We start from the raw sequence: 57,671 nt of genomic DNA on the forward strand, positions 1-57,671 counted from the left end.
AAGCGAGTGGGCAATACTATTTGCATTTGTTTAGTAAAAAACAACCAGATTTAAATTGGGAAAACCAACAAATGCGTCAGTCGGTTTACGAGATGATGAATTTTTGGATTGATAAAGGAATTGGCGGTTTCCGTTTAGATGTAATTGACTTAGTGGGTAAAATTCCAGGAGAAGAGATCACCGCGAATGGACCTCATTTACATCGTTATTTACAAGAAATGAACGCCGCGACATTTGGAGGCAAAGAGCTGTTAACTGTAGGTGAAACATGGGGGGCCACACCTGAAATTGCAAAAATGTACTCTAGTCCAGAGCGTCATGAATTATCTATGATTTTTCAGTTTGAACATATGAGCTTGGATCAACAACCAGGTAAAGAAAAATGGGACCTTCAGCCAATGGAAGTTGCCAAGTTGAAACAGGTTTTTGCAAAATGGCAAACAGAATTAGGAAATGATGGCTGGAATTCTTTATTTTGGAATAACCATGATTTACCGAGAATGATTTCGCGTTGGGGAAATGATCAGGAACATTGGTTGGAAAGTAGTAAGTTATTCGCTATTTTACTGCACATGATGAAAGGCACACCTTATATTTATCAAGGGGAAGAAATTGGTATGACCAATACGCCGATTACAGATATTCGTGAAGCACGGGATATCGAAACAATTAACATGTACCATGAGTATCTAGAAAAAGGATATTCTAAAGAAGAAATTTTGCTGAAAATTAATACTAAAGGTCGCGACAATGCACGCCGGCCTATGCAGTGGACCGCTGAAAAAAATGCGGGCTTTACGACTGGTACACCTTGGATTGATGTTAATCCCAATTATCAAACGATTAACGTCGCTGCTGCTTTGGCAGATAAAAATTCACTATTCTATACGTACCAAGAAATGATTCGTTTGAGAAAAGAACATCCTTTAATCGTTTGGGGCAACTTTGAATTGCTAGAAACAGTGGACGAAGTGATCAGTTTTTATCGTACCTATGGTGAGGAACGCTGGCTTGTTGTAACGAACTTTTCTGACAAAGTTCAGCCATTTTCTGCAGACGTTCATGTAGAACAAGTAATGATTGAAAATATGCCGACAGATGTCACTGCTTTAGCAGACTATTCGTTAGCGCCTTGGCAAGCATTTGTTGTGAAAGTGAGTCAATAAGATGGAACAATGGTGGAAAAATGCTGTCGGTTATCAAATTTATCCTCGGAGTTTTAAAGATAGCAACGGGGATGGCATTGGTGATTTGCAGGGAATTATTGAGAAATTACCGTATTTAAAAGAACTAGGGGTCGATTTTTTATGGTTAAATCCGATTTACACTTCGCCAAACGTTGACAATGGTTATGATATTGCGGATTATCAAGGGATTCAGCCAGAATTTGGTACGATGGAAGATTTTCAAGAACTTTTGGACCAAGCGCATCAATTAGGTTTGAAGATTATTCTTGATTTAGTGGTCAATCATACCAGTGATCAACATCCGTGGTTTGTTGAAGCGAAAAAAAGTTTAGATAATCCGTATCGTGAGTATTATTTATGGGCCGATGCGACACCAGATCGTATGCCGAATGAATGGCAAAGCTTTTTTGGTGGCTCGACTTGGACGTATGACGAAGGTACAAAGCAAGCATATTTTCATGTGTTTGCAAAAGAGCAACCTGATTTGAACTGGAAAAATCCTAAAGTTCGTGAAGAGATTTATGCGATGATTCGCTGGTGGTTAGATTTGGGAATTGATGGTTTCCGATTGGATGCGATTAGTCATATCCAAAAAGAACCTTGGGATTTTAAAATTACCACGAATCCGTGGGCTCCATTTATGAATGTAAAAGGCATTGAAGACTATATGCTGGATTTGAAAGCTATTTTTGCTGAGTATGACATCATGACAGTGGGGGAAGCTAGTGGCGTTTCAAGTAAAAAAGCGGTGGGATGGACCAATGATGCAGGCTATCTGAATATGATTTTTGAATTAGAGCACAATGTTCGAGAAGGAAAGCCAGGAGAAGAACGGTTAAATATTTTAGGCTATAAAAAAGTAATGGCTCGCTGGCAAAAGCATTTAGGGACAGAAGGCTGGAATGCATTATATGTAGAAAATCATGATAATCCCAGAATCAATTCAATTTTAGGCAATGAAACCTCTCATTCTGCTAAGGCGATTGGAACAATCGCCTTGCTCTTGCGAGGAACGCCGTTTATTTATCAAGGACAGGAAATCGGCATGGTTAATTATCCGTTTCAACAGATTGACGAGTTAGATGCTAAAGATTCCCATAACCATTATCGTTTGCTTATAGAAAATGGCTACGATGCGAAACAAGCATTAAAAGAAGTGGCGCATTGGACGCGGGACCATTCGCGTACGCCTATGCAGTGGACGAGTCAAGAGGCAAGTTCATTCACCTCGGGGCATCCGTGGTTAGCAATTCATCCCAATTTCAAAGAAATAAATGTGGCTGACCAAGAAACGGATGCACAATCCGTGTTGAATTATTATAAAAAGTTAATTGCGCTGCGGAAAGAAAATCCAGTCTTTACAGATGGACAGTTTGAACTATTAGCGCCCAATCATCCGTCTGTTTTTGCTTTTTTAAGAAAAACAACTGAGGCAACAGCGTTAGTGATTGTCAATTTAAGTGGAGAAAAGTGCCAATTTGACTTGCCGAATAAATTACTAGGCAGAAAGTGGCAACAATTATTAGGGAATCAAGATTTTACGGTGAAGAAACGGATGCAGTTAGCACCTTATCAGGCAGGCGTATTCCAATAACTGATTTGTTCTATAACGAGTGCAAGAGGCTTACTTTTAAGTGGGGCTCTTGCACTCGTTTTTAGGAACTTCAACAACCGAGAGACTTCGTAAATAATTGAATTTTTACAGAAATGCGTTATACTTACTTTGAGTAAGTTATTTAATTTTTATGAAAGTAGGGGGAAATGATGCCGAAAACACGTGTAGAAGCATTTACAGATGCAGTGATTGCGATTATTTTAACGTTATTAATTTTAGAATTAAAAATTCCTGAAAAAGCAGATTGGTCTGCTCTGACTCAATCTGGACACAAAATCATTATTTATTTAATTAGTTTTGTTACTTTATTGATTTATTGGAACAATCATCATCATTTATTTCAAAGTGTCCGTAAAATTGATGGACGTGTCCTTTGGATGAATAATTTATTAATTTTGACGTTGACGTTTTTCCCGTTTGTTACTGGTTGGGTAGGTGAACATCCATTTTCTTGGCCGCCACAAGCTTTGTATGGCTTAGTAGTATTAGGAGCTGATGTTGCTTATTATCTAGTGGTGCGGGCATTGATTCAGGCAAATGGGCCCAAATCCGAAGTACAACGTTTGTTTGGCCACTATCCAAAATTAACGCTTTCGATTGTGTTGAATATTATTGCGTTGATTGTAGGCAAACTAGTAGCGCCAATCGCTGTCCTGATTATTGATACGATTGTTTTAGTCATGTGGTTTATTCCTGAGCGAAAAGCAGAAATAAAGGAAATTTTAAAGTAGTTATTTTTTATTTATAACAAAAAAGTCATAAATCTTTTGACAAGAATGTCAAACTCCTCTATTATAAGAAGTGGATAAAAACTGAATAATTGTTAGGTGAGGCTCCTATTTGGACAAATGCTGCTGCCGCGAAAGGATCGAGAGACCCTTAGTTGGTTGAACAGGAATAATCGTGAAGGTTATTCATAATGTAGCTGATACATGTTATCTACGCCCTATAGTGCTAAAGCTCAACGATAGAGAATCTTATTTAAAGATGGTATTTTGGGACGTACTCTATTGTTGAGTAGGTCCTTTTTTGTGTGTTTGGCAAAAAAGCAATTATTCACTGGAAGTATAAATAAGAAAAAGAAAGGATGACTGTCATGGAAGACCCTGGAAGTGAACAGAGAAACAAAATACAGTCACCAACGAAAGGAGAAGATTTTAGCGCTCTTTTCGGCAGGTGACCACAACCTTGGAGGAAAAGAAAATGATGAACAAAAAAACAATGGATATGAGAAAAGCAACCAAAGATCAAGAATTACGTAAATTGGCTTTGCTTTCTGAACGGGAATTAATGATGGAATTACGGACATCTGAAAAAGGACTCTCGAATGAAGATGCCGAAAAAAGATTAGAGGAATTTGGACCAAACGAAGTTTCTGCACAAAAGCCAACCCCAGCAATTATTTTATTTTTAAGTGCATTCAAAGATCCGTTTGTCTATGTCTTAGCCTTATTGATGGTCGTTTCAACTTTAACGAAAGATTTCGAAGCCGCTATCGTGATGGGCGTGATGATTTTAGCCAGTGTCTTGATTGCTTTTATACAAGAGTATCGTTCTCAAAAAGCGAGTTTGGATTTAAAAGAATTAATTGAAAATACCGCTGCAGTGACACGGGAAGGAATTACGAAAGAAATTCCAATGGACGAAATTGTTCCAGGAGACATTGTAACTTTAGCTACAGGAGACATGATTCCTGCAGATGCCGTGTTGATTTGGACCAAAGATTTATTCGTTAATCAATCGTCGCTAACAGGCGAATCCATGCCTGTCGAAAAATTTGTGGATGCAGGTGTGGATCGTCAACAAACAGAGGTTTCTGCATTAGATATGCAAGACCTAGTGTTTATGGGCACAGATGTCTTGAGTGGACAAGGAAAAGCGATTATTTTAAAAACTGGGCAACATACATTTTTTGGTGATATTGCTAAAAATGCTACAACACAACGAGGAAAAACTAGTTTTGACTTAGGCTTAGCAAAAGTCAGTAAGTTTTTATTACGAATGGTAATGATTTTGTTTCCAATCGTTTTCTTGATTAATGGTTTAACTAAAGGTGCTTGGGGCGAAGCGTTTTTCTTCGCGATTGCCGTTGCAGTTGGTTTGACACCAGAAATGTTGCCAATGATTGTTACGAGTAACTTAGCCAAGGGTGCATTATCCTTATCGAAACATAAAGTCATTGTTAAAGAATTAGCGGCTATCCAAAATTTAGGTGGTATGGATGTGCTCTGTACAGATAAGACTGGAACGATTACCGAAGATCGTGTAGTTTTGGTTCAACATTTGAATCCATTAGGTGATTTGAGTGACGAGGTTCTAAATTTAGCCTACTTAAATTCTTCTTATCAAACAGGTTGGAAAAATTTAATGGATATTGCCGTTATTAATTTTTATGAAGAGCATCAATGGAAAACGCCGTTTAAAAATGTCACTAAAATTGATGAAATTCCTTTTGATTTTTCCAGACGCCGCTTAACGGTTGTCGTGAATGCAGATGATCATCAATTGATGATTACGAAAGGCGCCGTGGAAGAAATGGAAGAAGTGTGCACGCATGCGCAAATTAATGGCGAAATTGTACCATTAAGCAGTGCTGTACGAGAAGAACTACGCCGAGTAAATGTTCAAATGAACAAACAAGGGATGCGTGTGTTAGCGGTAGCTGTAAAAAAAGATGTCCATAAAGAAGCAGTTTATTCAGTTGAAGATGAAAAAGAGATGACATTGATTGGGTTTATGGGGTTTCTTGATCCAGCAAAAGAGTCAGCCGTCAGCGCTATCCGCTCCTTACATGAACATGGTGTCAACGTGAAAGTGCTAACGGGCGATAATGACATTGTCGCCAAAAAAGTCTGTAAAGATGTAGGCATTGAAGTTTCCCATGTGTTATTAGGTTCTCAAATTGAAGCAATGACAGATGAAGAGTTGCGGGCGCAAGTAGAAGAAACTAATTTATTTGCCAAATTAAATCCGATGCAAAAATCTAAAATTATTGAATTGCTACAAGCAAAAGGTCATACGGTTGGTTTTATGGGGGATGGCATTAATGATGCACCGGCATTACGAAAAGCTGATGTGGGCATTTCAGTAGATACTGCAGCTGATATTACTAAAGATGCTAGCTCGATTATTTTACTGGAAAAAAGTTTAAATGTACTGGAATCTGGTGTGATTGAAGGACGAAAAGTATTTAGCAATATGATGAAATATATTAAAATTACCATCAGTTCTAATTTTGGGAATGTCTTTTCAATTTTAGTAGCCAGTGCCTTTTTACCATTTCTACCAATGCTTTCCTTACAACTCTTGATTCAAAATTTGATTTATGATGTAGCTCAGTTGACAATTCCTTGGGATAATGTCGATGAAGAAGAGTTATTAAGCCCTGTTCGGTGGGAAACGAACGGACTAGCGAAATTTACGGTATGTATTGGCCCGGTAAGTAGTATTTTCGATATTCTAACGTATCTTGTCATGTGGTTTGTGTTTAGCGCCAATAGTTTGGCAACTCAACATTTATTCCAAACAGGTTGGTTTATGGTGGGACTTGTTAGTCAAACGTTAGTTGTTCATATGGTCCGGACGCGGAAAATACCATTCATTCAAAGTCGTGCGTCAATGCCTGTGATGCTAAGTAGTTTAGGTGCAATCTTACTCGGTTTCTTGATTGTAGCAACGCCCATAAGAGAGGTTTTTGACTTTGTGAAACTTCCGGCTAACTACTGGCCATGGTTCTTTGGAATCATCATTGCGTACATGTTAACTGTTGAAGTAGCTAAACGTTTATATATTAAAATTACCAAGGAATGGATTTAGTAAAATCTACTGAAAGAGAAAAGAATTTGCTAAGCTGTATTACTCGTTTTGCGAAAATTTGGTGATTTTAAGCAATGAATGTTCGTGATAAAACCTAAGGTAAAGTATTTGGCAAAAAAACGAGCCAAAAAAAATAAAAATTAACGAAAAAAACTTTGTTCTCTAAAAAATAAAAAACCGCATGCTGAGTAGGTTACTCGGCTGACGGTTTTTATTTTTTGGTTTTTTCAAGATAATTTTCATGAAAACGTAAAGTTCGGAAATCAGATTACTAGCCAGCTTGGGGATGAGGGGGCTCGAATTAATAGAACTGTTATATAATATTTTCAAAATAGAATATAACAGTTGGGAGAAAAATAGTACAGAAGAAGTGTGGAACAGAAACCGTTTTCTTGTTTGTGAAAATTATCACTAAACCGCAAAAACATGCGGTTTTGCTCTTTTGTGAAAAAATGAAGAAATTAGAGTTTTTTTCTTGCGCTTTTTCGAATTTAGTGATAATTTGTTAAGTGTAGTCGATAAAAAGTAATACAGTTTCGCACTCTGTTTTACTTTTATCGAAATTAAAGAAACGTAATAGAGAGGATTGTGTGACAAAATGGCAAAGGCTAAGAAACAAAAACCTATTGACTTTAAAGAGCTAATGGCTAAAGTCGACGCTGATTTCCCAACTTTCCAAATCTTGGATCAAGATGGAAAAATTGTGAATGAAGATTTAGTACCTGATTTATCGGATGAGGAATTAGTTGAATTAATGACACGCATGGTTTGGTCTCGTGTGTTAGACCAACGTTCTACTGCATTAAACCGTCAAGGACGCTTAGGATTCTTCGCGCCAACAGCTGGACAAGAAGCAAGCCAATTGGCAAGTCAATTTGCAATGGAAAAAGAAGACTACTTACTACCAGGTTACCGTGATGTACCTCAATTAGTACAACATGGTTTACCATTAAGAGAAGCTTTCTTATGGTCTCGTGGTCACGTAGCAGGGAACTACTACGCGGAAGATTTAAATGCATTACCACCACAAATTATCATTGGTGCTCAATACATCCAAGCAGCTGGTGTTGCTTTAGGATTGAAAAAACGTGGAAAAGAAAATGTTGTCTTCACTTATACTGGTGACGGCGGTTCTTCACAAGGGGACTTCTATGAAGCAATTAACTTTGCTGGTGCTTACCAAGCAAACGGTGTCTTCATTATCCAAAACAATGGTTTTGCGATTTCTACACCTCGTGAAAAACAAACAGCGGCTAAAACTTTAGCTCAAAAAGCTGTTGCAGCAGGAATTCCTGGTATTCAAGTTGATGGTATGGATCCATTAGCAGTTTACGCAATTGCAAAAGAAGCACGCGATTGGTCAGCTGCAGGAAACGGTCCAGTTTTAATTGAAACATTAACTTATCGTTATGGTCCACATACTTTATCTGGAGACGATCCAACACGTTACCGTTCAAAAGAAATGGATGACGAATGGGTACAAAAAGATCCATTGACTCGTTTCCGTAAATATCTAACAGATAAAGGCTTATGGTCTGAAGCAAAAGAAGAAGAAATTATTGAAAAAACAAAAGAAGAAATCAAAGTAGCGATTGCAGAAGCGGATAAAGCGCCAAAACAAAAAGTTTCTGATTTCTTGAAAAATATGTTTGAAGTTCAACCTCAAACAATTAAAGAACAAATTGCATTTTATGAAGCGAAGGAGTCGAAATAAAAATGGCACAAAAAACTATGATCCAAGCAATTACAGATGCCTTAGCTCTTGAATTAGAGAAAGACGAAAATGTCTTAATCTTCGGTGAAGACGTTGGTAACAACGGTGGGGTTTTCCGTGCAACTGAAGGTTTACAAGAAAAATTTGGTGAAGACCGCGTCTTCGATACACCTTTAGCTGAATCTGGTATCGGTGGATTGGCTTTCGGTCTTGCCTTGCAAGGTTACCGTCCAGTTCCTGAAATCCAATTCTTTGGTTTCGTTTTTGAAGTATTTGACGAAATCGTTGGTCAAATGGCTCGTACGCGTTACCGTATGGGTGGAACTCGTAATATGCCAATTACTGTTCGTGCCCCATTTGGTGGTGGTGTTCATACACCAGAACTTCACTCAGATAACTTAGAAGGATTAATCGCACAATCACCAGGTGTTCGTGTTGTTATTCCATCAAACCCTTACGATGCAAAAGGACTATTAATTTCATCTATTCGTAGCAACGATCCAGTTGTTTACTTAGAGCACATGAAATTATACCGTTCATTCCGTGAGGAAGTGCCAGACGAAGCTTATGAAGTGCCTTTAGATAAAGCGGCTGTAACTCGTGAAGGAACAGACGTATCAATCATCACTTACGGTGCTATGGTTCGTGAAGCGATTAAAGCAGCTGATAGCTTAGCGAAAGACAATATTTCAGCAGAAATCATTGACTTACGTACAGTGGCTCCTTTAGATGTGGAAACAATTATTAACTCTGTTGAAAAAACTGGCCGTGTGGTTGTCGTTCAAGAAGCACAAAAACAAGCTGGCGTTGGCGCTATGGTTGTTTCTGAAATTTCTGAACGTGCCGTATTATCATTAGAAGCACCAATCGGACGTGTATCTGCTCCAGATACAATCTTCCCATTCGGACAAGCAGAAAATATCTGGTTACCAAATGCGAAAGATATCGAAGCAAAAGCTAGAGAAATCGTCGAATTTTAATAGTTATTCGAAGTAGATAAACGAAGAATTAAACAGGTGGATTACGGCTATAGGCATGAAATGTTCAGCTACTATAGTCGTTTCCCCGCGTTTTGCTCCTAAGAAAATAGACAGATCCAACGAAGAAGGGAAGACTTAAAAAATGGCTTATCAGTTTAAATTACCGGATATCGGTGAAGGGATTGCCGAAGGCGAAATCGTTAAATGGTTTGTAAAACCTGGCGATACAATCAACGAAGACGATACGTTATTAGAAGTACAAAATGACAAATCAGTGGAAGAAATTCCATCACCAGTAACAGGTACTGTAAAAAATATCGTTGTACCAGAAGGAACAGTTGCAAACGTTGGTGACGTGTTAATCGAAATCGACGCACCTGGTCACGAAGATAACGATGCAGCACCAGCAGCTCCTGCACAAGAACAAACACCAGCACAACCTGCTGCTGTACCAACAACCGAAGCAGCTGGCGGATTTTTCCAATTCAAATTACCAGACATCGGTGAAGGAATTGCCGAAGGCGAAATCGTTAAATGGTTCGTTAAAGCGGGCGACACAATTAATGAAGATGATTCATTATTAGAAGTACAAAATGACAAATCAGTAGAAGAAATTCCATCACCAGTAACAGGTACTGTAAAAAATATCGTTGTACCAGAAGGAACAGTTGCCAATGTGGGTGACGTGTTAGTTGAAATTGACGCACCTGGTCATAATTCAGCAGCACCGGCAGCCGCAGCACCAGCTACTGACGCTCCTAAAGCGGAAGCATCAGCTCCAGCCGCTTCAACAGGCGTAGTTGCAGCCGCTGATCCAAACAAACGCGTTTTAGCAATGCCATCTGTTCGTCAGTATGCGCGTGAAAAAGACGTTGATATTACACAAGTAACTGCAACTGGTAAAGGTGGCCGTGTCATTAAAGCGGATATTGATGCCTTTGTTTCTGGTGGCTCTCAAGCAGCACCAGCTACTGAAGCTGCCGCAACAGAAGCAGCACCTAAAGCGGAAGCAGCTGCACCTAAAGCAGCGCCAAAAGCCTTTACTTCTGATTTAGGCGAAATGGAAACACGTGAAAAAATGACACCAACACGTAAAGCAATTGCTAAAGCAATGGTTAACAGCAAACACACTGCTCCTCACGTAACATTACATGATGAAGTAGAAGTTTCTAAATTATGGGATCACCGTAAGAAATTTAAAGATGTTGCTGCTGCAAATGGTACAAAATTAACATTCTTACCATACGTTGTAAAAGCATTGACTTCAACTGTTCAAAAATTCCCAATCTTGAATGCATCAATTGATGACGCAGCACAAGAAATTGTTTACAAAAATTACTTTAACATTGGTATCGCTACTGATACAGATCATGGCTTATATGTACCAAATGTTAAAAATGCTAATACGAAGAGCATGTTTGCTATCGCTGATGAAATCAACGAAAAAGCAGCATTGGCTATCGAAGGCAAATTAACTGCACAAGATATGCGTGATGGTACAATCACAATTAGTAACATTGGTTCAGTCGGTGGCGGCTGGTTTACACCAGTAATCAACTACCCTGAAGTTGCTATTTTAGGCGTTGGTACAATTGCACAAGAACCAGTTGTTAATGCAGACGGCGAAATCGTTGTGGGACGCATGATGAAATTATCATTAAGCTTTGACCACCGTATCGTTGACGGCGCAACTGCTCAAAAAGCAATGAACAACATTAAACGCTTATTAGCTGATCCAGAATTACTATTAATGGAAGGATGATTAACAAATGGTAGTAGGAGATTTCGCCATTGAACTAGATACAGTCGTAATCGGAGCTGGACCTGGAGGATACGTTGCTGCAATTCGTGCCGCAGAAATGGGTCAAAAAGTTGCGATTATCGAACGTGAATACATCGGAGGCGTTTGTTTAAACGTTGGATGTATTCCTTCAAAAGCTTTAATTGCTGCTGGACATCATTACCAAGAAGCACAAGATTCTTCAACTTTTGGTGTAACAGCTAAAGGAGTCGAATTAGACTTTGCAAAAACACAAGACTGGAAAGATAACACAGTTGTTAAATCATTAACAGGCGGCGTTGGCATGTTATTGAAAAAACACAAAGTAGAAATTATTGAAGGCGAAGCATTCTTCGTTGACGAAAATACATTGCGTGTTATTCACCCAGACTCAGCACAAACTTACTCATTCAATAATGCTATTGTAGCAACAGGTTCTCGTCCAATTGAAATCCCAGGATTCAAATTTGGCGGACGCGTGTTAGATTCTACAGGCGGTTTAAACTTAAAAGAAGTTCCTAAAAAATTCGTTATTATCGGTGGCGGTGTCATCGGTGCTGAATTAGGTGGCGCTTATGCTAACTTAGGTTCAGAAGTAACAATTTTAGAAGGTAGCCCATCAATTTTACCAACTTATGAAAAAGATATGGTTAAAGTTGTCACAGACGACTTCAAGAAGAAAAACGTAACAATCGTGACTTCTGCAATGGCTAAAGAAGCTGTTGACAATGGCGATAGCGTCACTGTTAAATATGAAGTTAACGGAAAAGAAGAAAGTGTTGAAGCAGATTACGTAATGGTCACTGTTGGACGTCGTCCAAACACAGACGACTTAGGCTTAGAACAAGCGGGCGTTGAAATTGGCGAACGTGGTTTAATCCCAGTTGACAACCAAGGACGTACTAACGTGAAAAACATCTTCGCAATCGGCGACATCGTACCAGGTGCTGCGTTAGCGCATAAAGCAAGCTACGAAGCAAAAATTGCTGCTGAAGCAATTTCTGGTAAGAAAGTTGCAGTTGATTACAAAGCAATGCCAGCTGTTGCCTTTACTGATCCAGAATTGGCAAGCGTTGGTATGACTGTTGCAGAAGCAAAAGAAGCGGGAATCGAAGCAAAAGGCTACAAATTCCCATTTGCTGGTAACGGCCGTGCAATCTCTTTAGATAAAACTGAAGGATTCATGCGTTTAGTTACAACTGTAGAAGACAATGTCATCATCGGTGCACAAATTGCCGGTGTCGGTGCAAGTGACATGATTTCTGAATTAGCTTTAGCTATTGAATCTGGCATGAATGCAGAAGACATTGCTTTAACAATCCACCCACACCCATCATTGGGCGAAATTACTATGGATACAGCTGAATTGGCTTTAGGTTTACCAATTCATATTTAATAGTATCACTTTGTCGCACGACAGATATAATGCGCCTTTTGCACTTGTTGCATTAGCCACAGCAAGAGCAAAAGGTGTAAAAAAACAACGACTCCTAGAAGTCGTTGTTTTTTTATGCTCTGTTCTTTCTTTTACGGTATTTAAGGGGTGTTTCACCCGTTTCTTGTTTAAAGATCCGGACAAAATAGCTATCTTCAACAAACCCTAAATCTTCACTGATTTGGGCGATCGTTTTATCTGTCTCCAAAAGAAGCTGTTTAGCCCATGTGATTTTTAATTGTCGATAAAATTGACTAAAGGGAATACCAAACTCCTCTTTTAATAAACGACTTAAATACGTCGGTGTCAAATGAACAAGGTCTGCCAGTTCTTGTAAATTTAAACGCAGCGATTTGTTTTCCCAAAGGGCATCTAAAACCGGTTGTAATTGCTTATTTTTAGTTTGATAGGCACTTGAAGGAGTTAATTGAGCAGTTAACAAAGTTTGTTGAATATCTTTTTGGATCATATTCAATGGCTCCAGCTCTTCTTTTCGCGAACTAATCTGTAAGGACTGTTTGTACGTATTGATTAAATAATCTTTTTTGATGGCTTCAGAAATAATATATTGGCTTAGATCAGCGATTAATGTCGCGCTCTTTTCTAAGTCTGCTAGTTCTAAAACAGGGTATTGTTGATACAGCTCTTGGTGTGTTACTAAAAATTCTTGAATGAAGGCATCATTCATGGTTAAAACCTGTTCTAACTCTTCTTGGTGATCTTCGAGCAAAACTTCACCAGCCATAATGGCTCCTACATACTGGTCATCAACAATAATGGGGATGGCCATATCAACGATGTTAAAGTGACAACGGTAGATAAAAGGCTGACCAGTGCGAACAGCTTCCAAGCCACCACGAGCATCACATTTTTCACAAAGTTTCGAGAGCTCAGGGGAGTGACGTACCAGTTGGCAAAAGGGTTGAACTTGACTATGTTTCGTCACAGGACGACCTTTATAATCGACTAAAATAATGGCTAAACGAGTGCTTAAGGCCAATGATTCTTGCAATTTTTCCCACTTTTCTAAATCTAAAATATTTTTTAATTCTACAGTCATAAGGCAATCCTTCAATCTAAAGTTTAAAAATCATAATATTTTATTATTTCACAAAATAATTCTATCATTTTTTGCAAGAAAACGATACCAAAAGTTCAATGCTTTTTTGATGAAAGCGTTTTATACTATGTATGTAAACAAAATATAGGAGGCTATCAACATGAGAAAAGCATTGATTTTACCAACGAAATATGTTCAAGGGGAAGATGAATTACTAAACTTAGGTTACTTCGTTTCAACTTTTGGAAAAAAAGCGTTACTAATTGCAAATCCTGCTGACGTTGATCGTGTACGTCCACAATTGGAAGAAACAGCGAAAAAGTTTGACATTACCTTCGTAGAGGGTGGCTTTAGTGGAGAAGTAACGCGTGAAGAAACAAAGCGCTTGCAAAACGTTGGACAAAAAGAACAAGCAGACTGTATCATTGGTTTAGGTGGCGGTAAAGCAATCGATGCTTCAAAAGTCGTAGCAGAAGGTGAAAACTTAATTATTGTACCAACGATTGCGGCTCAAGATGCACCAACTTCGCATTCAGCTGTACTATATCATGAAGATGGCTCATTTGATGATTATGCTTACTTTAAACAAAGTCCAAGCGTCGTGATGGTTGATACAAAAGTGGTTGCCAAAGCGCCAACTAGATTTTTAGTTGCTGGAATGGGGGATGCCTTATCCACATATTTTGAAGCACGCGCAACACACAATTCATATTCTCGGGTTAATGCTAGTTTGCCAATGGGTTCAAGAGAAGGCTTAACGCCCGCTGCTAGCGGCACATATGCAGCTTTGGCCATGGCAAAACTTTGCTGGGAAAACCTACAGGAAGATGGGTTAAAAGCGAAATTAGCTTGTGATGCAAATGTGGTTACTGAATCATTGAATAAGATTATCGAAACAAATATCTTACTTTCAGGCTTAGGTTTTGAAAGTGGTGGTTTAGCTGCAGCGCATGCGATTCATAACGGTATGACAGTCTTACCTGGTGCGCACAGTTATTTACATGGTGAAAAAGTAGCCTTTGCAACGATTGCACAACTTGTATTAGAAGATGCAGCAAAAGACGAATTAGAAGCTGTTTTAGACTTTAGCGCTTCTGTAGGTTTACCATTAACGCTTTCAGACATTGGTGTCGATGAAATCACTTATGAAGAAGCGTTGGAAGTAGCCAAAATTGCTTGCATTCCAGAAGAATCAATTCATTCAATGCCATTCCCAATTGTCGTTGAAGAAGTAGCGAATGCAATCATTGTTGCAGATAAAGTCGGACAAGAATATAAAACAAGACATAAATTAGATTAAGGAAGTGTCCACATGAAAGCAGATATTTTACTCGTTTCACATAGCAAAATGATTACAGATGGTATTAAAGAGATGATTGAACAGATGAATGCCAGTGAAGAAATTACGATTCATTCACTTGGTGGCACATCAGATGGTTCATTAGGTTCAGATCCAATGAAAATCATTGACACGATTAACGAAGCGGACTCTGACCGAGAATTTTTAATTTTTGCCGATTTAGGCAGTGCCGTTTTAAGTTCAGAATTAGCTTTTGATATGCTAGAAGAAGACCAACAGAAACATTATCATTTAGTCGATGCACCATTGGTTGAAGGTGCCTTTGCGGCAGCAATTACTGCAGGTGTCTCAGATGATTTGACGCAAATTTTAGCAGAAGCTCAAAATGCTGGTAAGAAAGGGTGGAACTAAATGAAAAAAATTATTAATGAACCTGGTAAAATTGTCGAAGAAATGCTCCAAGGAATTGTGAAAAGCTATGGAAACCTTGTTCATCAAGTCGAAGATTCTCGCGTGATTGCTCGCAACGACTCAAACAAACAAGTTGGGTTAGTATCTGGTGGTGGAAGTGGTCATGAGCCTGCACATGCTGGGTTTGTTGGTGATGGAATGTTAAATGCCGCAGTTTTAGGTGATGTCTTTACTTCACCAACACCAGATCAAATTTTAACAGGGATCCAAGCGGCAGACCAAGGGGCCGGTGTTCTGTTAATCGTAAAAAATTATACAGGCGATATTTTGAACTTTGAAATGGCCAAAGATATGGCTGATATGGAAGACATTCATGTAGAAATGGTCGTTGTCGATGACGATATTGCTGTCGAAGATAGCACCTATACCGCTGGAAAACGAGGCGTTGCCGGGACTGTTCTTGTCCATAAAATTTTAGGACATCATGCCCGCCAAGGTGCTTCTTTAGAAGAGCTCGTTTCTTTAGGAGAAAAGATTGTATCATCCACGAAAACAATTGGAGTGGCTTTAAAAGCAGCCACTGTGCCTGAAGTTGGCAAACCAGGTTTTACTTTACCAGAAGATGAAATTGAATTTGGCGTAGGGATTCACGGAGAACCAGGCTATCGTCGTGAAAAAATCCAACCATCGAAAGAGTTAGCGAAAGAATTAGTTGAAAAAACATTAAGTAGCTATGAGCAACAACCACAAACTGTGGGAGTACTTGTCAATGGTATGGGCGGCACGCCATTAATGGAACAATTTGTATTTATGAACGACGTGCTAACATTATTAGAAGATAAAGGTGTTCAAGTGACCTTCCATAAAGTGGGTAACTATATGACGTCTATTGACATGCAAGGATTATCTTTAACGATGATTGACTTGGCGACAAAAGACTGGCAAACAGCGCTAGAAAGCAATGTAACAACAATTTCTTGGTAAGGGTGATAAAAGATGGAATTAACAGTAAAAGACATTCAAACATGGTTAGACAATTATTCAAAAGTTATCGAAGAAAAAAAAGACTATTTAAGTGAATTAGACACGCCGATTGGTGATGGGGATCACGGTAACAACATGGCTCGTGGTATGGCTGAATACAAAATTGCGTTTGACAAAAAAGTACCAACAACAATCACGGAGACATTTAAAGTCCTATCCATGGCTTTAATTTCAAAAGTTGGCGGAGCTTCTGGTCCTTTATATGGTACTGCGTTTATGAATATGACTAAAGCGACAAAAGATTTGGAAACCATCAGTTCGCCAGAGCAATTAAAAGAAATTGTTCAGCAAGGTCTAGCTGGGATTCAGATGCGTGGCAAAGCTGAACCAGGAGATAAAACGATGGTTGATGTCTGGGCACCTGTTGCTGAAGTGATTGGAACGGAACAATTTAATGAAGAAAAAATTGAACAATTTGCTGAAGCAACAAAAGATTGGGTGGCGAAAAAAGGACGTGCCTCTTATTTAGGGGAACGAGCAATTGGTCATATTGATCCAGGAGCAGCATCTAGTGCATTATTATTTGAAGAACTAGTCAAAGTAATCAATCAATAACAGTGAGAAAAAAGTTTAGCAAGTGCCTCTCTTGAAGCGCTTGCTAAACTTTTTTATAAATAATGGTTTCTTTTGTTCATCTATGGGATAATTTAAGTAACAAAAAATAACAAAGATAAACAAATGGGGGATTTAAAGATGAAAAAGCATGTGATTGTGGGATGTTTATTAATCGTTAGCTCAATGTTTGTAAGTGCTTGTGGAAGTTCGTCAGACGTGACCACGGAAAAAACCAGTGTCACAAAACAAGTCGAAGCTACGGGACAAAGCACATCCTCTTCTGTAGACCAAACCAAGTATGATGCCATTATTACAGAAGCTAAAAAGTTAACGGCAGAGGGGCAATATAAAGAATCAGAAGAAAAATTAGCTACGATCCCTGTTAGCGATTTAGGGAAACCTCACTATTCGATCGTTAAAGAAACGGTTGAGAAACTAAATAATCAAAATAATGAAGGCTTAAAAAGACAAGAAGAAGTCGCGGTTGAAAAGCAAACGAAGTCGAGTCCGGCACCAACGGAATCACTTAAACCAATTCCAGATGAATTTGCTAAATGGGCAACCACGTATCTTTTTTATTATCCACGAGGAGATCAAAAGCAAGCGGGGTTAATCATTGAAGCGAATGGAGCGGTCACGCAGACGAATACGAATGGCGAAATTTACACAGGAAAAGCCGAAATAAGTGGAGCTTCGGGCACTATTTTAAGTTATGATACGACTAGTTATCGCCCGACGACCCAACCAGCTACAAAATCGATTACTCCAAATGTTAAAATCACTGTTACTTGGAACAATGGCGGCGGTGTTGATGTTTATTATGGCTACGTTTCTTATTCACAACGTTTAGCTTTGACAGATGGTATCGCCGTGACAGATGGGGTCAAAGAAGTTTGGCTTTCATAAAAAGAGCTAGACATTCAAGCAAAAACTTGAATGTCTAGCTCTTTTGTTGATTGAATCGGGGGATTTAAATACTTAGTTTCGATAAGAACGAACGGTATTATTAATAGCAGAAATACTATATTTTAATTCATCTTCTAACGTTTGATCAATGTCTGTGTCTAAAGTTTCTGCAAACATGGCTTCATATTCAGCGATAGAAAGTTCTGTCCGATTATCCATCAGTGCTAAATGAGTTTCTTTTTGTAAATGATTTTGATAACCAGCTACTAATTCACCAGTGAAAAATTCAGCGACAGCACCAGAACCATAACTGAATAACCCAATTTGATTGCCTGCGGTTAAAGTCGTTGCATTTTCTAAAAGGGAAATGAGTCCCAGATAAAGTGAACCCGTATACAAGTTTCCTACGCGACGACTATAGATGATGCTTTCTTCATAACGGGCTAAAATTCGTTCCTGTTCTGCTTCAGTTTGGTCGGAGATTTTTGCTAATAAGGCTTTTTTGCCCATTTTTGTGTAAGGAATATGGAACGCTAAAGCATCATAATCTGCAAAATCAAGACCGGTTCGTTTTTTATGTTCATCCCAGACTTGGGCAAAAGATTGGATGTAGGTTTCGTTTGACAAAGGACCATCGACCATAGGATATGGATGGCCTGTTGGACGCCAAAAGTCATAGATATCTTGCGTCAGCATCACATTATCCTCTTTTAAAGCCAAGATGCGCGGTTCACTAGCAACTAACATTGCAACCGCCCCAGCTCCTTGTGTAGGCTCACCGCCAGAATTTAAGCCATATTTTGCAATATCTGCTGCTACAACCAAAACTTTTTTATCTGGATGTAAGGCTACGTGATTCTTAGCTAACTGTAAGCCTGCTGTTGCTCCGTAACAAGCTTCCTTGATTTCGAAAGAGCGAGCGAAAGGTTGAATCCCCATTAAACGATGTAAGACAACTGCGGCCGCTTTTGACTCATCGATACTGGACTCAGTCCCGACAATCACCATATCAATGGCCTCTTTATCTTCTTTGGTCAAGATCGCTTCTGCGGCATTGGCTGCAAATGTCACAATATCTTGGCTGATTGGGTTCACCGCCATTTGGTCTTGCCCAATACCAATATGAAATTTTCCAGGGTCTACATTTCTGGCTTCAGCCAGTGCCGTCATATCAATATAATAAGGGGGCACAAAAAAACTAATTTTATCAATCCCAATTGTCATTTCTTTAACTCCTTTACGATAAATAGATTCATTATATAAAATAGCACGAAATGAACCAAAATGGGGAATTTTTGTATTAACTTCATAGATTATTAAAAAATATCTTATAAGTCTGTTAACATTCAGTAATTGGCACTTGTGATTCTGGGATTTTATGATATATTTCAAGATGGAGGTGCATTTAGTTGAAAACAGTAGTTATTATTGATGCATTACGAACACCAATTGGAAAATATAAAGGCAGCTTAAGTCAAGTAAGTGCCGTAGACTTAGGAACACATGTTACAACACAACTTTTAAAAAGACATTCCACTATTTCTGAAGAAATTGATCAAGTAATCTTTGGAAATGTTTTACAAGCTGGAAATGGCCAAAATCCCGCACGACAAATAGCAATAAACAGCGGTTTATCTCATGAAATTCCCGCAATGACAGTTAATGAGGTCTGCGGATCAGGAATGAAGGCCGTTATTTTGGCGAAACAATTGATTCAATTAGGAGAAGCGGAAGTTTTAATTGCTGGCGGGATTGAGAATATGTCCCAAGCACCTAAATTACAACGTTTTAATTACGAAACAGAAAGCTATGATGCGCCTTTTTCTAGTATGATGTATGATGGATTAACGGATGCCTTTAGTGGTCAGGCAATGGGCTTAACTGCTGAAAATGTGGCCGAAAAGTATCATGTAACTAGAGAAGAGCAAGATCAATTTTCTGTACATTCACAATTAAAAGCAGCTCAAGCACAAGCAGAAGGGATATTCGCTGACGAAATAGCCCCATTAGAAGTATCAGGAACGCTTGTGGAGAAAGATGAAGGGATTCGCCCTAATTCGAGCGTTGAGAAGCTAGGAACGCTTAAAACTGTTTTTAAAGAAGATGGTACTGTGACAGCAGGGAATGCATCAACCATTAATGATGGGGCTTCTGCTTTGATTATTGCTTCACAAGAATATGCCGAAGCACACGGTCTTCCTTATTTAGCTATTATTCGAGACAGTGTGGAAGTCGGTATTGATCCAGCCTATATGGGAATTTCGCCGATTAAAGCCATTCAAAAACTGTTAGCGCGGAATCAACTTACTACGGAAGAAATTGATCTGTATGAAATCAACGAAGCATTTGCAGCAACTTCAATTGTGGTCCAAAGAGAACTGTCTTTACCAGAGGAAAAGGTTAACATTTATGGTGGCGGTATTTCATTAGGTCATGCGATTGGTGCCACAGGTGCTCGTTTATTAACGAGTTTAAGTTATCAATTAAATCAAAAAGAAAAGAAATATGGAGTGGCTTCTTTATGTATCGGCGGTGGCTTAGGACTCGCTATGCTACTAGAGAGACCTCAGCAAAAAAAAAACAGCCGATTTTATCAAATGAGTCCTGAGGAACGCCTGGCTTCTCTTCTTAATGAAGGCCAGATTTCTGCTGATACAAAAAAAGAATTTGAAAATACGGCTTTATCTTCGCAGATTGCTAATCATATGATTGAAAATCAAATCAGTGAAACAGAAGTGCCGATGGGCGTTGGCTTACATTTAACAGTGGACGAAACTGATTATTTGGTACCAATGGCGACAGAAGAGCCCTCAGTGATTGCGGCTTTGAGTAATGGTGCAAAAATAGCACAAGGATTTAAAACAGTGAGTCAACAACGCTTAATGCGTGGACAAATCGTTTTTTATGATATTGCAGACCCCGAGTCATTGATTGATAAACTACAAGTAAGAGAAGCGGAAATTTTTCAACAAGCAGAGTTAAGTTATCCATCTATCGTTAAACGGGGCGGCGGCTTAAGAGATTTGCAATATCGTGCTTTTGATGAATCGTTTGTATCTGTCGACTTTTTAGTAGATGTTAAGGATGCAATGGGGGCAAATATCGTTAACGCTATGTTGGAAGGTGTGGCCGAGTTGTTCCGTGAATGGTTTGCGGAGCAAAAGATTTTATTCAGTATTTTAAGCAATTACGCAACGGAGTCGGTTGTTACGATGAAAACGGCTATTCCAGTTTCGCGTTTAAGTAAGGGAAGCAATGGCCGGGAAATTGCTGAAAAAATTGTTTTAGCTTCACGCTATGCTTCATTAGATCCTTATCGGGCAGTCACGCATAACAAAGGAATCATGAATGGCATTGAAGCTGTCGTTTTAGCTACAGGAAATGATACACGCGCTGTTAGCGCTTCTTGTCATGCTTTTGCGGTGAAGGAAGGTCGCTACCAAGGCTTGACTAGTTGGACGCTAGATGGCGAACAACTAATTGGTGAAATTTCAGTTCCGCTTGCGTTAGCCACGGTTGGCGGTGCCACAAAAGTCTTACCTAAATCTCAAGCAGCCGCTGATTTGTTAGCAGTGACGGATGCAAAAGAACTAAGTCGAGTAGTAGCGGCTGTTGGTTTGGCACAAAATTTAGCAGCGTTACGGGCCTTAGTCTCTGAAGGAATTCAAAAAGGACACATGGCTCTACAAGCACGTTCTTTGGCGATGACGGTCGGAGCTACTGGTAAAGAAGTTGAGGCAGTCGCTCAACAATTAAAACGTCAAAAAACGATGAACCAAGACCGAGCCATGGCTATTTTAAATGATTTAAGAAAACAATAAAAAAACAGTTCAGCAGAAATTATTCTGCTGAACTATTTTTTTTCACATTAGGTAGCCGTTTCAGGCCACGAATTGGTTTTACTTTTAAGACATCTAAGAAGAAAGTGAACACAGGGATTCCTACAATAAGTCCCCATACACCAAAGAGACGCTCACTAACTAATAAAATGACAAACGTATAAAAGATTGGTAACTCTGTTTTACTAGACATGAATTTAGGATTTAGCACGTAAGATTCAAATAAATGGACGATTGTAATTAAAGCTAAGATATAAATCACATCGTTCAAGCCACCTTGGGAATAAGCGATGAAACTTAGCGGAATGCAGGAAATAATCACACCAGCAACTGGGACTAAGCTCAAAATGAAGATCATAATGGCTAAACTAGGTAACTGAGTAAAGCCGATTATCGCCAAGGCCAAGGTAGTAATGACTGTATTCACCACAGCAATGAAAAACTGAGCTTCCATTACGACACCAAATGTGTTGACGAACTTGTTGGCAAAATAATAGATATCCTGAAAAAACCAATCAAAATCACTTTTTAAAAATAACTTAGAAAAATCGGCCATTTGCTTCTTCTCAATCATAAAGAAGAAACTTAAAATAAAGGACATGACAAATGATAAACCGACAGCGCCAATATCTTGAATGTAGCGTAAAATCATTGAAGCACCATTCTGGAGTTGAGAGAGTAAGTTAGATTTTTCCAAGTATTGATCAATAAATTGCAATACTTGATTTGTATCTGTATGTGGACTTTGATAAAAATCAACTACAGAATTAATCATTTGAGTCGTTTGGTTAACTAGAACGGGAACATATTTAGTAATCGCTAAATAGATTAGAAAAACAACCAATGCATAGGTTAAGAGAACGATGACAATCGTCGGGATTTTCATATAGCGTTGAACAAAATGGACCAAACGAACAGCTAAATAGGTAAAGATAAATGTTAAAAGAATTGTTGTAATCATACTTCTGGATAAATAAAGCACAAAAATAATCAAAGCAAGGACGCAAAAACGTCGCAAACGTTCATTTTGAATAAATTTTTGATACAAACTCATAGGGGAAACTCCTTCTTTACTGAATAATCAATCCTGTTAAGAATAACATAACCATACCGATGGCAGCTAGGCCACAAACAATAATATGGCGGCGTTTGTACATCACTACAATGGCGATGAACTCTCGAATAAACGCATTAGGTAAAAAATAAAAAGCGGTTTTTGCACCAATACCATCAGCTTTTAAGCCAGCCATTCGAGCGAAAAGACCCGCTCGGAAAAGGTGATAATTGTTTGTAGTAAAAATGGCTTGGAAATTAGCATTTCCAAAATCCTCAATCATTGTTTCTTTGGAAAAACGCATATTTTCTAGTGTGTTTTTTGAATGAGCTTCTACTAAAATATCATCATCAGGAATACCTTGTGTCAAAGCATACATTTTCATTGCGACACTTTCAGGGAGTAATTCATCGGGACCTTGGCCACCAGACATGACGATTTTTGGTGGATTTAACGTTGCGCGATTTTGTGCCTTGTAAAATTGAATGGCTTTGTTGATGCGGGCTTGCAATAGTGGCGGCACAATCTCACCATTGATTAACCCCGAACCTAACACAACAATATAATCCTGTGTATATTTTGGCTGATTAAATTGATACAACGTAGAAACAGTTAAAAAATTATAAAAAACAAACGCGAAATAAGTCAAAATAAATGGCGCAATAGTTAAGGGTAAGGAGAGCCAAGTTGGTAACAACGATTGAAAAAAGAAATTATAAATTAATAGTAATGTTAAGCCAATTGCCAGCAACAACGTCAACAAGTTCCCTAAAGAACGACCTTCTTTTCTCATAACAACGACCGCATTCCAATAGAGGAAAATAATTAAGGCATAGAGTCCTAAAGCCAAAGCGATAAAAATCGCCAGCAGGGCAATAATTGCTAAGGTGATTAGAAAGTAGTTGTTTGTACGAATCGCAGTAATCCCTAAATAAGTCGCTAGAACCACAAGAAAAATATTAAATAATGTTCCATTCAGTAAACGCCTTTTTTCTTTGAAGTAGAAGAGCGCAAACAAGCCAAAAAAAGCAATGGGAATTAAAAAGAAGGCTGTGCCACGAATGATTTCTAAATATAAAACATATGAGAAGAACATAAAGACGGTCCAGCCAAACATCCACGGCAACCAATCGTGTTCTTTTTTCTTTTTCCGCCACGAGGGAATGAAAAAGAGACCCAATAAATAAACACCTAAAAAGGTTAAATCACCATAAAATTGCATAAATAAACTCCTTTAAAACATTTTTCCTCTTCAGTATAACGAAAACTCTTCAAAAAAAATAGAGGAAGCACTTAGTTTCAGAAAGTTTTCTTGTTCTTTTTTTTATAAAAAAAACCTGACGATTAACGTCAGGTTTTTGAGTCAGTATTGTTTAATTAAGCTTTAGTAACGTTAGTTGCTTGAGGGCCACGTTGACCTTCTTCGATTTCGAAAGTTACTGCTTGACCTTCTTCTAAAGTTTTGAAGCCGTCACCTTGGATAGCTGAGAAATGTACGAATACATCGTTTCCGTTTTCTGCAGTGATGAAGCCAAAGCCTTTGTCTGAGTTAAACCATTTTACTGTACCTGTTTCCATAATAAATATCCTCCTAGATGTGTGTTATAACACATTCATATTTTGCAATTACTTGAAAGGTGAAAAATGTGGAAGATGTTTATTTGAAACAGCTACCCATATTACCGAACAAAAACTACATCTATTACTATAGCATACTAACTGGTTTTTGTATAGCGATAACCTTATTTTCTTTTTTATCGGATGTTTTTTAAAAACTAGAAAGTGAAGATAAGGCTGTTATAGTGCTGTTTCAATAAGTCTCAGAAAAAAAGCCCATTGTAAGGCGCTTTCTTACAATGGGCTTTTTGCCTGTTTTTAATAACGGAGGATAGCCGCTAAAGATTTTTCATCTGGTGCAGCTTTTTGGTCTAAAACAAAAACTTGACCGCCGTTTTGAATGACTTGGTAAGCAATGGTGTTTAAAAGTTTGCGACGATCGTACTCTTCAGATGACATTTCATTGTTTTCAGTAACAAAGAGTGATGTTGCAATAAAAAGATGGGAAATTTTGCCGTCAGCTGCCGCTGGCGAAATATCTGTAAATTGATCTAAGAATTTACGATCTAGTAATTTGTTATAAGAAGCTGTTTCTTTTTCTGTTAACTCTGCAGCTATTTTTTCACTAGCACTGCGGATATCTTGAATGGTTGCTTGTGCAGGTGAAGCAGCAACTGAAATTGAGCAATCATAATAAGGGTTTTTAGCAATCTTTTTAAAGAGTGTTTGGTTTTCTGGTAAAGCATAAAGATAAAGCGGTAATTTTTCAGGATTATCCAGTTGGTCTTTTAAGAAAGTATCGACTGCTTGATAGTAGTTCACCCAATCAATTTCAACTTCTTTATCTTTAGTATTGATGCTATGATAAGCGACACCTTCTTTAGAACCGTTAGAACTACCTTGAGTTGAAAAGTTTAAATTACCACCAGTTAATTCATCACCTAAAGCTGTGACCACGTCTGTTGGCGCGTCTTTAGGCAATTCAACAGGAGTCACAGTCGTATGATCGACCTTGTAAAGTTTCATTGAATCGCGATTTAGAGCAAGTAGGTAATAATGGTAGTTAAATTGTTTGTCTTTGACTAGTCCAAGTAAATAAGGAATCGTGTCCACGTAATATTGATCGTCAACGGGCACATCTAATCGTTGAACAAAGGTATTTTCTGGAGATAAGATGATTGAAACACTTGCTGTGCCGTTGCGCCAGAAGGAAGCATCAGCTAGAAGTGCGTCAATTTTTTCTTGAAAAACGGCCCATTTTTCCTCAGGAAATTTTTTTTCAAAGCGTGTTTTTGCCGCTTTTGCAAAATTTTTCAAAACAAGCGAATCTTTTTCTACGTTTTGATGAGCGACATGGGTGTTAAACAAGAAGGTAACAAACGGTCCATGAACTTCTTCAGAAAATAATGTTGATAAGCTATCTTTTTTTTGATTTGCCATAATAAAATCCCCCTTCTAAAAGTAAGTGTAGCACAGGAAATCGAATGTTTAAAACAATATGTTCAATAAAAGAAAACGCTTTAAAGAATTTAAATAAAGGACTGTTAATGGTGTTCTAATAAAAGTTTTATAAAAAATATAGCTGAAACTCATGATAAAAAAGGCACAAACTACTATACTTACGTTATGCCAATTATCCCGAATTGGTTTTTTCATACTTACTCCTACCAAGAGTAAATAACAACCTTCATTTCCACCACAGACGACGGTCGTGGTGGTTTTTTTTGTTTAGGTTCTAGTTTTTGCTATCAATTGACTAGGAGAAGTGAACGTTCTTTAAGAATTTGTCATTTCAAATTTACGGAACCGCAAGAAACGATTTGTTTCTTCCTCTAACTGAGTAATTTCTTCTTCTGTTAACTCTTCCGTAGTAATGTGAATATGTAACTCTTTTTGTGTGCTTGTCATAGGTGCCTGATGATTAATCTCTGTTTGTTGGGTGCGGCCCATTAAATAGTCCAAGGAGACAGAAAAATAGTCTGCTATTTTTAAAAGATTCTCTACTTTAGGCGAAGAGGTATCCCAACGACGAATTTGTCCATTGGAAATGCCGACGTTTCTTTCTAATTGGGCGAGGGTTAGTTGCCTTGACTGAGCTAATTGTTTAATGCGAGAAATTAAGGTCATTTCAAGTCCTCCTTGTGTTTTCCGTTTGCTAATTTTAAATTAGCGTAAAAGCGAATGGTTGTCAATTGCGAGCGTGTAATAAGAAGGTGAACATCTCATGAGTGATTTTTTAGAAAATTTCCGATGAAAAAAAGAAGAAATAGAGTTATTATTAGTAAGTAAACTGTTTTGGAGCGAGAGGGGATGAATCAATGGAGAAAATTAAAAGTTACCAAGAGGATTCTGAAGTGCAGAAAAATCGTTGGTGGATCTTAGTTTCTGTGGCTATGTTTACCTTCATGTCTACATTAGATTCCAGCATTGTAAATATTGCTTTACCGACTATTTCAAAAGAAATGTCCGTACCCATGAATCAAGCGGAATGGGTCGTATCTATTTATTTAATGGTTGTCTGTGCTTGTTTATTATTATTTGGAAAAATTGGCGACAGTTTTGGAAAAATAAAAGTTTATCGAATTGGCACGGTTATTTTTACGATTGGTTCGTTACTTTGTGGCTTTAATCAATCGCTGAGCTTTCTATTATTTGCGCGAGTCGTTCAAAGTATTGGTGCTAGCATGACCATGGCGACCAATTCAGGAATTATTACGGAAGTATTCCCTTTAAATGAAAGAGGGCGGGCGCTTGGTGCAGTAGGAGCCTTTGTCTCTTTAGGCGCGATTGCTGGTCCTGGGATTGGTGGATTGATCTTATCAAACTTTTCTTGGTCGTATATTTTTTGGATTAATGTTCCTGTGGGGCTAGTTACAATTTTAATTGGTGAAAAGTTTCTACCAAAAGATATTACAAAAACAAAAGAAAAAATCGATTTTTCAGGATTTGCTTGTATTGCCATTGCGATTATGACGTTCTTCGGCGGGATTTTCCTCGGACAAGAGAGCGGGTTTGGCTCGTTACAATCCTATTTATTGTTCATTATTGCAGTAATCGCATTAGGATTATTTATAATGGTTGAACGAAAAAGAAAAAGCCCACTTATTAAGTTCGCAATTTTTAAAAACAAAATTTTTACTTTAAGTTTATTGTCCGCCGTTTTAATTTTTGCCTCAAACTTTTTTGTAAATGTTGTCATTCCATTTTATTTGCAGGATGCACGCAAACTAAGTGCTAGTTATGCTGGTCTATTAATGATGGTATTTCCGTTATTAATGGTGGTTGGGGCTCCTCTGAGTGGCTATTTGACGGATAAAATTGGCCCAGGTATTTTAACATTTGGCGGATTGTTGCTCTTGTGCTGTACGTCGTTAATGTATATGTTTTTAGATATGAATTCGCCTATCTGGTATTATGTGATTGCAACAGCCATTATGGGCTTGGGAAATGCACTTTTCCAGTCTCCAAACAATACAATGGTTATGAGCAGTGTTGAAAAGCAAGATTTAGGTGTAGCAGGAAGTATGAATTCTTTTGCTAGAAACTTAGGAATGGTCATTGGGATTGCGTTGTCAACGACCATTTTATATCGTGGTATGAGCGAAGCCTATGGTGAACGAGTAACCACGTATCTGGCTAATCGCCCAGATATATTTATTGTGGGAATGCGTGAAACCTTTTTTGTCGCCTTTCTATTATGTGTGGCGGCCTTTATATTAACGATTTTACGTTTTCGGAAAACAACCAAATAAGTAAAAAGAAACAGACGAGAAAGATTCATGATTTTTCTCGTCTGTTTCTTTACTAGCTAAGAAAATAAGCAAATGCGATTGTATATTTCTAATTCTCTGTTACAATAAAGAAAGTAAACTGTACTAAACTGTACTACTTTTAAGAATGAATTTGACGATTAATTATCATAAGAGTGTGTAGAAAATACCGTAGGAGGAATACAAATGGAACTGATAGGACATGGACATTCATGTATTGAAATTCGTCTAAACGACGGCACGAACCTTTTATTTGATCCTTTTATTAATGGCAACCCTTTAGCGGACGTTTCACTTGAAGATTTACACCCTGATTACATCTTAATCACCCACGGACACAGCGATCATATTGGCGATATGCTAGCAATTGCTCAAGCCAACAAGGCAACGATTATTGCGATAGCTGAAGTGGCTACGTATGCACAGTCGCAAGGGGTAAAAGCGCATGGAATGAATCTAGGTGGGCGTTATGTCTTTCCTTTTGGTTCGGTTAAATTTGTGCCAGCTTTGCATAGTTCCGGTTATGAAATAGACGGCGTAATGACCTACATGGGCGAAGCAAGTGGGATTATTTTAGAAGCAGAAGATAAAAAAATTTATCACGCTGGTGATACGGCGTTGTTTTCAGATATGCGCCTTTTTGCAAAAGACAAATCCATTGATGTAGCGTTCTTACCAATTGGCGATAATTATACGATGGGACCAGAGGATGCGCTAGAAGCAGTCTCTTACTTAAATCCCGAAATAACCATTCCAATTCATTACAATACCTTTCCTGTTATCCAACAAAATCCAGCAATATTCGTAGAGCAAGTAGTTGGCGGGAAAGTATTAAACCCAGGAGAGACGATCCTAGTTTAGGAGGAAATTATGGCGACGAAACATGATCAAATTTTAAAACATATTGAAGAATTACCAATTGGCGATCGAATCTCTGTTCGAAGCATTGCCAAAAGTTTAAGTGTTAGTGAAGGAACAGCGTATCGGGCCATCAAAGATGCAGAAAATATTGGGCTTGTTTCCACCATTCAACGTGTTGGTACGATACGAATTGAGCGGAAGTTAAAAAAACATATTGAAAAATTAACATTTGGTGAAGTGGTCCGGATTATTGAAGGGGATGTGTTAGGCGGTAGCTCTGGTCTAGACAAAGTCCTTAATAAATTTGTAATTGGTGCGATGACAGAAACCGCGATGACGCGATATATTACTCCCGGATCCTTAATGATTGTTGGTAACCGCCAAGGCGTGCAAAAGCTTGCTTTAGAAAATGGGGCAGCCGTTTTAATTACAGGTGGATTTGAAACATCTGAAGAGATTGCGCAGTTAGCAGATCGTCTGGGTATGCCTGTCTTGAGAACCACATATGATACATTTACTGTGGCTACTATGATTAACCGTGCTTTAAGTGATCAGCTGATTAAAAAAGACATTTTACTCGTCAGTGATATTTATACAGCGCTTGAAAAAACCAATTATTTGTTGACAACTCAAACGATTGCAGATTATCAGGCATTATCTGAAAGTACCCATCATTCTCGTTTCCCAGTAGTAAATAAGAAATTACGTTTAGTGGGGATTGTCACAGCCAAAGATGTCATTGGTAAAAGTGAACATTTAACCGTGGATAAAGTCATGACAAAGGACCCCAATGTTGTGAAAAAGATGATGAGTGTAGCGAGTGTCAGTCATCAAATGATTTGGGATGGTCTAGAAGTCATGCCGGTGGTGGAAGATGATTTAGCGCTTGTTGGAATTGTTTCTCGCCAAGATGTGATGAAAGCTATGCAATTGGTGCAACGACAACCACAAATTGCAGATACAATTTCAGATCAAATTTCCGGGGAAGTGATGCCTGTTGAAGAAAATGGCAAAGAAACAACCCGTTTTCGTTTTTCGGTTGCGCCCCAAATGGTTAACAGTGTTGGTACCATCTCGTTCGGTGTCCTAAGTGAAATTATTTCTAACGTGACACAACGAACAATGTTGATGAATCAAAAAAGAAATGTACTAATTGAACAAGTGAATCTACATTATTTGCGGCTAATCCAGTTGGAAAGTGAATTGGACATTCGTCCACGGATTTTAGAAATTGGTCGTCGCTCTGCAAAATTAGATATTGAAGTTTATTTAGAAAATGTCATTGTGGCAAAAGCAATTGTTGTTTGCCAAGTGATGGAGAGAACGTAGGAGGCTACAAAGAATGGACGTAGTAAAAGAAATTATGGCAGCAATTAAACAATATGAAACAATTATTATTCATAGACATCAAAGGCCCGATCCAGATGCAATTGGCTCACAGGTTGGGTTAGCAGAACTCTTAAGAGCGAGCTTTCCTGAAAAAAATATTTATCAAGTAGGCGGACCAGTGGAAGGCTTAGAGTTTTTAGCTGAAATGGACGTTATTACTGACGATGTCTATCGAGGTGCATTAGTCATTGTAACAGATACTGCAAATGCTCCACGAATTAGTGATGCGCGTTTTTCTTTAGGCGATCAATTAATTAAAATCGATCATCATCCGAATGATGAACCTTATGGAGATTTAGTTTGGGTGAATACAAATGCAAGTAGTTGTAGTGAAATTATTGTTGATTTTTGGCAACAGCATTTAGCAGAATTAACGATGACAGATAATGCAGCTCGTTTATTGTATGCTGGGATTGTGGGGGATACAGGACGTTTTCTTTATCCTTCTACTTCGGCGCATACACTCGCTGTTGCTGCGCAATTGCGTACGTTTAACTTTAATGCCGCAGACTTAAATCGTGAGTTAGACCAAATGCCTTTAAAGGTTGCTAAATTAGCGGGTTATATTTATCAAAATTTAGAAATCGATGCAAATGGCGCTGCTCGTGTCATTTTACCACAAAGTATTTTAAACAGTTATGATATTGTCGATTCTGAAACGGCAGCCATTGTTTCAATGCCAGGAAAAATTGAAGATGTTCTCTCATGGGCAATCTTTGTTGAACAGCCAGAAGGTTATTATCGCGTTCGGTTACGTTCCAAAGGACCAATCATTAATACAATTGCTAAAAAACATCATGGCGGCGGCCATCCTTTGGCAAGTGGCGCTAATGCACGTGATACAGCTGAAATTGAAGTGATTTACCAAGAAATCCAGGCAGCTTGCCAAGAGTGGGCTCAAAAATAAATAAGCAATTAGAAAGTAGTTATCGGACGTTGATAAATCATTAGGACTACTTTTCATTCACTAGAAAATAAGGTAAAATGAAAAAGAATTATTTTTTACAAAGGAGAACGTTAATGACAGAGCAATTACCAAACTGCCCTGAATGTGGGTCGGCATATGCCTATGAAGATCGCGGATTATTTATTTGTCCAGAATGTGGTCATGAATGGTCACCAACGGAAGAAGTTGCAGAAGAAGGCTTAGTAGTCAAGGACTCAAATGGCAATCTTTTAGCGGATGGTGACAGTGTTACTGTAATCAAAGATTTGAAAGTTAAAGGTGCCAGTGGCGCAATTAAACAAGGCACAAAAGTGAAAAACATTCGTTTAGTGGAAGGTGATCATAACATCGACTGTAAGGTAGATGGCTTTGGTCCAATGAAGTTAAAATCAGAGTTTGTTAAGAAAAATTAAATTTCATTTGAATGATGAGACAGTAAGAGTCTAGGACACAACCATCGTCCTAGACTCTTACTAATGTTTATCGGTCTTGTATTTTATCATTGTACGAAGGCCGTGCCAAGCGTTGTAAAGTGTGAGGATTAACCCGATACCTAAAGGAATCCATAACCATTGCGGAGAATAAGCGGCATCTTTTAACGTTTCAGGGTTGATGGTCCATGATTCTTGCAATACTTGGAAACTAAAAACCATGAGAAATGTTGAAATAAGTAACAAAATAAACCGTAAATAATGAATCGTTGTTTGACGGTGAATCAGTGCAAAGAGTAAGTAGAGCACAAGTAAAAATAGCGGCACTCCAAACGCAAAATATGGCTGTAACATGAGAACGTCCTCCTTTTTCTTAATGATACTGCAAAGGAGAGGATTTGCAAAATAAAATTTATTGTTGGTACATTTTTTTAGAAACAAGTATAGTGTTATTGAGGCATTCATACTTGAAATTGTTTATCTTGGAGGAATTTTTATGGCAGTATATAGCGAACCAATTAAATGGGCAATCATTATTTTCCCGTTTCTAGCATTTTTTATTTCTGGGGCATTATTAATCTATGAATACCGCAAATATGGTTCTTTTGTTTGGACACGAGCAATGATTTTGTATTCATTTGTTTTTTATTTATTATGTGCCTATTTCTTGGTAATTTTACCGTTGCCATCTCGGGCAGAAGTGGCTCAATACACAGGACCAACAATAGAACTGCGGCCTTTTCATTTTATTTCAGGGATTTTAAACGAAACTGTTTTTTCGATCAAAGATCCTAGTACGTATTTGCCAGCATTAAAACAACATGCCGTTTTAGAACCACTGTTTAATGTTTTATTAGTTTTACCTTTTGGTGTGTATTTACGGTATTATTTCAAATGTTCATTTTTAAAAACAGTTCTTGCGAGTTTTTTATTGTCATTATTTTTTGAATTAACACAGTTATCTGGCCTTTATTTTATTTATCCACGTTCGTATCGCTTGGCGGATGTCAATGATTTAATTAATAATACCGTCGGAGGCATAGTTGGTTATTGGTTGACGCCGCTCTTTACCTTTTTATTGCCAACACGAGAAGAAATTGATGCCACCTCTTATGAAAAAGGGCAGACAGTTAGCCTGTTGAGACGTTTCTTTGCATGGGGGATTGATTGGTTGGTGATTGGCTTTGTGCAAGGCCTGCTCGTTTTTGGACTAAATTTCATTCCAGCTTATAAAAATTGGGCAACCAATTATCCGATTTTTTCAGATCGGATGTGGTTCTTTATCATGGTGTTTGCGGTCTTTATCGTCATGATGAAACTGACAAATGGTCAAACGTTAGGGAAAAAAGTTGTTCGCATTCGGGTGGTTGAAACAGGACATGAAAAAATTCGTTTAAAAGCCTTGTTTGTTCGCTACGGTTATTTGTATTTTGTGTATGGTTTAATTAGTATTTATCTAGCCAATGCCACTGATTTATTGAATTCTTCTAATCGGATGTTGCAAATGGTGTCACTGCTTCTGTATTTGTTCTGTTTAATTTTATATTTACTGTTTTTGATCAACGTTTTGTTAACCTTGATTCGTAAAAAACGGCGTTTGTTTTATGAAAAAGCCAGCCATACTTATACAGTCAGTACATTAGAAGTTGCGAAAACAAAGGAATCAGCAGGTGAGTAAAAGTTGTTTTTGTGTTATAATGCCAAAGTGCATAAAGAATTTAACGAGAAGAGGTGAGGCAAGTGCCTTCATTTAAACAATTTCAATTTCAACCTTTTATCAACGAAGCACTCGCAGAAAAAGGGTTTGAAGAACCAACAGAAGTCCAAGAAAAATTAATCCCAATCATTAAGAAAGGGAAAAGTGTCATTGGACAATCGCAAACAGGAAGTGGAAAGACGCATACTTTTTTACTTCCATTAATGGATAAAGTTAAGCCAACTATCGACGAAGTACAAATTGTGATTACTGCGCCTAGTCGTGAATTAGCCAATCAAATTTATCAAGAAGCGCAGCAACTGGCTCGTTTCAGTCAACCAGAAATTCGAGTGTCAAATTTTGTTGGCGGAACAGATAAACAACGTCAATTAAATAAATTAAAGCATCAGCAACCTCATGTGGTGATTGGTACACCAGGGCGGATTTTAGATATGATGAATGAACAAGCCTTGAAAGTGCATACGGCTTTTGCCTTTGTTGTCGATGAAGCAGACATGACATTAGATATGGGCTTTTTAGCAGAAGTCGATCAAATTGCTGGTCGTTTGCCAGAAAAATTACAAATGCTCGTTTTTTCTGCAACCATTCCAGAAAAATTACGACCATTTTTAAAAAAATATTTAGAAAATCCAGTGATTGAACATATCAAACCAAAAGCAGTTATTTCAGAAACAATTGACAATTGGTTGATTTCCACCAAAGGAAAAAACAGCAATCAAATAATTTATCAATTATTGACTATCGGACATCCTTATTTAGCGATTGTTTTTGCAAATACTAAACAAAGAGTTGATGAAATCACCGATTACTTAAAAGATCAGGGCCTAAAAGTTGCCAAAATTCATGGAGACATTACACCACGCGAAAGAAAACGTGTGATGCGTCAAGTTCAAAATCTTGACTACCAATATGTGGTAGCTACTGATTTAGCCGCACGTGGGATTGATATTGAAGGAGTTTCACATGTCATCAATGCAGAAGTTCCACATGAATTGGACTTCTTTATCCATCGGGTTGGCCGCACAGGACGTAATGGATTGAATGGGACTGCCATAACATTATATTCACCAGCAGATGATGAAGCGATTACTCAGATTGAGCAGTTAGGTGTTTCTTTCAAACCAAAAGAAATTAAAAATGGTGAGATTGTAGAGACGTATGATCGCAACCGTCGAACAAAACGAGAAAAATCTCGAGAAGAATTAGACCCAACGTTAATTGGTTTAGTGAAAAAGAAAAAGAAAAAAATTAAACCAGGATACAAGAAAAAAATTAATTGGGCAATTGAAGACAGCAATAAGAAAAAACGTAAAATTGAACGTCGTCAAAAAGATCGTTCTGCTAGAAAAGCAAAAAAGAATTCTTCTAACTAAAAACGTTGTGGATTATAGAAAGTAAGGGACTAGAATCGTAAAGATTTTAGTCCCTTACTTTTTATATGATAAATATTTAAGTCACTTTTAAAATAACTCTTTTTTAAAAGTAGTTATCGTTAAAAGTAGAGAAAATTACCGATTAATTGTAAAGATTTTTGTCGAAAACATCAAAATGTTAGTATTAAACATCAACATTTTGATGTTTTCTCAAGAAAAAAATAATAAAATTGCAGAATTTTTGGCGTGTTTTAGCAAAAAGTAGGAAGTTTCGGCACTTTTTTTGTTAAAAAATCAGCTTTATTAGTTGATATTAAAGGAAATTCATTTTTTTTTACGGAGGATAAAAAAATTTTACACACAAAAAAAATCATTTTCTAATATAATATAAATAACCACCAAAATAAAGAATAAAGGAGCGAAGAGAGATGAAGATAAAAAGGTGTTTATTAACCAATCGATGGAGAAAACACGCGATTTGGTAACGTATTTTGATTGGTGCGTTTAGTTATTGGTAGCAGAAAGAGTTCTAGGAGGAAAGAAGAAATGAGAAGGATTTTGGTATTAACAAAGAACATTTTAGTTGAGCAAACATTTCAGCAGCAATTACAACATTTAAATTATGAAGTCTTTTGTACGAACTGCTGTGAAGAAACTATAGAACATGAGTTAACTTTTTTTAATTATTTTGATGCAATTGTATTAAGCGAAACACTATCTCAGAACGATTGCTTGAGATTATTAGGAAGTGTTTCATCGTTAGAGAAGCCGATTTATCGACGTTCACAATCGATGTGTAATAAACGTGAAGCGGAGATTTGGCAGGAAAGAGGTATTATCCGGTGGTTAGGCCTCAAAGATTCATTGGAAGATATTCGTGAAAAAATTGACACTGTCGATCAAAGTTTTGCCGAAGTCACAGCCGAGCTACTTGATGACCAAGTAAAAAAGATTCGCTTTACAAAAAACGAACAACGCTTTTTAAAAATCTTGTATCAGCATGCCCACGAAGGGTTGGATCGTGATCAAATTTGTCGCTTGCTTTGGCAGAAAGAACCAGATGCTTCTACAAAATCGCAGCTGTCTTTCGTATGTAAACGAGTGAAACAAAAATTTAGTGATGCAGGTATGAACGAAGAGATTATTACAACCTCTTGGGGAAAAGGGTATCAAATAAATGAACAAATTTTGCCTTATTTAGAGCAAACGTTATTTGAAACAGCTCAGTAAGGAAAGATTCCTACGAAAACAATTGACTTTTTAGCAGATCTTTCTTATACTTTTGACTATAAGCTAAAGGATATGAGGAATCTTATTTTGATCACAGAAAGCCGTTCATTGCTGAGAGAAGGGCATCAGATAAATTTACTTGCTCCCTTTAGATGGACTTGATAGAAATATCAACGCGACTCTGCGTTATAGAGCTTAAGAGGTAATGATCCAACATCATTGCAATCAAGGTGGTACCGCGAGCAATCGTCCTTGACTGCAATGGTGTTTTTTGTGTTCACAATCTGCCACTTAAGAGGGTACAAAATATAAATAGTTAATTATTAATAGAAAGTAGGAAAATCAATGAAAGAATTAACAAGTAGTCAAGTTCGCCAAATGTATTTAGACTTCTTTAAGTCTAAAGGACATTCAGTAGAACCAAGCGCTTCTTTAGTACCAGTAAACGATCCAACATTATTATGGATTAACTCTGGTGTTGCAACCTTGAAAAAATATTTTGATGGCTCTGTTGTGCCAGAAAATCCAAGAATTACGAATGCTCAAAAATCTATTCGTACAAATGATATTGAGAATGTTGGGAAAACGGCTCGTCATCATACAATGTTTGAAATGTTAGGGAACTTCTCAATTGGAGATTATTTTAAAAATGAAGCGATTCACTGGGCTTGGGAATTCTTAACTGGTGCTGAATGGCTTGCTTTTGACCCAGAAAAATTATATGTGACTGTTTATCCGAAAGATACAGAAGCAAAACGCATTTGGCGTGATGAAGTTGGTTTATCTGAAGACCATATTATTGATGTAGAAGATAACTTCTGGGATATCGGTGCTGGTCCAAGTGGTCCGGATACGGAAATCTTTTATGATCGCGGCGAAGAATTTTTAGATATTCCAGAAGATGATCCAGAAAATTATCCTGGTGGCGAAAATGAACGCTATTTAGAAATTTGGAACTTAGTGTTCTCTGAATTTAACCATACACCAGAAGATACGTATGAACCATTACCACATAAAAACATTGATACGGGCATGGGCTTGGAACGTGTTGTATCTATCATTCAAGATGCACCAACAAATTTTGAAACTGATTTATTTATGCCAATCATTCATGCGGTAGAAGCTTTAGGAACCAACGTGAAATATGGAGATGCACCACAAACGGATGTTTCCTTTAAAGTGATTGCTGACCATATTCGCGCCTTGTCCTTTGCAATTGGTGATGGTGCGCTTCCTTCAAATGAAGGTCGTGGCTATGTGTTACGTCGTTTATTACGTCGTGCGGTAATGCACGGGAAAAAATTAGGCATTAATGAAGCCTTTTTATACAAATTAGTGCCTGTTGTTGGCGAAATCATGGTAAGCTACTATCCAGAAGTATTACAACAAAAAGACTTCATCGAAAAAGTGGTTCGGACAGAAGAAGAACGTTTCCATGAAACCATCAATGAAGGTTTAAGCATGTTAAATGAGGTTATTAAAGAAGTTAAAGATGCAAAAGGCGATACATTAGATGGAAAAATTATCTTCAAACTTTATGATACTTTTGGCTTCCCCGTAGAATTAACGGAAGAAGTTGCGGAAGATGAAGGCTTGAAAGTCGATCATGCTGGGTTTGAAACAGAAATGGAAGCACAGCGTGAACGCGCTCGTTCTGCCCGCAGTAAAGAAACTTCAATGGGTGTTCAATCTGCTTTATTAACAGATATTAAAGTAGAAAGTAAATTTGTTGGCTATACAGAATTAACACATGATAGTGAATTATTTGTTATTATTCAAGGTGACGCACTAGTAAATGAAGCATCTGCAGGAACAGCCGAATTAATTTTTGCTGAAACACCATTTTATGCTGAAATGGGTGGACAAATTGCTGACCGCGGCTATGTAAAAAATACCGCAGGGGAAGTCGTTGCCAACGTGGTGGATGTGAAAAAAGCACCAAACGGTCAATTTTTACACAAAGTAGAAGTTTTGGCGCCATTAGCAGAAGGTCAAATTTATCAATTGCAAGTGGACGAACGGATGCGGACACGTATTTTGAAAAATCATACGGCAACCCATTTATTGCATCGTGCTTTAAAAGATGTGTTAGGGGAGCATGCCAACCAAGCAGGCTCATTAGTTGCACCAGGACATCTACGTTTTGACTTTACTCATTTTGGGCAAGTTACATCAGAAGAACTAGCGCGGATGGAAGCCATCGTTAACGAAAAAATTTGGGAAGCTATTCCTGTTGTCACAATTGAAACAGATATTGATACAGCGAAAAACATGGGCGCAATGGCGTTATTTGGCGAAAAATATGGCAAAGAAGTCCGTGTAGTTAATATTGGGGATTACTCTATCGAATTATGTGGTGGAACACACGTTGCTAATACAGAAGATATCGGGATTTTCAAAATTGTTTCTGAATCTGGAATTGGTGCAGGAGTACGCCGTATTGAAGCAGTGACGAGTAAAGAAGCGTATCAACTTTTACAAGAAGAAGAACGTCAATTGAAAGAGATTGCTACATTAGTTAAATCACCTCAATTAAAAGAAGTGGTTACGAAAACAGAGCAATTGCAACAACAATTACGTGATCTACAAAAAGAAAACGAACAATTGGCAGGCAAATTAGCGAACCAACAAGCTGGTGACATTTTTAAAGATGTCAAAGACGTCAACGGTGTTCGTTATATTGCCGCTCAAGTCAATGTTAAAGACATGAATCAATTACGCCAATTGGCTGACCAATGGAAACAAAAAGAATTGTCTGATGTACTAGTTCTGGCAACTGCACAAGATGAAAAAGTAAGCTTGTTAGCGGCTATGACAAAAGACATGAACGGAAAAGGCTTAAAAGCCGGTGACTTAATCAAAGCAATTGCGCCAAAAGTTGGCGGTGGCGGCGGTGGTCGTCCTGATATGGCTCAAGCTGGTGGGAAAAATCCAGCAGGGATTGCGGATGCCTTAGCAGAAGTTGAAAACTGGTTGGCAAATGCCTAATTAAAAATGTTTTCCCTATTATTAATATAAGGAGAATGCTCTTTATAGCAATAATGACAGCCCTCTTCAAAGTTATGAAATTGATTTTGAAGGGGGTTCTTTTTTATAAGTGATTACGGAGAGAAAACAGTAGATTGCACGAATGTGTAAGTTTTCATCTTCAATTGACAATGGTATAATAAGCAACGGAGGAATCAAAAATATGAATGAAAATCAATTATCAAAACGTCTCGCAACGGTTGGTGATTTAATCCCTAGAGGAAGTCGCTTAGCAGACATTGGTTCAGACCATGCTTATTTACCAGTTGCTTTAATGTTAGAAAATAAACTGTCTTTTGCTGTGGCTGGGGAAGTGGTAGAAGGACCTTATCAATCTGCCAAAACCCAAGTCAGTAAATCCAATTTGACGGATAAAATTATCGTACGTTTAGCGAACGGGCTAGATGCAATTGAACCTGAAGATCAAATAGACGTCATTAGTATTTGTGGAATGGGCGGCACATTAATCCGAGATATTTTAGAAGCTGGACGCAAAAAAAATCGTTTAACAGGGAAGGAACGCCTTGTTTTACAACCGAATATTGGTGAACCAACTTTACGCCGCTGGTTAATGGCAAACGACTACAGTATTATTGATGAAACAATCGTGGAAGAAAACCGTAAGTTGTATGAAATTATCGTAGCCGAAAAAACAGAGCAATCCGTTTCTTATACGGACCAAGAATTACTATTTGGGCCAGTTTTAATTAAAAAACAAGGACCCGTTTTTACCAAAAAATGGCAACGAGAATTAAAACAGCGCAAAACTGTTCTTGCACAACTAGCAAAAGCAAGTGGAGAACATATTGAAAAACAAGTGAAACTACAGCAAGACCAACAATTAATTGAGGAGGTGCTGGCCAATGGCTGTGAACGGTAAGACATTGATTCGACGCTTCAATGACTATTGTCCCGAGTGGCTAGCTGAAACGGGAGATCCTGTGGGCTTGCACATTGGTACGTTAGATAAACCAATTGAAAATGTGATGGTTACCTTAGATGTTCGTCCTGAGGTCGTTGCAGAAGCAATTGAGAAGCAGGTTGATTTAATTATTGCGAAACACCCACCTATTTTCCGCCCAGTTAAGCGATTAACCACAGATAATTTTCAAGAAAAAATGTACGCTGATTTATTAAAACACGATATTGCTGTTTACGCAGCGCATACTAATATGGATATTATTGACAATGGGCTAAATGATTGGTTTTGTGAATTATTGGGAATTAAACAGACCACCTTTTTAACTAAAACACATACTGTTCCTTATAAAAAATTAGCCGTTTTTGTGCCAATTGATGAAGCTCCGCAAATGAGAGAAGCTTTAGGTCTAGCTGGCGCTGGAGCTCAAGGTGATTATTCTAAAACAAGTTACTCTTTAATTGGAACAGGACGTTTTACACCAACACAAGGAGCAAATCCCACGATTGGCGAAATTGGTCAAGAAAGTGTCGTCCAAGAAGCAAAAATCGAAGTGATTTTCCCTGAAACTAAACAAGAACAAGTTCTTGCAGCTATGTTACAGGCGCATCCTTATGAAGAACCGGCGTATGATGTTTATACCATTGAAAATCAATCAAAAGAATTTGGTTTAGGTCGGGTTGGAGTATTAGACAAGCCTGTGAGACTCTCTGATTTTGTACAGCAAGTCAAGGAAGCTTTCCAATTGGATGGCTTGCGGGTCATTGCAAAAGATGATACTAAAATGATTCAACGGGTAGCCATTTGTGGTGGAAGTGGTGAAAAATTCTATCATGATGCATTACGTAAACAAGCCGATGTCTATATTACTGGTGATGTGTATTATCATACGGCACATGACATGATTGCTGAAGATTTACCAGTTATCGATCCTGGTCATTACATTGAAGCGCTTTGTAAGCCAAAACTTGTGGAATTAATGAATCAATGGAAACAAGAAAATGAGTGGGCTGTATCTATTTTTGAATCAGAAGCGAATACCAACCCATTTCGTTTTAAATAAAAAAATGAAGATTAAAGGAGTGTTCTTTTATGTATGAAAATTTATTACCTCGTTTTTTACGCTATGTGAAAACAGAAACACGCTCAGATGCAACAAGCACAACGACACCATCAACACAAACACAAGTAGCCTTTGCACAAACCTTAAAAAAAGAATTAGAAGAATTAGGGATGAGCGATGTTATTTATAACGAAACGAATGGTTTTGTAATTGCTACGTTACCTAGTAACGTGGAGAAAGACGTTCGTTCAATCGGCTTTATTGCCCATATGGATACGGCTGATTTTAATGCAGTGAATGTTTCTCCGCAAATTGTTGAGAACTATGACGGAGAATCAACGATTCCTTTAGATAAAGAAGGCAAATTCACTTTAAATACGAAAGACTTTCCTAACTTAAAAAATTATCGTGGTGAAACACTTATTACAACCGATGGTACCACTTTATTAGGAGCTGACGATAAATCAGGTATTGCGGAAATAATGACAGCCATGGAATATTTAATTAATCACCCAGAAATTAAACATGGCACCATTCGTGTGGCTTTCGGTCCTGACGAAGAAATTGGTGTAGGTGCCGACAAATTTGATGTCGCTCAATTTAACGTGGATTTTGCTTATACAATGGATGGCGGACCAGTAGGTGAATTACAATTTGAAACGTTTAATGCGGCGCAAGCAGAAATTACAATTCAAGGGAAAAACGTTCATCCAGGAACAGCGAAAAATACAATGATTAATGCGTTACAATTAGGAATTGATTTCCATAATGCCTTACCTGCTGACGAAGTTCCAGAAAAAACAGCAGGTGAAGAAGGCTTTTATCATTTAGCAGCGTTTGCTGGAACGCCAGAAGAAGCTACAATGACGTATATTATTCGCGATCACAATCGCGAGATTTTTGAAGCACGTAAAGCTAAAATTAAAGAAATTCAGCAAACATTGAATGCACCATTTGATGAAGAACGAATCAAAGTTGATTTATTTGATCAATACTATAATATGCGAGAAGTGATTGAAAAAGATATGTCCATTGTCGAAATTGCTAAACAAGCAATGGAAGAATTGTCAATTCAACCAATTATTGAACCTGTTCGCGGTGGAACGGATGGCTCAAAAATTTCTTATTTAGGGATTCCCACACCAAATATCTTTGCTGGTGGCGAAAATATGCATGGCCGTTTTGAATTTGTTTCATTACAAGCCATGGAAAAAGCGACCAATGTGATTATTAAAATTGCTGAATTAAATGCAAAATAAATGAGGCACTCAATAGGAAAGTAAGAAAACGGGCAACCGAGAACTTACTTTCCTGTTGTAGTTTCATGAGTCATTGAAAAATTTTTTGCAATTAGAATCAGAACAAGGTATCCTAGTACAGTAACTAGTTAGGAGGCCAGAAAGAATGCTTCAGTGGATAGTAATCATTTATTTCCTCGTCATTAATTTAGTATTGTTTAGTATGATGGGTTATGATAAAAAACAAGCAAAACGTGGGAACTGGCGTATTCCAGAACGCCGCTTATTGACGATAGGACTTGTCGGTGGCGGTCTAGGTGGGCTAATGGGACAAAAGAAATTTCATCATAAAACCCAAAAACCAGTTTTTGCATTGTGTTATTCAATTGGCGTAATCGCGATGATTAGTTGCATCTATCTAACGTTTAAGTAAGAACAAAAAAGGAGAAGCGATGAAAGGAAAAGTAAAAATTGGCTTAAATATGTTGTTAATGATTATCGTTTTAGGCGTAATCTTTTATGTCATGGATAATTCATTAAGTGATATTTTTGCTCAACTGATGGAAACGAGTTGGCTGGTGCTGATTGCTGTTATTTTTTTTGGAGTAGTTTATCAATTTGCAGAAGGGCGCTCAATCAAGGAAATAGCTCGTTATTTTAACAAAGACTTTACAACAGTGGATGGTTTTTTTACTTCTTGTTATGTAGCATTTTATCGGATTATTTCATTTGGCACGGGAACCTTGCTTTCAGAAATTTATTTTTATAAGAAAAAGGGAATTCCTGTTTCTAAAAGTGTGGGGATAACGGCATTACATATGATTATGTACAAAGCAGCCGTGATTTTTTTAGCAATTATCGGTTTGATTATTCAATTTTCCCTGTTTTATGAAAATGCGCCTAAAATGATTCCATTCATTTTAGCAGGTGTTATTTTAACATTAGTAATAATTGCAGCATTACTTATTTTATCTAGTAGCTTAAAGTTGCAAGTTTTATTGGTTAAGTTTGCCAATCGTTGGTTTAAACGACCAAAACTAAGAGATTGGGTGGATAATTGTAATTTACAAATCTATTCCTTGCGGGCAGCTGTCCAAACAATTACACAAGATCGCTCAGCGTTGCTTCGAATCTTTTCATGGAATGTATTTAAATTATTATTTTGGTACATTATTCCTTACATTGTTTTAGTAGAAAATCACCCGAATATTGATTTATTATTAGTGATGTCCTTTACCAGTTTTGCTGTTATTCTTTCAGGAGTTATTCCAACACCTGCTGGCATTGGTCCATTTGAATTTGTTTACTTATTGTTGTTTAAACCATTGGTCGGCAATGTTGATGCCGTAGCATCTGTTTTACTGTATCGATTTGGTAGCTTTGTGTTACCCTTTTTGATTGGCTTGGTTTATGTCGCCATTGAGAAACGAAAATCATTACGCATTGAGATTGAAGAAATAAAACGTCAAACAGATGAATAAGATAGAACGAGAAAAAGAGTCGCTCTTTTTCTCGTTCTTTTTTTTTAAAAGGAATTGACTTGTACGAGGGATGTCTTATAATAGACTTAATACATGACTAAAAAATATTTTTTTGAACTAATGAAAATTATGGTAAAGGGGTGGCGAAAATTATTGCTGATTGTACAGCAGTGCTGTTATGCGGCGGGAAAAGTTCACGGATGGGATTTGATAAAGCATTATTGAAAATTCAAGGGCAATACGTGATCTTGCAAACAGCTGAAAAGTTAATGGAACTGTTCGAAGAGGTTATTTTAGTAACGAATGATAGTCAAAAATTTCCTAAGGCGTTTAGAAAATGCACAATCATTCAAGATATGTATCTTGGAAAGGGGCCATTAGGTGGGATTGTGACAGCAATGAACTATACTCAGAAAGCTGAAGTGTTTGTAATTGCCTGTGATATACCAACTTTTTCTCCTAAACTTGTGTATCAGTTAGCCTCTAAGCGTGGACAAAATCAAGTAACAATCTTTGACTTTGAAGGTCGTCAAGAACCATTATTTGGCTTTTATCGATGTTCTTGTTTACCAACATTTCAAAAACAGCTTGCGCAAAATAACTATCAGATTCGGCAAGAATTTGAGCGTCTATCTGTAAAAACGGTGCAACTATCAAAAGAGAATCAACTTAAAAATGTCAATCGAAAAGAAGAATTGTCTCAGTGGTATCGATAAAAAGGAGGAATCGTAATGGATTTTTTCAGTAGTGAAGAAATAGTTGCAAGCTTAGGTGATAAGGCAGAAATGAAAGGGAAATTATCGTTTGTTCGACTCTGTATTTTAGGCATCATGGCTGGTTTTTGTATTGCACTGGGTTACTTGGCGTTTATTCGTATCACTGGAACTGCCCCCACAGAATGGGGAAGTTTTAACAACTTTCTGGGTGGAGCTTTATTTCCAGTTGGGTTGATAGCGCTTACTTTTGTTGGTGGTGAGTTAGCAACAGGCAATATGATGGTAATGACATTAGGCGTATTACAGAAAAAGGTTCGAGTGGGCGCTCTTTGTTATAACTGGATAGTTGTTTTATTGACCAATTGTCTAGGCGGATTTCTTGTGGCGTATTTATTTGGCCATATTGTTGGGTTAACTGAAGGTGCGTTTCTGGATAAAACAGTCGCAGTTGCTCAGGCGAAAATTGCTGATCCACCGCTAGTTGCTTTTGTTTCAGGGATTGGCTGTAATATTTTTGTTTGTTTAGCGGTTTATCTCGGAGCGTTGGCAAAATCATATTTAGGTAAAATGTTTGGCTTATGGTTTCCTGTCATGGTTTTCGTTGTTTGTGGGTTTCAACACGTGGTCGCTAATGCATTTATTATTCCAGCGGCAATTTTTTCACAAAGTACCACAATCAGTTGGTGGGATTATTTGCAGAATACATTATGGGTATTTTTAGGCAATGCAGTAGGTGGCAGTCTTTTTATGGCCGTACCATTGATCTTTATGACAAAACCAGCAACTGTCAAACCAAGAGTTGAGAAAACGATTCAGACGGAGGAGCTCTATGGCAATTGAGGTACCAAACATGATTCAAATTGGATCTACTGGTCGGAATAGTGGCAAAACGACATTAGCCGAAGCTCTTATTAAACAGTACCAAGAAGTCTATCCAATTTATGGCTTGAAGATTATTACGATTAGTGGTCAACGAGGGGTGTGTCAACGAGGCACAAAAGGATGCGGAATTTGTACCAGTATTACAGCTGGTTATGAATTAGTAGAAGAGCAAGAGACGATTGGCAATAAAGATACCATGAAATTATTAGCTGCAGGTTGTCAAAAAGTTTTTCTATTGAAAGTTTTTCAAGAAAATTTGGCGGAAGCCATTCAGCAATTTCTGAAAGCTGTGCCGGCCCAAGCATTAATCATTTGTGAATCAAATTCATTACGTAATGTTGTGCAGCCAGGACTATTTCTTATGATGAATAACCAGAATCGCCAAAAAGAATCAGCAAAAAAAGTTATAGATAAAGCCGATTTTTGTTTACTATCTGCTGAAATACCAAAAGAATTGCGTATCTATTATCAAGGAGAACAACTTCAAGTTTCACTAAAAAGGGGGAATAAAAAGGAATGTGTGCATTAAGCTTAATTGAAAAAGAAGCGATTATTCTAGAAAACGATGCTGATCCACAACGAATTTTAAATATTTTAATTGAATTACAATTTGCTTCAGAAGAAGGGTATATCGATCAGGAGACAGCTCAATTAGTTGCAGAGCATCTACATTTAACGGAAGCGCGAGTCTATGAAATCGTCAGTTTTTATGCCATTTTAAAGACGGAACCGCAAGCGAAGTATGTCTTGAAGATTTGTAACAGCACACCGTGTCATTATACTGGTGGGGCGATGGTTGCCGAAGTTTTAGAAACCATTTTAGAAGTGCCAGAGAATCAGCCGACACCAGATGGCTTATTTATGTATCACAGTATTCCTTGTATCGGGGCTTGTGATTTAGGTCCAGTAATTAAAATTAAGGACACCGTTTTTAGTCAACTAACAGAAGAGAAAATTTATCAATTAATTCAACATTTACAAAATGATTGCTATGAAGGACTGTAGGAGGTGAGTCAATGCTTAAGAGAAACCAACCAATGTTATTAGAGAGAATGGGAAAAATGCAATCTGCGACCGATGTTGCTGAATATTGTAAATACGATGGATTTGATGGTTTAAAAAGAGCAATTTCACTATCGGATGAAGAAATTTTAAACGAACTGGATGTTGCTCACTTAAGAGGTCGCGGTGGAGCAGCCTATCCTTTAGGAAAAAAATGGCGCCATCTTTATCATGCAAAAGGAACCACAAAGTACATTGTTTGTAATGCTGATGAAGGCGAACCAGGGACCTTTAAGGATAAAGTACTTTTATCTGAAGATCCATTGAGTGTGATTGAAGGAATGATCATTGCTGGCTATTTATTTTCAGCAAAAGCAGGTTATATTTATATGAGAGGAGAATATCGCAGAATCCAAAAAACATTTCAAGAAGCACTGGATAATGCACGACAAGCTGGCTTTTTAGGGGAAAACATTTTAGGAATTGAAGGATTCAATTATGATATTACGATTATTTCTGGTGCTGGCGCCTATATTTGTGGGGAAAATTCAGCACTTTTAAATTCAATTGAAGGAAAAACGGGGCGGCCGCGTGTCAAACCACCACACTTAGCAGATGTTGGTTTATATTTGCAACCAACATTAGTAAATAATGTTGAATCATTTGCAAGTGTTCCTGTAATTTTACGAGAAGGTGGACAAGCCTTTTTAGAGATGGGTACTGCCGATGGTGGCGGCACAAAGCTAATTTGTTTGTCTGGACATATTAAAAGTCGGGGCTTATACGAGGTCAACCTTGGAACACCATTAGAAGAAATAATTTATGGCGAGCAATACGGCGGAGGCTCTGCAACTGGTCGACCATTAAAATTTATTCACTTCGGTGGACAATCAGGTCCAATTGGTGCTGTCGCAACGTTAAGGGATTGTTTGTATTCTTACGAAGATTTATGGGCGCATGATTTATCTGTCGGCTCTGGCGCAATTGTAGTAATGGATGATTCAGTCAATGTTGTGGACTATTTAGTACACGTGGCGGCCTTTTTTGCTCATGAGTCCTGTGGTAAATGCACCCCTTGCCGATTGGGAACAACTAGGATTTTGGAATTATTGAGTAAATTTAATCGGAACGAGGCAACAGCTAGTGATTTGCCGCGATTGGAAAAGATGCTCACGCATGTCACGCGATTATCAGCTTGTGGTTTGGGCCAATCCGTCGCAAATCCAATGAAGAGTGCATTGGCTTTGTTTCCAGAAGAATTTGAAACGACTGCTGAAACAGAAATCTATGCCACCAGCAAAGGAGGTTGGTAAAAATGAAAACAAAGTTGCATACGCAAACAGTTACGTTGTCTATTGATAACCAAGAAGTAACTGTGCCTAAAGGGACTACTATTCTCGAAGCAGCGAAAGGGCTAGGTGTTGAAATTCCAACGCTCTGTCATTTAAAGGAATTAGCACCTGATGGTTCTTGTCGGATGTGCGTGGTTGAGGTGGAAGGCGGTCGACGTGGAGGCTTAACAACTGCTTGTACGGCACATTGTCAAGAGGACATGGTTGTGTCAACACATTCTGAAAAAGTTGCTGATTCCAGACGTTTTATTCTTGATTTATTATTGAGTAATCATAAATTAGAATGTTTTTCTTGTGGAAAAAACGGGGATTGTCAATTACAACAATATGCGCTAGATTATGGGATTGATGCCACTAGCTTTACCGAGGGAAAAAGAATGCCTTGCCATCAAGAAGATACCAGTAATCCATTTTTCTCTTATGATCCAGAAAAGTGTATCATGTGTCGTCGTTGTGCCCGTGTCTGTCAATTGCGGCAGGGAAGAGATGTACTTAGTATTGCTAATCGTGGCTTTGAAACAAAAATGATGCCAAGTTATGGGCAGGCGTTTGATCAATCTATCTGTGAATCATGTGGCAATTGTGTCTCTTCCTGTCCTACAGGTGCGTTAACAGCAAAAGATACAAAAGAGTACCGCAAATGGGAAACCCAGAAAATTCCTACAACTTGTCCGCATTGTGGGACAGGCTGTCAGATGAATTTACTCGTTAAAAATAATCGTTTGGTGGGTGTTGAACCCCTGGATGGACCAGCTAATAAAAATTTACTTTGTGTGAAAGGAAAATTTGCTTCATATAAATTTGTTGGGTCAGGAGATCGCTTAACGGAGCCATTAATTAAACGGAATGGAATTTTTGAACCTGCTTCTTGGGAAGAAGCCTTAACGCTTGTTTCGTCAAAATTTAACGAAATTAAAGCAGAAAACGGTCCGGATGCTCTTGCTGGTTTTTCGTGCTCTAGAGCGACAAATGAAGATAATTATGTCTTTCAAAAAATGGTGCGTGCTGCTTTTGGTACCAATAATGTTGATAACTGTGCCCGTGTTTGTCATTCGGCTTCGGTCCATGGTTTAGCCCAAACCTTAGGCTCTGGTGCGATGACTAATCCTATTGCTGATATCACTGAAGATGTCGACATGATTTTATTAGTAGGTTCCAATCCAGAAGAAGCTCATCCAGTTATTGGTGCGCAAATTCGCCAAGCCATCCAAAGAGGAACGCAAGTTGTTGTTGTTGATCCGCGGAAAATTAACTTAGTGAAGGATAGTGCGCTGCATTTACAAGTTCAGGCGGGAACGAATGTCGCATTTGCTAATGGCATGATGCATGTAATTTTGAAAGAAGGTTTAGCAGATCGCCATTTTATTGAAGAACGGACAGAAGGATTTTTAGATTTAGAAAAAATGGTGGCTGATTATACGCCGGAAAAAGTCGCAGAAATTTGTCATATTCATCCAGAAGATTTAATTCAAGCAGCACGCATGTATGCAAAAGCAGAGAAAGCACCAATCATTTATTGTTTAGGCGTAACGGAACATTCGACAGGAACTGAGGGTGTTATGAGTATGTCTAATTTGGCAATGTTGGTTGGTAAAGTTGGAAAACCAGGCTGTGGTGTCAATCCTTTGCGAGGTCAAAATAATGTTCAAGGTGCTTGCGATATGGGCTGTATGCCTTATGATTTCCCAGGCTATCAAAAAGTCAATAATCCAGAAGTGATCGACAAATTTGAAAAAGCTTGGCATGTGCCGTTAAATCGAAACACAGGTTTAACTTCTACTAAAGTCTTACCAGCAGCAACGGCAGGAAGCGTCAAAGGCCTTTATATTTTTGGAGAAGATCCAATTGTTACGGATCCAGACACAGGACATGTTCGTCAAGCTTTAGAAAGTTTAGACTTTTTAGTTGTTCAAGAATTATTTATGACCGAAACGGCTGCTTATGCAGATGTCGTTTTACCAGGCATCAGTTATGCAGAAAAAGACGGGACATTTACAAATACAGAACGGCGCGTGCAAAGAGTCCGTAAAGCTGTTGAACCAAGAGGACAAGCGCGAGAAGACTATGAAATTTTTTGTGAAGTCATGACACGAATGGGCTATCCTTGTGCGTATGAATCTGCAAAAGAAATTATGGAAGAAATTTCAGCTGTGACGCCTTCGTTTGGTGGAATTAATTATGAACGATTAGAGAAGGAGAGCTTACAATGGCCTTGTCGTAGCTTGACAGATCCAGGTACACCGATTATGCATGTGGGCAGTTTTGCTCGTGGGAAAGGTTTATTTAAAGCAATTCCGTATAAGCAAGCACAAGAATTACCAGATGAAGAGTACCCGTATTTAATGTCGACAGGCCGAATGCTTTACCATTACAATACCCGAGCAATGACAGGACGAACGGAAGGGATTAACCAAATAGCGAATCACTCTTATATTGAGATAAATGCAGTCGATGCACAAGCTCTGGGAATCCAAGAAGGTGACAAAGTTGAAGTTCATTCTCGACGTGGCAAAATTGAAACCTATGCGGCTGTCGGAAATCGAGTATTTCCGCAAGAAGTCTTTATGACATTCCACTTTCCAGATGGGAATGTTAACGAAATCACCAATGCTGTATTTGATGATATCGCCACAATTCCTGAATATAAAGTTTGTGCCGTTGCGATTAAACCAGTGAATAAATAAAAAAGGATGGTTAAAACATGATCGAGTTGGAAGAAGCACGAGAGAAAATGACCCAACATATGAAGAGTCAATGTGAAACAGAAGAAGTGGCGCTGCTTGATTCCTTGGGACGGATTAGCGGAGAAACCATTTTTGCAGAGACAGCGATTCCTCATTTTCCTCGTGCCGGGATGGATGGGTATGCCGTTCGGGCAGTAGAAACACGAGGTGCGACTGCTGAAAGCCCAAGTTGTTTAAAAGTCGTCGGTTCTTTAGTGGCAGGGGATTCCATGTTTTATTGTAATCAGACGAATAACTGTGCGATTAAAATAACAACAGGTGCTTTTATTCCAACCGATTTTGATGCTGTAGTGCCACAAGAATGGACGGATTTTGGGCAAGACCATGTTAAAATTTTTCGCTCTGTCACTGCGGGCCAAAACTATGCGGAAATTGGAGAAGATATTGCTTTTCAGCAAAAAATTTTAGCAAAACATCAACAGATTAATAGTCGCATGATTGGTTTGTTGGCAATGCAAGGGATTGATAAAGTTGTTGTTTTGAAGCGCATGAAAGTGGGGATTTTAGCGACGGGTAGTGAGTTAGTTTCTTTGGAAGAACCACTGTCAGTTGGGAAAATTTATAATAGTAATCTCTACATGTTAGCAGCTTTTGTCAAAGCGAGTGGCAATGAAGTAATCCACCTAGACCATTGTTCAGATGACCCTGAAGAATTAGCGAAGAGGCTGATTGAGATTTCACCAAAACTTGATTTATTAATTACTTGTGGTGGTGTTTCGGTAGGTGAAAAGGACAATTTACCTTTAGCGATTAAACGTATCGGAGGAACAGAGTTGTTTCATTTTGTAAATATGAAACCTGGAACCCCAGTTATGGGAAGTCAATTTCAAGAAACACTCATTTTAAGCGTTTCAGGCAATCCGTTTGCGGCAATGGTTAATTTACATCTTTTTTACTGGACATTATTAGCTACTTTTTTTAATTGTGTCGAGTTAAATCTAAAGGAACGAACAGTAATTTTAGCGCATGAATTAGCCCCCAGTAGACTACGTCGATTTTACCGAGCGAAAGAAATAGATGGCACAGTAAATTTAGTGACAAAAAGTCATCTTTCATCCAATTTATCAAATACTTTAGAAACAAATTGCCTGCTAGAACAACCAGCTGGTGTACTACTCAAAAAAGGCGCGCTTGTAAAAGTCTATTATTGGCAAACTTGATGACAACCTGACCTAAGATTAGTATGAAAGTAAGCCATCAGTCGAGTCGACTGGTGGCTTATTGCTTATCAAGTTTTAAGACTTAGACAAAAGTCTGGTCAGGCTAAGCGAAGCACGTAATTTTTGTCGCTTAACTTTTTTAACTTCGATTTCTCGCTAAAAAAAATTATGGATGCCAGATTGTTTTTTTGATGCAAGAGTGATACACTTGAAAAAGAAGTATTGTGTAAACGTTAACAAATGTCAAATGTGAGGTGGAGAAATGGTTCAAAGTAAGGAATTTACGCACTTGAATACACAAGGAGAAGTGCATATGGTTGATATTTCGGAAAAAAATGACACTCAAAGAACAGCCCTCGCTTATGGAGAAATTCACATGTTGGAAGCGACAGCAGAAGCGATCCAGACCCAAATGATTAAAAAAGGTGAAGTATTACAGGTAGCAAGAGTCGCTGGGATTACCGCCGCAAAACGAACGTTTGAATGGATTCCTTTGTGTCATTTGGTTGCTTTGACAAAGTGTGAAATTCAGTTTGATTGGCGCAATCAAACTTGTTTAGAAGTACGTTGCTTTACAAAAACAGTGGGTTCAACTGGCGTTGAAATGGAAGCGCTAACAGGTGTGCAGGCAGCACTCTTAACAATTTATGACATGTGTAAAGCAATTGATCGAGGAATGACAATGACAAACATTGGTTTATTAGAGAAAAATGGTGGACGTAGTGGTCATTTCATTCGTTCTTCAATTAAATCAAAGGAAAGTGATGAGTGAACAGCATGAAAGATGCATTTAACCGTGAAATTGATTATGTTCGTTTGTCTTTAACAGATCGTTGTGACTTACGTTGCACGTATTGCATGCCAGCAACAGGTCTTTGCTTTTTAAAAAAAGAGCAGCTTCTAACAGATGATGAGATTATTTTTTTATTGAGGATACTAGCGAAAGAAGGCATCAAAAAAGTTAAATTAACAGGTGGTGAACCGCTTGTTAGACCGAATTTACTCTCTTTAATTAAAAGGATAAAGCAAATCTCAGGAATCGAAAAAGTAACCTTAACGACTAATGGCATGAAGTTAGCTCGTGAGGCTCAAGGATTAAAAGAGGCGGGCTTGGACGGCATTAATATTAGCTTAGACACTTTGGATCCAGAAGAATTTCGTGAAATAACAAGAGTTGGTCAGTTAAGGAATGTTCTGGCGGGCTTAGAACAAGCGATTGATGTGGGACTACCTAATATCAAAATTAATACTGTAGCTAGGAAAGAGCTAAGTGAAGCAACAATTGTAGAACTGGCTGAAATCGCTAAGAAAGAGACTGTGCATCTTCGTTTCATTGAAATGATGCCAATTGGATTAGGGAAGGAGCATCCAGGTAAGCAACAAGAAGAAGTAGAAGCCATTTTAACCAAATATTATGGAACGTTACAACCATACCAAAAACCATTGGGCAATGGCCCTGCTAGTTATTACGCCTTAAAAGATTTTAAAGGGAAAATAGGTTTTATTAGTGCATTAGGGCATTGTTTTTGCGAGACGTGCAATCGAATCCGAATTACTGCAGACGGCCATTTAAAAACGTGCCTGCATTCTGCAGACGGCTACTCGTTAAAGGAAGCTTTAGCTATGGAACAAATAGCAGAATTGTTAGGGATTATCAAGAGTGGCATTGCCTGTAAGCCTGAAAAACATCTTTTCTTGGAACAACAAGGAGAACAACGATTTATGTCACAAATAGGAGGGTAAGTATGAAAACAGGAGAAATTATTGCAATAAATATTAGCCCGCGAAGAGGCACTCAGAAAAAGGAAATTCCTGAAGTCAACTTAATTAAAGGTTTCGGATTAGAAAATGATGCGCACGGCGGTAATTGGCATCGACAAGTCAGTTTGTTATCTTTTGAAGAAATAACGGCTTTCAATGAAAAAGGAGCTCGGGTTGGCAATGGTGCTTTCGGGGAAAATATTATCGTCTCAGGGATTGATTTACGTCAATTACCTGTTGGAACGAAAATGAAAATAGGCGATTCCGAATTGGTGGTTACTCAAATTGGGAAAGAGTGCCATAAACACTGTCAGATTTACGCGCGAGTGGGCGATTGCATCATGCCTAGAGAAGGGATTTTTGCAGTTGTTGTGACAGAAGGTCATATTAAAAAAGGAGACCAGTTAGACGTTGTTTAAAGTGGGCATTGTAACATTAAGTGATCGTTGCTTTCAAGGACTTGCTGTCGATCAATCGGGTCCCTTGATTCGTGAACAGTTACCTGTGCTCTACCAGGTAACGAAACAAACCATTTTACCAGATGAAGAAAATCAATTAGTAGAGCTATTGCAAGAGTGGTCTAAGACCTGTGATTTGATTTTAACAACAGGCGGCACAGGATTGAGTGAACGGGATCGGACCCCAGAAGCAACCTTACGTGTAGCAGAACGAGTCATTCCTGGAATCAGTGAGGGCTTGCGTCAACTTAGCTTGGAAAAAACACCATTTGCTATGTTAAGTCGAGGCGTTTCTGTTCAAAGAGGACGCACGCTCATTGTTAATTTGCCTGGTAGCCCGAAAAGTGTAACAGAACATTTGCATTTTTTGTTGCCTGTTTTGCCCCACGCTTTGGATTTAATCACAAATAAAAAAATCATACATGATGAGGAATAAACCATGAAAACAATTCGAACAGAAGAGGCAGTTGGCCTTCCGTTGAGTCATGATATTACGCGAATTGACTATGGAAAGACCAAGGAAGTGTGTTTTAAAAAAGGACATATAGTTGTTCAAGAAGATATTCCAATTCTTTTATCATTAGGGAAAAAACATCTGTTTGTTTCCTTGGATCCAGCAGAAATACATGAAGAAGAGGCAGCGACATTTTTGTATAACCTGTTAACAGATGACTCATGTCAGCCGAGTGAAGTCCATGAAGGAAAAATTGTTGCTAAAGCTAGCACGAGAGGTCTTTTAAAAGTCAATCGAGAAAAATTAATTGCTTTAAATGAAATTGAAGGTCTCGCCTTGTCAACTAAAGTTACCAATATAGAAGTTCAGAAAGATGAAAAAGTTGCAGCCTTTCGAGTAATTCCACTAACAATTTCTAAAAGCCAATTAGAAAAGGCACGCCAGCTCAGCACGTCTGAGCCACTAATCTCTGTGAAACCTTTCAAAAAAATACGGGTCGGGATTGTAACTACTGGCAGTGAAGTTTACACAGGATTGGTTGAGGATGCTTTTTACCCTGTGTTAAAAGCCAAGTTCTCCGCGTATCCTTTAGTTACGATTGTCAAGCAAGAAATTGTCGATGATCAGCCGCAAAAAATTACTGTTGCGATCAAAAAGATGTTAGCACAAGGGCTTGATCTGATTGTTTGTACAGGTGGTATGAGTGTAGATCCTGATGATTTGACCCCGTTAGCAATTAAGCAGACAGGTGCTGAAATCGTAACCCATGGGACACCAGTCTTACCAGGCTCAATGTTTTTGCTAGCTTATAAAGGAGAGCAAACGATCATTGGCTTACCAGGTGGTGTTTTATTTTCAGAAAAAACTGTTTTTGATTTGTTATTACCAAGATTAATGGCCAAAGAAGTGATAAAAAAATCTGAAATTATTGACTTGAGTTATGGCGGGTATTTATAAAAGAAAAGAGGCGTTCAAATGTCTAAACAAAAAAAGACTGTGTTCTTGCTTAGTTTATTCAGTTTAGTTGCCCTAATTGCTGCATGTACAAATCAGCCGCAAAAAGAAACAGTTTCAACAAAAAAAGAAGAAATAACCCTTGCGGCAGCAGCTAGCTTAGAATCAGTCATGGAGAAGAAAATTATTCCAGCCTTTGAAAAAGAGCATCCAGATATTCAGGTAACTGGAACCTATGATAGTTCTGGAAAATTACAGATGCAAATTGAAAAAGGCCTAAAAGCCGATGTATTTTTCTCGGCTTCGACAAAACAAATGAATGCATTGGTTGCAGAAAAACTAATTAATAAGAAAAGTGTCGTTCCTTTATTGGAAAACCAGCTCGTTCTTATTGTGCCTAACCAAGATCAAGCAAAGTGGCATGATTTTTCTGATTTAAAAAAGGCCCAAATGATAGCAATTGGTGATCCTGCAAGTGTTCCAGCTGGTCAATATGCCGAAGAAGGCTTAAAAGCTTTAGGCGCTTGGTCTTATGTAGAAAAACACGCAAGCTTTGGCACGAATGTAACAGAAGTCCTTGAATGGGTGGCTAATGCAAGTGCAGAAGCTGGCTTGGTTTATGCGACAGATGCAGCAACCAATTCAAAAGTAGCGATTGTTGCGGCCATGCCTGAAGCTGCTTTGAAAAAGCCAATTATCTATCCAGTTGGTAAAGTTGCCGCCTCTAAGAAACAAAAATCAGCAGATGCTTTTTTAAATTTTTTACAGAGTCAACAATGCAGAAAATATTTTGAAAATATTGGCTTTAAGTTAACAAAGTAGGTGGGAAAATGGATGTTCGACCAATTCTTTTATCTTTTCAGACAGCAATAATCGCCATTTTATTTACTTTTGTTTTAGGAACAGGCGTTGCGTATATTGTTTTTCGTTTGAAAAATCGTAAATTAAAAATTCTTTTGAATAGTTTATTTACGTTGCCATTAGTTTTACCGCCGACTGTTTTTGGCTTTTTTCTCTTAACTATTTTTGGTGTTCAGCAACCAGTGGGCCAGTTTTTACTTGATTTTTTTGCCATTCAAGTTGTTTTTTCGTGGCCAGCTACGGTTATTGCTGCCGTTGCTGTTTCATTTCCTTTAATGTATCGTTCAGCCTTAACGGCGTTTGAACAAATGGATAGTGAATTGTTGGCGGTAGCCCAGACACTCGGGTTTTCGGAAAGTCGATATTTTAGAAAAATTGCGTTACCTTTATCGATGAACGGTCTCTTGGCCGGTGGCGTGTTAGCTTTTGCCCGCGGGTTAGGTGAATTTGGAGCGACGACAATGTTAGCAGGGAATATTGCTGGTAAAACAAGAACGCTTCCTTTAGCTATCTACTCTGCTGTAGCAAGTGGGGATTGGCGCTTAGCCAATCAATATGTTGTGATTATGTTATTACTTTGCCTGATTATTTTATTTTTTACGGAATTTTTTAGTCAGCGCGCTTGGAGAAGATCGGAATGAGATTAATTGTTGATATTCAAAAAGAATTGAAAAGTCATACTTTGCAAATTCAGTTTGAAACAAAGACTCAAACAACAGGAATTTTAGGTGCTTCTGGTTGTGGCAAGAGTATGTTATTAAAATGTATTGCGGGTGTTGAGACTGCGGATAAAGGTCAGATTGTTTTAAATGATCAAGTCTTATTCGATGCTGAACAAAAGATCAATTTGTCGCCGCAACAACGAAAAATTGGTCTTTTGTTTCAACAGTATGCGTTGTTTCCTCATTTGTCGGTAGTAGAAAATCTGACGTGCGTGACAAAAGATTTACAATTGGTCACTCAATTGCTTGCATCTTTTCACTTAACTAAAGTCCAACAACAATATCCTAGTCAACTTTCTGGAGGACAAAGACAGCGAGTGGCTTTTGCGCGAATGCTAGCGGCTCAGCCGGCTTACCTGTTATTAGATGAGCCATTTTCCGCATTAGATGCACCCTTAAAGGAAGAGCTGCAAATTGAACTTCAACAGCGATTAAGTAATTTAAATCAACATGCCTTAATTGTGAGTCATAGTTTAGATGAACTGTATAAGTTATGTCAGAGTTTAGTGATAATCACAAAAAACCAAACACTTTTTGGTGCAACAAATCAATTATTTAACCAACCTCAAACGATTGAAGCAGCTAAACTCACTGGTTGTAAAAATATTTGGCCTGTCAAACGCATAGATGCGCACAGAGTCCAAGTGATTGGCTGGCAACAAACACTAACGGTTACACAAGAAGTTCCTATTTCTTGTCATTCTATTGGAATTCGGGCCCATGATTTCACAACAGAACCGCAGGCAACCAATCAGATCGAAGTGCATCACTTACAAACATTGTCAGCACCTTTTGAACAAAGTGCTTGGTTTCAACACCAACAAACCAAAATTTGGTGGAAAGGGAGCAATAGACTCAATCCGAAAGTTATTACTCAGTTATCCATTCCACCTACAGCAATTATGCC

Annotated in this window: 51 protein-coding genes and 1 riboswitch (2 of these 52 running past the window's edge); of the genes, 43 read left to right on the plus strand and 8 right to left on the minus strand. The window is 38.1% G+C overall.

The genetic code is table 11. The features are described 5' to 3' along the window. From IGJ46_RS05460 to lpdA, 8 genes are all read left to right on the plus strand, one after another. Positions 1–1,166 carry the 3' portion of a glycoside hydrolase family 13 protein gene (locus IGJ46_RS05460; RefSeq protein ID WP_218391537.1) on the plus strand. 460 nt of this gene lie to the left of the window's left edge, so 1,166 of the gene's 1,626 nt are visible here — the last part of the coding sequence; the start codon falls outside the window, past its left edge; the stop codon is at positions 1,164–1,166. Position 1,167: 1 nt separating this feature from the next. Further along, a complete protein-coding gene (locus IGJ46_RS05465; RefSeq protein WP_218391538.1) occupies positions 1,168–2,781 on the plus strand; it encodes a glycoside hydrolase family 13 protein in 1,614 nt (537 codons plus the stop codon). A 170-nt stretch (positions 2,782–2,951) separates the two neighbouring features. Beyond that, on the plus strand, positions 2,952–3,533 hold the full coding sequence (locus IGJ46_RS05470; protein WP_002392546.1) for a TMEM175 family protein: 582 nt from the start codon (positions 2,952–2,954) through the stop codon (positions 3,531–3,533). An 81-nt stretch (positions 3,534–3,614) separates the two neighbouring features. Further along, positions 3,615–3,782: riboswitch (M-box (ykoK) riboswitch) on the plus strand. A gap of 223 nt (positions 3,783–4,005) precedes the next feature. Then, a complete protein-coding gene (gene mgtA, locus IGJ46_RS05475) occupies positions 4,006–6,618 on the plus strand; it encodes a magnesium-translocating P-type ATPase (RefSeq protein WP_002413922.1) in 2,613 nt (870 codons plus the stop codon). A 598-nt stretch (positions 6,619–7,216) separates the two neighbouring features. Continuing rightward, complete coding sequence (gene pdhA / locus IGJ46_RS05480) at positions 7,217–8,332, plus strand: pyruvate dehydrogenase (acetyl-transferring) E1 component subunit alpha (RefSeq protein WP_002357768.1); 1,116 nt, start codon at positions 7,217–7,219, stop codon at positions 8,330–8,332. Positions 8,333–8,334: 2 nt separating this feature from the next. After that, complete coding sequence (locus IGJ46_RS05485) at positions 8,335–9,312, plus strand: alpha-ketoacid dehydrogenase subunit beta (RefSeq protein ID WP_002357767.1); 978 nt, start codon at positions 8,335–8,337, stop codon at positions 9,310–9,312. 142 nt (positions 9,313–9,454) lie between these two features. Continuing rightward, a complete protein-coding gene (locus IGJ46_RS05490) occupies positions 9,455–11,074 on the plus strand; it encodes a dihydrolipoyllysine-residue acetyltransferase (RefSeq protein WP_002357766.1) in 1,620 nt (539 codons plus the stop codon). Between the two features lie 7 nt (positions 11,075–11,081). After that, entirely contained in the window at positions 11,082–12,488 is a 1,407-nt protein-coding gene (gene lpdA / locus IGJ46_RS05495) for a dihydrolipoyl dehydrogenase (RefSeq protein WP_002357765.1), read from the plus strand. 112 nt (positions 12,489–12,600) lie between these two features. On the opposite strand, the gene IGJ46_RS05500 is transcribed toward lpdA, so the two are convergent. Next, positions 12,601–13,587 (minus strand): PocR ligand-binding domain-containing protein, encoded by a 987-nt coding sequence (locus IGJ46_RS05500; RefSeq protein ID WP_002382271.1) that lies wholly within the window; start codon positions 13,585–13,587, stop codon positions 12,601–12,603. A 160-nt stretch (positions 13,588–13,747) separates the two neighbouring features. Between IGJ46_RS05500 and IGJ46_RS05505 the strand changes: the two genes are divergently transcribed. The 5 genes from IGJ46_RS05505 to IGJ46_RS05525 all read left to right on the plus strand — a co-directional run bounded on the left by IGJ46_RS05505 (position 13,748) and on the right by IGJ46_RS05525 (position 17,803). Beyond that, the gene (locus IGJ46_RS05505; protein ID WP_002363858.1) at positions 13,748–14,887 is read left to right on the plus strand and encodes a glycerol dehydrogenase; all 1,140 of its coding nucleotides are present in this window, start codon (positions 13,748–13,750) and stop codon (positions 14,885–14,887) included. Positions 14,888–14,899: 12 nt separating this feature from the next. Next, positions 14,900–15,298 carry a dihydroxyacetone kinase phosphoryl donor subunit DhaM gene (dhaM, locus tag IGJ46_RS05510; protein WP_002357762.1) on the plus strand — a complete coding sequence of 133 codons (399 nt, stop codon included), beginning with the start codon at positions 14,900–14,902 and terminating at the stop codon, positions 15,296–15,298. Then, a complete protein-coding gene (gene dhaK, locus IGJ46_RS05515; RefSeq protein WP_002380233.1) occupies positions 15,299–16,282 on the plus strand; it encodes a dihydroxyacetone kinase subunit DhaK in 984 nt (327 codons plus the stop codon). Positions 16,283–16,294: 12 nt separating this feature from the next. After that, positions 16,295–16,897 carry a dihydroxyacetone kinase subunit DhaL gene (gene dhaL, locus IGJ46_RS05520; protein WP_002360441.1) on the plus strand — a complete coding sequence of 201 codons (603 nt, stop codon included), beginning with the start codon at positions 16,295–16,297 and terminating at the stop codon, positions 16,895–16,897. A gap of 123 nt (positions 16,898–17,020) precedes the next feature. Continuing rightward, positions 17,021–17,803, plus strand: a complete 783-nt coding sequence (locus IGJ46_RS05525; protein ID WP_174123199.1) for a hypothetical protein — start codon at positions 17,021–17,023, stop codon at positions 17,801–17,803. 72 nt (positions 17,804–17,875) lie between these two features. Here IGJ46_RS05525 and IGJ46_RS05530 read toward each other — a convergent pair whose 3' ends face one another. Continuing rightward, complete coding sequence (locus IGJ46_RS05530; protein WP_141435361.1) at positions 17,876–19,027, minus strand: hydroxymethylglutaryl-CoA synthase; 1,152 nt, start codon at positions 19,025–19,027, stop codon at positions 17,876–17,878. A gap of 185 nt (positions 19,028–19,212) precedes the next feature. Between IGJ46_RS05530 and IGJ46_RS05535 the strand changes: the two genes are divergently transcribed. Further along, a complete protein-coding gene (locus tag IGJ46_RS05535; RefSeq protein WP_218391540.1) occupies positions 19,213–21,624 on the plus strand; it encodes a hydroxymethylglutaryl-CoA reductase, degradative in 2,412 nt (803 codons plus the stop codon). A 19-nt stretch (positions 21,625–21,643) separates the two neighbouring features. Here the strand turns inward: IGJ46_RS05535 and IGJ46_RS05540 are convergent, their stop codons facing one another. From IGJ46_RS05540 to IGJ46_RS05560, 5 genes are all read right to left on the minus strand, one after another. Then, the gene (locus tag IGJ46_RS05540; RefSeq protein WP_002357754.1) at positions 21,644–22,696 is read right to left on the minus strand and encodes an AI-2E family transporter; all 1,053 of its coding nucleotides are present in this window, start codon (positions 22,694–22,696) and stop codon (positions 21,644–21,646) included. A 16-nt stretch (positions 22,697–22,712) separates the two neighbouring features. Next, positions 22,713–23,918: a YdcF family protein gene (locus tag IGJ46_RS05545; RefSeq protein ID WP_002382277.1), complete on the minus strand. Its 1,206-nt coding sequence runs from the start codon at positions 23,916–23,918 to the stop codon at positions 22,713–22,715. Between the two features lie 155 nt (positions 23,919–24,073). Then, positions 24,074–24,274 (minus strand): cold-shock protein, encoded by a 201-nt coding sequence (locus IGJ46_RS05550; protein ID WP_002357750.1) that lies wholly within the window; start codon positions 24,272–24,274, stop codon positions 24,074–24,076. A gap of 297 nt (positions 24,275–24,571) precedes the next feature. Continuing rightward, positions 24,572–25,693: a hypothetical protein gene (locus tag IGJ46_RS05555; RefSeq protein ID WP_002357749.1), complete on the minus strand. Its 1,122-nt coding sequence runs from the start codon at positions 25,691–25,693 to the stop codon at positions 24,572–24,574. A 336-nt stretch (positions 25,694–26,029) separates the two neighbouring features. Beyond that, on the minus strand, positions 26,030–26,380 hold the full coding sequence (locus tag IGJ46_RS05560; RefSeq protein WP_104890985.1) for a helix-turn-helix domain-containing protein: 351 nt from the start codon (positions 26,378–26,380) through the stop codon (positions 26,030–26,032). A gap of 191 nt (positions 26,381–26,571) precedes the next feature. Here IGJ46_RS05560 and IGJ46_RS05565 point away from each other — a divergent pair, with 191 nt between their 5' ends. The 5 genes from IGJ46_RS05565 to IGJ46_RS05585 all read left to right on the plus strand — a co-directional run bounded on the left by IGJ46_RS05565 (position 26,572) and on the right by IGJ46_RS05585 (position 31,632). Next, positions 26,572–28,005 (plus strand): MFS transporter, encoded by a 1,434-nt coding sequence (locus tag IGJ46_RS05565; RefSeq protein WP_002357746.1) that lies wholly within the window; start codon positions 26,572–26,574, stop codon positions 28,003–28,005. A gap of 204 nt (positions 28,006–28,209) precedes the next feature. Then, positions 28,210–28,884: a metal-dependent hydrolase gene (locus IGJ46_RS05570; RefSeq protein WP_002361745.1), complete on the plus strand. Its 675-nt coding sequence runs from the start codon at positions 28,210–28,212 to the stop codon at positions 28,882–28,884. A gap of 9 nt (positions 28,885–28,893) precedes the next feature. Next, the gene (locus IGJ46_RS05575; RefSeq protein ID WP_002357743.1) at positions 28,894–30,213 is read left to right on the plus strand and encodes a DRTGG domain-containing protein; all 1,320 of its coding nucleotides are present in this window, start codon (positions 28,894–28,896) and stop codon (positions 30,211–30,213) included. Positions 30,214–30,226: 13 nt separating this feature from the next. Next, a complete protein-coding gene (locus IGJ46_RS05580; RefSeq protein WP_002365593.1) occupies positions 30,227–31,180 on the plus strand; it encodes a DHH family phosphoesterase in 954 nt (317 codons plus the stop codon). A gap of 113 nt (positions 31,181–31,293) precedes the next feature. Then, positions 31,294–31,632: a zinc ribbon domain-containing protein YjdM gene (locus IGJ46_RS05585; RefSeq protein ID WP_002357741.1), complete on the plus strand. Its 339-nt coding sequence runs from the start codon at positions 31,294–31,296 to the stop codon at positions 31,630–31,632. Positions 31,633–31,692: 60 nt separating this feature from the next. On the opposite strand, the gene IGJ46_RS05590 is transcribed toward IGJ46_RS05585, so the two are convergent. Beyond that, positions 31,693–32,091 carry a hypothetical protein gene (locus IGJ46_RS05590; protein WP_002382283.1) on the minus strand — a complete coding sequence of 133 codons (399 nt, stop codon included), beginning with the start codon at positions 32,089–32,091 and terminating at the stop codon, positions 31,693–31,695. Between the two features lie 55 nt (positions 32,092–32,146). Between IGJ46_RS05590 and IGJ46_RS05595 the strand changes: the two genes are divergently transcribed. The 24 genes from IGJ46_RS05595 to IGJ46_RS05710 all read left to right on the plus strand — a co-directional run. Beyond that, on the plus strand, positions 32,147–33,328 hold the full coding sequence (locus IGJ46_RS05595; RefSeq protein WP_218391542.1) for a VanZ family protein: 1,182 nt from the start codon (positions 32,147–32,149) through the stop codon (positions 33,326–33,328). A 53-nt stretch (positions 33,329–33,381) separates the two neighbouring features. Continuing rightward, complete coding sequence (locus IGJ46_RS05600) at positions 33,382–34,740, plus strand: DEAD/DEAH box helicase (protein WP_002385937.1); 1,359 nt, start codon at positions 33,382–33,384, stop codon at positions 34,738–34,740. Between the two features lie 546 nt (positions 34,741–35,286). Continuing rightward, a complete protein-coding gene (locus tag IGJ46_RS05605) occupies positions 35,287–35,970 on the plus strand; it encodes a helix-turn-helix domain-containing protein (RefSeq protein WP_218391544.1) in 684 nt (227 codons plus the stop codon). Between the two features lie 345 nt (positions 35,971–36,315). Further along, positions 36,316–38,958 carry an alanine--tRNA ligase gene (gene alaS / locus IGJ46_RS05610; protein ID WP_002366615.1) on the plus strand — a complete coding sequence of 881 codons (2,643 nt, stop codon included), beginning with the start codon at positions 36,316–36,318 and terminating at the stop codon, positions 38,956–38,958. 202 nt (positions 38,959–39,160) lie between these two features. Beyond that, positions 39,161–39,877 carry a tRNA (adenine(22)-N(1))-methyltransferase gene (locus IGJ46_RS05615; protein ID WP_002360431.1) on the plus strand — a complete coding sequence of 239 codons (717 nt, stop codon included), beginning with the start codon at positions 39,161–39,163 and terminating at the stop codon, positions 39,875–39,877. Further along, a complete protein-coding gene (locus IGJ46_RS05620) occupies positions 39,861–40,979 on the plus strand; it encodes a Nif3-like dinuclear metal center hexameric protein (RefSeq protein ID WP_002357732.1) in 1,119 nt (372 codons plus the stop codon). The genes IGJ46_RS05615 and IGJ46_RS05620 overlap by 17 nt, the downstream gene beginning before the upstream one ends. A gap of 29 nt (positions 40,980–41,008) precedes the next feature. Next, the gene (gene pepT / locus IGJ46_RS05625) at positions 41,009–42,238 is read left to right on the plus strand and encodes a peptidase T (protein WP_002360428.1); all 1,230 of its coding nucleotides are present in this window, start codon (positions 41,009–41,011) and stop codon (positions 42,236–42,238) included. Between the two features lie 145 nt (positions 42,239–42,383). Further along, entirely contained in the window at positions 42,384–42,650 is a 267-nt protein-coding gene (locus IGJ46_RS05630; protein ID WP_002360427.1) for a DUF1294 domain-containing protein, read from the plus strand. Positions 42,651–42,669: 19 nt separating this feature from the next. Further along, positions 42,670–43,698 (plus strand): lysylphosphatidylglycerol synthase transmembrane domain-containing protein, encoded by a 1,029-nt coding sequence (locus IGJ46_RS05635; protein WP_002360426.1) that lies wholly within the window; start codon positions 42,670–42,672, stop codon positions 43,696–43,698. 140 nt (positions 43,699–43,838) lie between these two features. Beyond that, positions 43,839–44,414: a molybdenum cofactor guanylyltransferase gene (gene mobA, locus IGJ46_RS05640; protein WP_002371211.1), complete on the plus strand. Its 576-nt coding sequence runs from the start codon at positions 43,839–43,841 to the stop codon at positions 44,412–44,414. A gap of 15 nt (positions 44,415–44,429) precedes the next feature. Next, positions 44,430–45,254, plus strand: a complete 825-nt coding sequence (locus IGJ46_RS05645) for a formate/nitrite transporter family protein (RefSeq protein ID WP_002357725.1) — start codon at positions 44,430–44,432, stop codon at positions 45,252–45,254. Continuing rightward, positions 45,244–45,825 (plus strand): hypothetical protein, encoded by a 582-nt coding sequence (locus IGJ46_RS05650; RefSeq protein ID WP_002363879.1) that lies wholly within the window; start codon positions 45,244–45,246, stop codon positions 45,823–45,825. Before IGJ46_RS05645 ends, IGJ46_RS05650 begins: the two co-directional genes overlap by 11 nt. Then, positions 45,813–46,301, plus strand: a complete 489-nt coding sequence (locus tag IGJ46_RS05655) for an NAD(P)H-dependent oxidoreductase subunit E (RefSeq protein WP_002357722.1) — start codon at positions 45,813–45,815, stop codon at positions 46,299–46,301. Before IGJ46_RS05650 ends, IGJ46_RS05655 begins: the two co-directional genes overlap by 13 nt. Before the next feature lie 11 nt (positions 46,302–46,312). Beyond that, on the plus strand, positions 46,313–47,611 hold the full coding sequence (locus IGJ46_RS05660) for a complex I 51 kDa subunit family protein (protein ID WP_065536041.1): 1,299 nt from the start codon (positions 46,313–46,315) through the stop codon (positions 47,609–47,611). Between the two features lie 2 nt (positions 47,612–47,613). After that, entirely contained in the window at positions 47,614–50,334 is a 2,721-nt protein-coding gene (gene fdhF, locus IGJ46_RS05665; RefSeq protein ID WP_048737692.1) for a formate dehydrogenase subunit alpha, read from the plus strand. Positions 50,335–50,351: 17 nt separating this feature from the next. Then, positions 50,352–51,554, plus strand: coding sequence for a molybdopterin molybdotransferase MoeA (locus tag IGJ46_RS05670; RefSeq protein ID WP_002384572.1), 1,203 nt, complete (start codon positions 50,352–50,354; stop codon positions 51,552–51,554). 262 nt (positions 51,555–51,816) lie between these two features. Next, positions 51,817–52,326: a cyclic pyranopterin monophosphate synthase MoaC gene (gene moaC, locus IGJ46_RS05675; RefSeq protein WP_002369470.1), complete on the plus strand. Its 510-nt coding sequence runs from the start codon at positions 51,817–51,819 to the stop codon at positions 52,324–52,326. Continuing rightward, on the plus strand, positions 52,323–53,297 hold the full coding sequence (moaA, locus tag IGJ46_RS05680) for a GTP 3',8-cyclase MoaA (protein WP_256356969.1): 975 nt from the start codon (positions 52,323–52,325) through the stop codon (positions 53,295–53,297). The genes moaC and moaA overlap by 4 nt, the downstream gene beginning before the upstream one ends. A 2-nt stretch (positions 53,298–53,299) precedes the next feature. Next, positions 53,300–53,734 carry an MOSC domain-containing protein gene (locus tag IGJ46_RS05685; RefSeq protein ID WP_002357714.1) on the plus strand — a complete coding sequence of 145 codons (435 nt, stop codon included), beginning with the start codon at positions 53,300–53,302 and terminating at the stop codon, positions 53,732–53,734. After that, positions 53,727–54,209 carry a MogA/MoaB family molybdenum cofactor biosynthesis protein gene (locus tag IGJ46_RS05690; RefSeq protein ID WP_002360418.1) on the plus strand — a complete coding sequence of 161 codons (483 nt, stop codon included), beginning with the start codon at positions 53,727–53,729 and terminating at the stop codon, positions 54,207–54,209. The genes IGJ46_RS05685 and IGJ46_RS05690 overlap by 8 nt, the downstream gene beginning before the upstream one ends. Positions 54,210–54,212: 3 nt before the next feature. After that, positions 54,213–55,184 carry a molybdopterin-binding protein gene (locus IGJ46_RS05695; RefSeq protein WP_002371203.1) on the plus strand — a complete coding sequence of 324 codons (972 nt, stop codon included), beginning with the start codon at positions 54,213–54,215 and terminating at the stop codon, positions 55,182–55,184. Between the two features lie 18 nt (positions 55,185–55,202). Further along, complete coding sequence (modA, locus tag IGJ46_RS05700; protein ID WP_002357711.1) at positions 55,203–56,003, plus strand: molybdate ABC transporter substrate-binding protein; 801 nt, start codon at positions 55,203–55,205, stop codon at positions 56,001–56,003. Between the two features lie 8 nt (positions 56,004–56,011). Further along, positions 56,012–56,683, plus strand: coding sequence for a molybdate ABC transporter permease subunit (gene modB / locus IGJ46_RS05705; RefSeq protein ID WP_002357709.1), 672 nt, complete (start codon positions 56,012–56,014; stop codon positions 56,681–56,683). Continuing rightward, on the plus strand, positions 56,680–57,671 hold the 5' portion of the coding sequence (locus IGJ46_RS05710) for an ATP-binding cassette domain-containing protein (RefSeq protein WP_010709397.1). It continues 13 nt past the right edge of the window; only the first 992 of its 1,005 coding nucleotides appear in the window; it begins with the start codon at positions 56,680–56,682; its stop codon lies off the right edge, out of view. The genes modB and IGJ46_RS05710 overlap by 4 nt, the downstream gene beginning before the upstream one ends.

The organism is Enterococcus sp. AZ120 (assembly GCF_050546165.1).
Taxonomy (GTDB): Bacteria; Bacillota; Bacilli; order Lactobacillales; family Enterococcaceae; genus Enterococcus; species Enterococcus faecalis.

Excerpts from the sequence above, each read along its gene's own strand:
- dhaL (WP_002360441.1), top strand. The coding sequence starts at position 16,295 with ATGGAATTAACAGTAAAAGACATTCAAACATGGTTAGACAATTATTCA.
- IGJ46_RS05485 (WP_002357767.1), top strand. The coding sequence starts at position 8,335 with ATGGCACAAAAAACTATGATCCAAGCAATTACAGATGCCTTAGCTCTT.
- IGJ46_RS05585 (WP_002357741.1), top strand. The coding sequence starts at position 31,294 with ATGACAGAGCAATTACCAAACTGCCCTGAATGTGGGTCGGCATATGCC.
- IGJ46_RS05565 (WP_002357746.1), top strand. The coding sequence starts at position 26,572 with ATGGAGAAAATTAAAAGTTACCAAGAGGATTCTGAAGTGCAGAAAAAT.
- IGJ46_RS05555 (WP_002357749.1), bottom strand. The coding sequence starts at position 25,693 with ATGGCAAATCAAAAAAAAGATAGCTTATCAACATTATTTTCTGAAGAA.
- modB (WP_002357709.1), top strand. The coding sequence starts at position 56,012 with ATGGATGTTCGACCAATTCTTTTATCTTTTCAGACAGCAATAATCGCC.
- IGJ46_RS05525 (WP_174123199.1), top strand. The coding sequence starts at position 17,021 with ATGGGGGATTTAAAGATGAAAAAGCATGTGATTGTGGGATGTTTATTA.
- fdhF (WP_048737692.1), top strand. The coding sequence starts at position 47,614 with ATGAAAACAAAGTTGCATACGCAAACAGTTACGTTGTCTATTGATAAC.
- IGJ46_RS05575 (WP_002357743.1), top strand. The coding sequence starts at position 28,894 with ATGGCGACGAAACATGATCAAATTTTAAAACATATTGAAGAATTACCA.
- IGJ46_RS05615 (WP_002360431.1), top strand. The coding sequence starts at position 39,161 with ATGAATGAAAATCAATTATCAAAACGTCTCGCAACGGTTGGTGATTTA.
- IGJ46_RS05465 (WP_218391538.1), top strand. The coding sequence starts at position 1,168 with ATGGAACAATGGTGGAAAAATGCTGTCGGTTATCAAATTTATCCTCGG.
- dhaK (WP_002380233.1), top strand. The coding sequence starts at position 15,299 with ATGAAAAAAATTATTAATGAACCTGGTAAAATTGTCGAAGAAATGCTC.
- IGJ46_RS05645 (WP_002357725.1), top strand. The coding sequence starts at position 44,430 with ATGGATTTTTTCAGTAGTGAAGAAATAGTTGCAAGCTTAGGTGATAAG.
- IGJ46_RS05580 (WP_002365593.1), top strand. The coding sequence starts at position 30,227 with ATGGACGTAGTAAAAGAAATTATGGCAGCAATTAAACAATATGAAACA.
- pepT (WP_002360428.1), top strand. The coding sequence starts at position 41,009 with ATGTATGAAAATTTATTACCTCGTTTTTTACGCTATGTGAAAACAGAA.
- mgtA (WP_002413922.1), top strand. The coding sequence starts at position 4,006 with ATGATGAACAAAAAAACAATGGATATGAGAAAAGCAACCAAAGATCAA.
- IGJ46_RS05490 (WP_002357766.1), top strand. The coding sequence starts at position 9,455 with ATGGCTTATCAGTTTAAATTACCGGATATCGGTGAAGGGATTGCCGAA.
- IGJ46_RS05470 (WP_002392546.1), top strand. The coding sequence starts at position 2,952 with ATGCCGAAAACACGTGTAGAAGCATTTACAGATGCAGTGATTGCGATT.
- alaS (WP_002366615.1), top strand. The coding sequence starts at position 36,316 with ATGAAAGAATTAACAAGTAGTCAAGTTCGCCAAATGTATTTAGACTTC.
- IGJ46_RS05500 (WP_002382271.1), bottom strand. The coding sequence starts at position 13,587 with ATGACTGTAGAATTAAAAAATATTTTAGATTTAGAAAAGTGGGAAAAA.
- IGJ46_RS05545 (WP_002382277.1), bottom strand. The coding sequence starts at position 23,918 with ATGCAATTTTATGGTGATTTAACCTTTTTAGGTGTTTATTTATTGGGT.
- lpdA (WP_002357765.1), top strand. The coding sequence starts at position 11,082 with ATGGTAGTAGGAGATTTCGCCATTGAACTAGATACAGTCGTAATCGGA.
- IGJ46_RS05685 (WP_002357714.1), top strand. The coding sequence starts at position 53,300 with ATGAAAACAGGAGAAATTATTGCAATAAATATTAGCCCGCGAAGAGGC.
- IGJ46_RS05650 (WP_002363879.1), top strand. The coding sequence starts at position 45,244 with ATGGCAATTGAGGTACCAAACATGATTCAAATTGGATCTACTGGTCGG.
- IGJ46_RS05570 (WP_002361745.1), top strand. The coding sequence starts at position 28,210 with ATGGAACTGATAGGACATGGACATTCATGTATTGAAATTCGTCTAAAC.
- IGJ46_RS05540 (WP_002357754.1), bottom strand. The coding sequence starts at position 22,696 with ATGAGTTTGTATCAAAAATTTATTCAAAATGAACGTTTGCGACGTTTT.
- modA (WP_002357711.1), top strand. The coding sequence starts at position 55,203 with ATGTCTAAACAAAAAAAGACTGTGTTCTTGCTTAGTTTATTCAGTTTA.
- IGJ46_RS05505 (WP_002363858.1), top strand. The coding sequence starts at position 13,748 with ATGAGAAAAGCATTGATTTTACCAACGAAATATGTTCAAGGGGAAGAT.
- pdhA (WP_002357768.1), top strand. The coding sequence starts at position 7,217 with ATGGCAAAGGCTAAGAAACAAAAACCTATTGACTTTAAAGAGCTAATG.
- IGJ46_RS05670 (WP_002384572.1), top strand. The coding sequence starts at position 50,352 with ATGATCGAGTTGGAAGAAGCACGAGAGAAAATGACCCAACATATGAAG.
- IGJ46_RS05560 (WP_104890985.1), bottom strand. The coding sequence starts at position 26,380 with ATGACCTTAATTTCTCGCATTAAACAATTAGCTCAGTCAAGGCAACTA.
- IGJ46_RS05630 (WP_002360427.1), top strand. The coding sequence starts at position 42,384 with ATGCTTCAGTGGATAGTAATCATTTATTTCCTCGTCATTAATTTAGTA.
- IGJ46_RS05620 (WP_002357732.1), top strand. The coding sequence starts at position 39,861 with ATGGCTGTGAACGGTAAGACATTGATTCGACGCTTCAATGACTATTGT.
- IGJ46_RS05660 (WP_065536041.1), top strand. The coding sequence starts at position 46,313 with ATGCTTAAGAGAAACCAACCAATGTTATTAGAGAGAATGGGAAAAATG.
- IGJ46_RS05595 (WP_218391542.1), top strand. The coding sequence starts at position 32,147 with ATGGCAGTATATAGCGAACCAATTAAATGGGCAATCATTATTTTCCCG.
- dhaM (WP_002357762.1), top strand. The coding sequence starts at position 14,900 with ATGAAAGCAGATATTTTACTCGTTTCACATAGCAAAATGATTACAGAT.
- IGJ46_RS05695 (WP_002371203.1), top strand. The coding sequence starts at position 54,213 with ATGAAAACAATTCGAACAGAAGAGGCAGTTGGCCTTCCGTTGAGTCAT.
- IGJ46_RS05635 (WP_002360426.1), top strand. The coding sequence starts at position 42,670 with ATGAAAGGAAAAGTAAAAATTGGCTTAAATATGTTGTTAATGATTATC.
- IGJ46_RS05550 (WP_002357750.1), bottom strand. The coding sequence starts at position 24,274 with ATGGAAACAGGTACAGTAAAATGGTTTAACTCAGACAAAGGCTTTGGC.
- IGJ46_RS05655 (WP_002357722.1), top strand. The coding sequence starts at position 45,813 with ATGTGTGCATTAAGCTTAATTGAAAAAGAAGCGATTATTCTAGAAAAC.
- moaC (WP_002369470.1), top strand. The coding sequence starts at position 51,817 with ATGGTTCAAAGTAAGGAATTTACGCACTTGAATACACAAGGAGAAGTG.
- IGJ46_RS05530 (WP_141435361.1), bottom strand. The coding sequence starts at position 19,027 with ATGACAATTGGGATTGATAAAATTAGTTTTTTTGTGCCCCCTTATTAT.
- IGJ46_RS05605 (WP_218391544.1), top strand. The coding sequence starts at position 35,287 with ATGAGAAGGATTTTGGTATTAACAAAGAACATTTTAGTTGAGCAAACA.